Annotated in this window: 55 protein-coding genes (1 of these 55 only partly in view); 24 read left to right on the forward strand and 31 right to left on the reverse strand. The window is 63.8% G+C overall.

Going from position 1 to position 55,788, the window contains the following annotated elements; translation table 11 throughout:
- Positions 1-260 precede the first annotated feature (260 nt).
- Positions 261-767, forward strand: coding sequence for an OsmC family protein (locus tag RFM98_RS16625; protein WP_320309888.1), 507 nt, complete (start codon positions 261-263; stop codon positions 765-767).
- Between the two features lie 308 nt (positions 768-1,075).
- Here RFM98_RS16625 and RFM98_RS16630 read toward each other — a convergent pair whose 3' ends face one another.
- The 12 genes from RFM98_RS16630 to rpsF form a co-directional block, all read right to left on the reverse strand.
- Positions 1,076-1,300, reverse strand: a complete 225-nt coding sequence (locus RFM98_RS16630; protein ID WP_027165524.1) for a hypothetical protein — start codon at positions 1,298-1,300, stop codon at positions 1,076-1,078.
- Between the two features lie 118 nt (positions 1,301-1,418).
- Positions 1,419-2,162: an SDR family NAD(P)-dependent oxidoreductase gene (locus RFM98_RS16635; RefSeq protein ID WP_320309889.1), complete on the reverse strand. Its 744-nt coding sequence runs from the start codon at positions 2,160-2,162 to the stop codon at positions 1,419-1,421.
- 76 nt (positions 2,163-2,238) lie between these two features.
- Positions 2,239-3,720 (reverse strand): amidophosphoribosyltransferase, encoded by a 1,482-nt coding sequence (purF, locus tag RFM98_RS16640; RefSeq protein ID WP_320213782.1) that lies wholly within the window; start codon positions 3,718-3,720, stop codon positions 2,239-2,241.
- A gap of 114 nt (positions 3,721-3,834) precedes the next feature.
- Positions 3,835-4,518 (reverse strand): CvpA family protein, encoded by a 684-nt coding sequence (locus RFM98_RS16645; protein ID WP_320309890.1) that lies wholly within the window; start codon positions 4,516-4,518, stop codon positions 3,835-3,837.
- A 42-nt stretch (positions 4,519-4,560) separates the two neighbouring features.
- Positions 4,561-5,964, reverse strand: coding sequence for a DNA repair protein RadA (radA, locus tag RFM98_RS16650; protein ID WP_320213784.1), 1,404 nt, complete (start codon positions 5,962-5,964; stop codon positions 4,561-4,563).
- A gap of 231 nt (positions 5,965-6,195) precedes the next feature.
- Entirely contained in the window at positions 6,196-7,686 is a 1,491-nt protein-coding gene (locus RFM98_RS16655; protein WP_320213785.1) for a replicative DNA helicase, read from the reverse strand.
- A gap of 581 nt (positions 7,687-8,267) precedes the next feature.
- The gene (locus RFM98_RS16660; protein ID WP_320309891.1) at positions 8,268-9,233 is read right to left on the reverse strand and encodes a small ribosomal subunit Rsm22 family protein; all 966 of its coding nucleotides are present in this window, start codon (positions 9,231-9,233) and stop codon (positions 8,268-8,270) included.
- Positions 9,234-9,304: 71 nt separating this feature from the next.
- Positions 9,305-9,625: a YnfA family protein gene (locus RFM98_RS16665; protein WP_320309892.1), complete on the reverse strand. Its 321-nt coding sequence runs from the start codon at positions 9,623-9,625 to the stop codon at positions 9,305-9,307.
- A 66-nt stretch (positions 9,626-9,691) separates the two neighbouring features.
- Positions 9,692-10,981 carry a cyclopropane fatty acid synthase gene (locus tag RFM98_RS16670; RefSeq protein WP_320309893.1) on the reverse strand — a complete coding sequence of 430 codons (1,290 nt, stop codon included), beginning with the start codon at positions 10,979-10,981 and terminating at the stop codon, positions 9,692-9,694.
- Positions 10,982-11,225: 244 nt separating this feature from the next.
- Positions 11,226-11,810, reverse strand: a complete 585-nt coding sequence (gene rplI, locus RFM98_RS16675; protein ID WP_320309894.1) for a 50S ribosomal protein L9 — start codon at positions 11,808-11,810, stop codon at positions 11,226-11,228.
- A 273-nt stretch (positions 11,811-12,083) separates the two neighbouring features.
- Complete coding sequence (gene rpsR / locus RFM98_RS16680; RefSeq protein ID WP_006203718.1) at positions 12,084-12,332, reverse strand: 30S ribosomal protein S18; 249 nt, start codon at positions 12,330-12,332, stop codon at positions 12,084-12,086.
- Positions 12,332-12,826 carry a 30S ribosomal protein S6 gene (gene rpsF, locus RFM98_RS16685; protein ID WP_320309895.1) on the reverse strand — a complete coding sequence of 165 codons (495 nt, stop codon included), beginning with the start codon at positions 12,824-12,826 and terminating at the stop codon, positions 12,332-12,334. The genes rpsR and rpsF overlap by 1 nt, the downstream gene beginning before the upstream one ends.
- A 744-nt stretch (positions 12,827-13,570) precedes the next feature.
- Here rpsF and RFM98_RS16690 point away from each other — a divergent pair.
- Together RFM98_RS16690 and galE are read left to right on the forward strand one after the other, a co-directional pair.
- Positions 13,571-14,542 (forward strand): UDP-glucuronic acid decarboxylase family protein, encoded by a 972-nt coding sequence (locus RFM98_RS16690; protein ID WP_320309896.1) that lies wholly within the window; start codon positions 13,571-13,573, stop codon positions 14,540-14,542.
- Positions 14,539-15,510 carry a UDP-glucose 4-epimerase GalE gene (gene galE / locus RFM98_RS16695; RefSeq protein ID WP_320309897.1) on the forward strand — a complete coding sequence of 324 codons (972 nt, stop codon included), beginning with the start codon at positions 14,539-14,541 and terminating at the stop codon, positions 15,508-15,510. Before RFM98_RS16690 ends, galE begins: the two co-directional genes overlap by 4 nt.
- Before the next feature lie 22 nt (positions 15,511-15,532).
- On the opposite strand, the gene RFM98_RS16700 is transcribed toward galE, so the two are convergent.
- The 7 genes from RFM98_RS16700 to RFM98_RS16730 all read right to left on the reverse strand — a co-directional run bounded on the left by RFM98_RS16700 (position 15,533) and on the right by RFM98_RS16730 (position 25,157).
- A complete protein-coding gene (locus tag RFM98_RS16700; RefSeq protein ID WP_320309898.1) occupies positions 15,533-16,753 on the reverse strand; it encodes a glycosyltransferase family 4 protein in 1,221 nt (406 codons plus the stop codon).
- Between the two features lie 13 nt (positions 16,754-16,766).
- Positions 16,767-17,507, reverse strand: coding sequence for a class I SAM-dependent methyltransferase (locus RFM98_RS16705; protein WP_320309899.1), 741 nt, complete (start codon positions 17,505-17,507; stop codon positions 16,767-16,769).
- A complete protein-coding gene (locus RFM98_RS16710) occupies positions 17,425-18,804 on the reverse strand; it encodes a glycosyltransferase family 2 protein (protein ID WP_320309900.1) in 1,380 nt (459 codons plus the stop codon). The genes RFM98_RS16705 and RFM98_RS16710 overlap by 83 nt, the downstream gene beginning before the upstream one ends.
- Complete coding sequence (locus tag RFM98_RS16715) at positions 18,801-20,024, reverse strand: glycosyltransferase family 2 protein (protein WP_320309901.1); 1,224 nt, start codon at positions 20,022-20,024, stop codon at positions 18,801-18,803. The genes RFM98_RS16710 and RFM98_RS16715 overlap by 4 nt, the downstream gene beginning before the upstream one ends.
- A gap of 4 nt (positions 20,025-20,028) precedes the next feature.
- Positions 20,029-21,819, reverse strand: coding sequence for an ABC transporter ATP-binding protein (locus tag RFM98_RS16720; protein WP_320309902.1), 1,791 nt, complete (start codon positions 21,817-21,819; stop codon positions 20,029-20,031).
- The gene (locus tag RFM98_RS16725) at positions 21,816-22,811 is read right to left on the reverse strand and encodes a glycosyltransferase family 2 protein (RefSeq protein WP_320309903.1); all 996 of its coding nucleotides are present in this window, start codon (positions 22,809-22,811) and stop codon (positions 21,816-21,818) included. Before RFM98_RS16725 ends, RFM98_RS16720 begins: the two co-directional genes overlap by 4 nt.
- Before the next feature lie 420 nt (positions 22,812-23,231).
- Positions 23,232-25,157, reverse strand: a complete 1,926-nt coding sequence (locus RFM98_RS16730; RefSeq protein WP_320309904.1) for an LTA synthase family protein — start codon at positions 25,155-25,157, stop codon at positions 23,232-23,234.
- A 276-nt stretch (positions 25,158-25,433) separates the two neighbouring features.
- Between RFM98_RS16730 and fabD the strand changes: the two genes are divergently transcribed.
- The 9 genes from fabD to gmk all read left to right on the forward strand — a co-directional run bounded on the left by fabD (position 25,434) and on the right by gmk (position 32,671).
- Positions 25,434-26,387, forward strand: coding sequence for an ACP S-malonyltransferase (fabD, locus tag RFM98_RS16735; protein WP_320309905.1), 954 nt, complete (start codon positions 25,434-25,436; stop codon positions 26,385-26,387).
- Between the two features lie 71 nt (positions 26,388-26,458).
- On the forward strand, positions 26,459-26,680 hold the full coding sequence (relB, locus tag RFM98_RS16740; RefSeq protein ID WP_320309906.1) for a type II toxin-antitoxin system RelB family antitoxin: 222 nt from the start codon (positions 26,459-26,461) through the stop codon (positions 26,678-26,680).
- The gene (locus RFM98_RS16745) at positions 26,664-26,930 is read left to right on the forward strand and encodes a type II toxin-antitoxin system RelE family toxin (RefSeq protein ID WP_320309907.1); all 267 of its coding nucleotides are present in this window, start codon (positions 26,664-26,666) and stop codon (positions 26,928-26,930) included. The genes relB and RFM98_RS16745 overlap by 17 nt, the downstream gene beginning before the upstream one ends.
- Before the next feature lie 38 nt (positions 26,931-26,968).
- Positions 26,969-27,706, forward strand: a complete 738-nt coding sequence (fabG, locus tag RFM98_RS16750) for a 3-oxoacyl-[acyl-carrier-protein] reductase (protein WP_042637932.1) — start codon at positions 26,969-26,971, stop codon at positions 27,704-27,706.
- Between the two features lie 199 nt (positions 27,707-27,905).
- The gene (locus RFM98_RS16755) at positions 27,906-28,142 is read left to right on the forward strand and encodes an acyl carrier protein (protein ID WP_006203723.1); all 237 of its coding nucleotides are present in this window, start codon (positions 27,906-27,908) and stop codon (positions 28,140-28,142) included.
- Positions 28,143-28,176: 34 nt separating this feature from the next.
- Positions 28,177-29,439 (forward strand): beta-ketoacyl-ACP synthase II, encoded by a 1,263-nt coding sequence (gene fabF, locus RFM98_RS16760; RefSeq protein ID WP_320309908.1) that lies wholly within the window; start codon positions 28,177-28,179, stop codon positions 29,437-29,439.
- A 161-nt stretch (positions 29,440-29,600) separates the two neighbouring features.
- On the forward strand, positions 29,601-30,857 hold the full coding sequence (gene mltG / locus RFM98_RS16765; RefSeq protein ID WP_320309909.1) for an endolytic transglycosylase MltG: 1,257 nt from the start codon (positions 29,601-29,603) through the stop codon (positions 30,855-30,857).
- A gap of 244 nt (positions 30,858-31,101) precedes the next feature.
- Entirely contained in the window at positions 31,102-31,992 is an 891-nt protein-coding gene (locus tag RFM98_RS16770; protein ID WP_320309910.1) for a YicC/YloC family endoribonuclease, read from the forward strand.
- A 4-nt stretch (positions 31,993-31,996) separates the two neighbouring features.
- Complete coding sequence (gmk, locus tag RFM98_RS16775) at positions 31,997-32,671, forward strand: guanylate kinase (protein WP_320309911.1); 675 nt, start codon at positions 31,997-31,999, stop codon at positions 32,669-32,671.
- Between the two features lie 29 nt (positions 32,672-32,700).
- Here the strand turns inward: gmk and RFM98_RS16780 are convergent, their stop codons facing one another.
- The 8 genes from RFM98_RS16780 to lptF all read right to left on the reverse strand — a co-directional run bounded on the left by RFM98_RS16780 (position 32,701) and on the right by lptF (position 41,419).
- Complete coding sequence (locus RFM98_RS16780) at positions 32,701-32,994, reverse strand: type II toxin-antitoxin system RelE/ParE family toxin (protein ID WP_320309912.1); 294 nt, start codon at positions 32,992-32,994, stop codon at positions 32,701-32,703.
- Complete coding sequence (locus tag RFM98_RS16785) at positions 32,991-33,299, reverse strand: type II toxin-antitoxin system RelB/DinJ family antitoxin (protein WP_320309913.1); 309 nt, start codon at positions 33,297-33,299, stop codon at positions 32,991-32,993. The genes RFM98_RS16780 and RFM98_RS16785 overlap by 4 nt, the downstream gene beginning before the upstream one ends.
- Positions 33,300-33,477: 178 nt before the next feature.
- Complete coding sequence (gene rsmA, locus RFM98_RS16790) at positions 33,478-34,323, reverse strand: 16S rRNA (adenine(1518)-N(6)/adenine(1519)-N(6))-dimethyltransferase RsmA (protein ID WP_320309914.1); 846 nt, start codon at positions 34,321-34,323, stop codon at positions 33,478-33,480.
- A 7-nt stretch (positions 34,324-34,330) separates the two neighbouring features.
- Positions 34,331-35,365, reverse strand: coding sequence for a 4-hydroxythreonine-4-phosphate dehydrogenase PdxA (pdxA, locus tag RFM98_RS16795; protein WP_320309915.1), 1,035 nt, complete (start codon positions 35,363-35,365; stop codon positions 34,331-34,333).
- Between the two features lie 208 nt (positions 35,366-35,573).
- Positions 35,574-36,497, reverse strand: a complete 924-nt coding sequence (locus RFM98_RS16800; protein WP_320309916.1) for a peptidylprolyl isomerase — start codon at positions 36,495-36,497, stop codon at positions 35,574-35,576.
- Between the two features lie 226 nt (positions 36,498-36,723).
- On the reverse strand, positions 36,724-39,138 hold the full coding sequence (locus tag RFM98_RS16805) for an LPS-assembly protein LptD (RefSeq protein ID WP_320309917.1): 2,415 nt from the start codon (positions 39,136-39,138) through the stop codon (positions 36,724-36,726).
- Complete coding sequence (gene lptG, locus RFM98_RS16810) at positions 39,138-40,220, reverse strand: LPS export ABC transporter permease LptG (protein ID WP_320309918.1); 1,083 nt, start codon at positions 40,218-40,220, stop codon at positions 39,138-39,140. The genes RFM98_RS16805 and lptG overlap by 1 nt, the downstream gene beginning before the upstream one ends.
- Positions 40,221-40,222: 2 nt before the next feature.
- Positions 40,223-41,419: an LPS export ABC transporter permease LptF gene (gene lptF / locus RFM98_RS16815; RefSeq protein ID WP_320213810.1), complete on the reverse strand. Its 1,197-nt coding sequence runs from the start codon at positions 41,417-41,419 to the stop codon at positions 40,223-40,225.
- Positions 41,420-41,796: 377 nt separating this feature from the next.
- On the opposite strand from lptF, the gene RFM98_RS16820 reads away from it, so the two are divergent.
- The 10 genes from RFM98_RS16820 to RFM98_RS16865 all read left to right on the forward strand — a co-directional run bounded on the left by RFM98_RS16820 (position 41,797) and on the right by RFM98_RS16865 (position 50,678).
- Positions 41,797-43,299, forward strand: a complete 1,503-nt coding sequence (locus tag RFM98_RS16820) for a leucyl aminopeptidase (RefSeq protein ID WP_320309919.1) — start codon at positions 41,797-41,799, stop codon at positions 43,297-43,299.
- A 3-nt stretch (positions 43,300-43,302) separates the two neighbouring features.
- The gene (locus tag RFM98_RS16825) at positions 43,303-43,752 is read left to right on the forward strand and encodes a DNA polymerase III subunit chi (protein ID WP_320309920.1); all 450 of its coding nucleotides are present in this window, start codon (positions 43,303-43,305) and stop codon (positions 43,750-43,752) included.
- A gap of 93 nt (positions 43,753-43,845) precedes the next feature.
- Complete coding sequence (locus RFM98_RS16830) at positions 43,846-44,835, forward strand: 3-oxoacyl-ACP synthase III family protein (RefSeq protein ID WP_320309921.1); 990 nt, start codon at positions 43,846-43,848, stop codon at positions 44,833-44,835.
- Between the two features lie 3 nt (positions 44,836-44,838).
- On the forward strand, positions 44,839-45,822 hold the full coding sequence (locus RFM98_RS16835) for an NAD-dependent epimerase/dehydratase family protein (RefSeq protein WP_320309922.1): 984 nt from the start codon (positions 44,839-44,841) through the stop codon (positions 45,820-45,822).
- Positions 45,819-46,643 carry an MBL fold metallo-hydrolase gene (locus RFM98_RS16840; RefSeq protein ID WP_320309923.1) on the forward strand — a complete coding sequence of 275 codons (825 nt, stop codon included), beginning with the start codon at positions 45,819-45,821 and terminating at the stop codon, positions 46,641-46,643. The genes RFM98_RS16835 and RFM98_RS16840 overlap by 4 nt, the downstream gene beginning before the upstream one ends.
- Positions 46,640-47,896, forward strand: coding sequence for a F390 synthetase-related protein (locus tag RFM98_RS16845; protein ID WP_320309924.1), 1,257 nt, complete (start codon positions 46,640-46,642; stop codon positions 47,894-47,896). The genes RFM98_RS16840 and RFM98_RS16845 overlap by 4 nt, the downstream gene beginning before the upstream one ends.
- The gene (locus RFM98_RS16850; protein ID WP_320309925.1) at positions 47,893-49,038 is read left to right on the forward strand and encodes a GNAT family N-acetyltransferase; all 1,146 of its coding nucleotides are present in this window, start codon (positions 47,893-47,895) and stop codon (positions 49,036-49,038) included. Before RFM98_RS16845 ends, RFM98_RS16850 begins: the two co-directional genes overlap by 4 nt.
- Positions 49,035-50,030, forward strand: a complete 996-nt coding sequence (locus tag RFM98_RS16855) for a Rieske 2Fe-2S domain-containing protein (RefSeq protein ID WP_320309926.1) — start codon at positions 49,035-49,037, stop codon at positions 50,028-50,030. The genes RFM98_RS16850 and RFM98_RS16855 overlap by 4 nt, the downstream gene beginning before the upstream one ends.
- A gap of 52 nt (positions 50,031-50,082) precedes the next feature.
- Entirely contained in the window at positions 50,083-50,370 is a 288-nt protein-coding gene (locus RFM98_RS16860; protein ID WP_320309927.1) for a type II toxin-antitoxin system RelE/ParE family toxin, read from the forward strand.
- 2 nt (positions 50,371-50,372) lie between these two features.
- Positions 50,373-50,678 (forward strand): addiction module antidote protein, encoded by a 306-nt coding sequence (locus RFM98_RS16865; protein WP_320309928.1) that lies wholly within the window; start codon positions 50,373-50,375, stop codon positions 50,676-50,678.
- Positions 50,679-50,684: 6 nt separating this feature from the next.
- Here RFM98_RS16865 and RFM98_RS16870 read toward each other — a convergent pair whose 3' ends face one another.
- The 4 genes from RFM98_RS16870 to RFM98_RS16885 form a co-directional block, all read right to left on the reverse strand.
- Complete coding sequence (locus RFM98_RS16870) at positions 50,685-51,848, reverse strand: ATP-grasp domain-containing protein (protein WP_320309929.1); 1,164 nt, start codon at positions 51,846-51,848, stop codon at positions 50,685-50,687.
- A gap of 105 nt (positions 51,849-51,953) precedes the next feature.
- Entirely contained in the window at positions 51,954-53,030 is a 1,077-nt protein-coding gene (locus tag RFM98_RS16875; protein WP_320309930.1) for a glycosyltransferase family 2 protein, read from the reverse strand.
- A 5-nt stretch (positions 53,031-53,035) separates the two neighbouring features.
- On the reverse strand, positions 53,036-53,953 hold the full coding sequence (locus RFM98_RS16880) for a lysylphosphatidylglycerol synthase domain-containing protein (RefSeq protein WP_320309931.1): 918 nt from the start codon (positions 53,951-53,953) through the stop codon (positions 53,036-53,038).
- Positions 53,954-54,191: 238 nt separating this feature from the next.
- On the reverse strand, positions 54,192-54,665 hold the full coding sequence (locus tag RFM98_RS16885) for a carboxymuconolactone decarboxylase family protein (protein ID WP_320309932.1): 474 nt from the start codon (positions 54,663-54,665) through the stop codon (positions 54,192-54,194).
- 135 nt (positions 54,666-54,800) lie between these two features.
- On the opposite strand from RFM98_RS16885, the gene RFM98_RS16890 reads away from it, so the two are divergent.
- Together RFM98_RS16890 and RFM98_RS16895 are read left to right on the forward strand one after the other, a co-directional pair.
- On the forward strand, positions 54,801-55,421 hold the full coding sequence (locus RFM98_RS16890) for a TetR/AcrR family transcriptional regulator (protein WP_320213824.1): 621 nt from the start codon (positions 54,801-54,803) through the stop codon (positions 55,419-55,421).
- A gap of 32 nt (positions 55,422-55,453) precedes the next feature.
- On the forward strand, positions 55,454-55,788 hold the 5' portion of the coding sequence (locus RFM98_RS16895) for a hypothetical protein (RefSeq protein ID WP_320309933.1). It continues 295 nt past the right edge of the window; only the first 335 of its 630 coding nucleotides appear in the window; it begins with the start codon at positions 55,454-55,456; its stop codon lies beyond the right edge, outside the window.

Raw genomic sequence — 55,788 nt, forward strand, 5'->3', positions numbered from 1 at the left:
CGAATCGCCAGAAATATCCTTCAGGCCGCAGATGCCGACAAAGTTCCAATCAGCCACCGCATCAAAAAATGCGCCTGGAATGACGCCTATCTCATCCAGGCGATAACTCATATGCGATAGCCCTGCCCGCAAGGGGGAGATCAGCCGTCACATTTGCTTTCGGCAATCGCCAATGTTGGGCGAAGGGCGCTGCAGATTCTGCCCATGCACCTCAGACAGTGCTATCAACCACCAAAGACTGATCGAAAGGACCAAGACCGATGGACGCGACCGCACTCAAGGCCATGCAGGCGCCGCTGAAGGAAGCCTATCGCGACGACGCCGCGCGGGCGCTGATCACGCTGAGAGCCCGCGGCACGCTCGACGACCAATCGATCGCCTGCAAGGTGGAGACGGGCAGGACGCTTGCCGTCGCCGGGCTTCACCCGGCCACCGGCGGCTCGGGTCTTGAGCTTTGCTCCGGCGACATGCTGCTGGAGGCGCTGGTCGCTTGCGCCGGCGTGACGCTGAAAGCGGTGGCGACGGCGCTGGAGTTCAAGCTCGGCAACGCCACGGTCGAGGCCGAGGGCGACCTCGACTTTCGCGGCACGCTCGGCGTCGCCAGGGATGCGCCGGTCGGCTTCCGCGAGATAAGGCTGAAATTCAACCTCGAAACCGACGAGCCGCAGGAGCGCATCGATTCGCTCATGAAGCTCACCGAGCGCTACTGCGTGGTGTTCCAGACGATCAACAACAAGCCGGCGCTGACGGTGAGCGCACAGCGCTGAAGCTGAGGGAGATGCCCGGTCCACCCTCCGCAGCTGCTGCGAAGGACGGGCAGGGCAGAGGGGGGCGCTGTCGCGCCGGCCTCGCGGCATCTAGTTCTCCGGCGTCTCAACGCTTCGTCATCCTCGGGCTTGACCCGAGAATCCATGCCGTGACCTTCGCCGAACGGTGCAACGGAGCAGAATTCTGCACCGTGGCAACGCTTCCAAGTCACGGCATGGATCCTAGGGTCTGCGCGCGTCGCTCCGCTCCTTGCTCCGCCCTAGGATGACGAAGGAAAGGTCGGCCCTCAAGGGGAGATTAGCTGGAGCTACTGCGCCGAGGGCGTTTCGGCATCTCCCTCATCGGTAAAGGGTGAGGCACTCGGCACGCACTGCACGGCCCAGCCCTGAGGCGTCGGCTGCTTCTGATATTCGGTGACGGCGTTGGTGCACTGTTCGCGGGTGTCGAAGGTGCTGGGCAGCACCACCATGCCGCCTTGCGGGCCGGCGATCACCAGATACCAGACCAACGCTACGCTGGGAGTAGCAGCCATGGGAGTTCCTCGCTTTGCTGGATGTCGGAGTCGGATCGATCCTAGCAACTCCCCGCTGATGGCGAAAGCGGGGCGGCGGCACACGCTTCCGCCGCGCCGTTCACAGACCCGTGAACAATTATTCCGGCTGCCGGTAGGCGACGAAGCGGTTGTGCTTGGCCTGGAAGATCAGGCCCGTCTCCTTCAGCTCCGGGCTTGCCAGGGGCACGATACGCCGGGCAATCTCGGAGGGATGCGGCAGCGTCTGCGGGTCCTCGCCGGGCATCGCCTGCGCGCGCATCGCCGTGCGGGTGGCACCGGGATCTGCGGCATTGACCCTTAGCGGCAGGGTCTCGGTCTCATGCGCCCAGGAACGCATCATCGTTTCGACCGCCGCCTTCGAAGCCGCATAGGGCGCCCAGAAGGCGCGCGCCGAGTGCGCCGCGTTGGACGACAGGATGATGGCGCGGCCGGCGTCGGATAGTCTCAGCAGCGGGTCGACCGAACGGATCAGCCGCCAGGTCGAGGTGACGTTGATGGTCATCACCTTCTCGAACGTCTTGGCCTCGACGTGGCCGATCGGCGAGATCACGCCGAGCACGCCGGCATTGGCAACCAGGATATCGAGCTTGCCCCAGCGCTCATGGATGGCGCCGCCCAGCCGGTCGATGCCGGCCATGTCTGAAAGATCGAGCGGCACCAGCGTCGCCTGGCCGCGGCCGTCGGCCTTGATCTGGTCGTCGAGTTCTTCCAGCCCTCCGACGGTGCGCGCCACCGCGATCACATGCGCGCCGGCCGACGCCAGTTCCCTGGCGATGAAATAGCCGATGCCGCGCGAGGCGCCGGTTACGACCGCCACGCGGTTGGAAAGGTCGAGGGTCATGCGAGAGATTCCATAGGGTCGTAGTGAAGCACCCCGAGGGGGTAACTTGGCGAAGGCAAACGAAGGTCCGGGCGCCCTACGATCCGCTCGATGCCAGCAGCGACAGCGTGCGCACATTGTCGTGGCCTTCGAAGTCGAGCAGGCGGGTGGGATATTGGCCGGTGAAGCAGGCGTCGCAGAATTGCGGCTGGTCGTTGTCGCGGCGCGCTTCGCCGACGGCGCGGTAGAGGCCGTCGATGGTAAGGAAACCGAGCGAGTCGACGCGAATGAACTCGGCCATTTCCTCGACCGACATGCGCGAGGCAAGCAGCTTCGATTTCTCCGGCGTGTCGACGCCGTAGAAGCAGGACGCGCTGGTCGGCGGCGAGGCGATGCGCATATGCACTTCCCTGGCGCCGGCGTCGCGCACCATCTGCACGATCTTCTGGCTGGTGGTGCCGCGCACGATCGAATCGTCGACCAGCACCACGCGCTTGCCCTCGATCATGCGGCGGTTGGCGTTGTGCTTGAGCTTCACGCCCATGTGGCGGATGGAATCGCCCGGCTGGATGAAGGTGCGGCCGACATAGTGGTTGCGGATGATGCCGAGCTCGAAGGGAATGCCGGCGGCCTGGGAAAAGCCGATCGCGGCCGGCGTGCCGGAATCCGGCACGGGTACCACGATGTCGGCTTCGACCGGACTTTCCTGCGCGAGCTCCGCGCCGATGCGCTTGCGCACCTCGTAGACGTTGCGGCCCTCGACCGAGGAATCCGGCCGCGCGAAATAGACATATTCGAAGATGCAGAAGCGGGTCTTCTGCGGCTCGAACGGGAACAGGCTCTCGATGCCCTTGGAGGTGACGACCACCATCTCGCCGGGCTTGATGTCGCGCACGAAACGGGCACCGATGATGTCGAGCGCGCAGGTCTCGGAAGCGAGGATCCAGGCGCCGTCGAGGTCGCCCAGCACCAGCGGGCGGATCCCCAGCGGGTCGCGGCAGCCGATCATCTTCTTGGCCGTCATCGCCACCAGCGAGAAGGCGCCCTCGACCTGGCGTACCGCATCGATGAAGCGCGAATTCAAATCGCGCTCCTTGCTGGTCGCGACCAGGTGCAGCAGGGTTTCGGTATCGGACGTTGAGGAGAAGATCGAGCCCTGCTTCTGCAACGCGCGCTGCACGGTGAGGGCGTTGGTGAGGTTGCCGTTGTGGGCAACCGCAAGACCGCCCTCGGCAAGCTCGGCGAAGAAGGGCTGGATGTTGCGAATGCCAGCGCCGCCTGTCGTGGCGTAGCGCGTGTGGCCGATGGCGCGATTGCCCTGCAGGCTGTCGATGACGCGCTGCTTGGTGAAGGTGTCGCCGATCAGGCCGACATGGCGTTCGACATGGAACTGGGTGCCGTCATAGGAGACGATGCCGGCCGCTTCCTGGCCGCGATGCTGCAGGGCGTGAAGGCCGAGTGTGACGATGGCCCCCGCATCCTGCCGGCCGAAGATGCCGAACACGCCGCATTCGTCGTGGAAATGGTCGTCGGCCTCGGCGGAAAGGACATTGCCTGCATCTGCCGTTGAGTCTGCCATCTGGTGCTCAAGCTCCGCTAAAGCTGCCATATAGGGCGATCGCTCGCCGAACGCAACGCATGCCCTCAGGCATTCACAAATAGCAGGGGCAGGCCGTGCCGGCTTTGCCCGAACTCAGTTTGCCGGCGCCGGAGCGGGTGCCGGGGCAGGCGCCGGCGTGGCAGGTGCCGGCTCGTTGTCGGCCGGGGCCTCGTTCTCGCTGTCGTCGGGCGCCGGCGCATTGTCGTCGCCGGCCGGAGGTTCGGCAGCGGGCTGGTCGGTCGTGGCCGGCGCGCCGGCCTGCGGCGTGCCCTTATGCGTGTATTTGTTGACCAGTTCCTCGGTGTTTTCCGGCAACACGCTTTCAAGCTTGGCGCCGATCGTCTCGAGCAGCGGCCGCGACTTGGCGTTGGCGATCCAGGCAGGCGCTTTGGCGCCGGCCAGCCAGTTGAAGAACAGCAGCGCCACCGCGACCACCAGGATGCCGCGCGCCGCGCCATAGAGGAAGCCGAGCGTGCGGTCGAGCGCGCCGATGCGCGAATCGATGATCCAGTCGGCGAGCTTCATGGTGATGACGGAGACGACGATCAGCGCGATGACGAAGACGACGCCCGCGGAAGCGGCCATCGCGATCTTGTCGTTGTCGACATAGGGCTGAACGTAGGGCAGGACCGGCTTGTAGAAGAAGAACGCCGCTGCGGCCGCGGCTGCCCAGGAAACCACCGACAGCACTTCGCGGGAGAAACCGCGCACCATGGCGAGCATCGCTGAGACCAGGGTGAAGCCGACGAGGATTCCGTCTAGCAGCGTAATCGGCATGGTTCTCGCCCCACTTCCTGTCTTACGGCCCGGCGAGCCGCGTCACTCCCCGTCGTCGGCACGACCGCGCCGTGAGCCGGCTATGCGCGCCACAAGGTCGGCAAGCTCGGTGGGCTGGAACGCGCCGGCCCCGATCCCCCCGGCGACTTCCTCGCTGCCAAGCGGCAGCACCGCGCTTCCAAAACCCAGCTTTTCGGCTTCTTTGAGGCGCTGCTGCGCATGCGCAACCGGCCTCACCGCGCCCGATAGGCTGATTTCGCCGAAATAGACGCAATCGGCGGGAAGGGCAAGACCGGTGAGCGACGAAACCAGCGCGGCGGCGACCGCGAGATCGGCCGCCGGCTCCGAGATCCGGTAGCCGCCGGCGACATTGAGATAGACGTCGTGCTGGCCGAAGCGCACGCCGCAATGCGCTTCCAGCACGGCGAGCACCATCGACAGCCGCGCGCCGTCCCAGCCGACCACGGCGCGGCGCGGCGTGCCGAGCGAGGAGGGCGCGACCAGCGCCTGGATCTCGACCAGCACCGGCCTTGTGCCTTCCATTCCGGCAAAAACCGCGGCGCCCGGCGATTTTGCGTGGCGTTCGCCGAGGAAAAGCTCGGACGGATTGGAGACCTCGCGCAGGCCCTTGTCCGACATCTCGAACACGCCGATCTCGTCGGTCGGCCCGAAACGGTTCTTCACCGTGCGCAGGATGCGGAAGTGATGATTGCCTTCGCCTTCGAAGTAGAGCACGCCGTCGACCATATGCTCGACCACGCGAGGGCCCGCGATCTGGCCTTCCTTGGTAACATGGCCGACGAGCACGATCGCGGCACCTGTGGATTTCGCATAGCGGATCATCGCCTGGGCGGCCGCGCGCACCTGGGTGACGGTGCCCGGCGCCGAATCGGCAAGGTCGGTCCACAGCGTCTGGATCGAATCGAGGATGACGAGGTCCGGCCGCTTGCCGTCGGCGATGGTCGCCAGGATGTCCTCGACATTGGTTTCGGCGGCAAGCTCGACAGGCGTCGAGGCGACGCCCAGGCGCTGCGCCCGCAGCCTGATCTGCGCCACCGCTTCCTCGCCCGAGACATAGACGATGCGATGGCCCTTCGAGGCAAGCGCGGCCGCGGCTTGTGTCAAAAGCGTCGACTTGCCGATGCCGGGATCGCCGCCGACCAGCAGGGCGGAGCCGCGCACGAAGCCACCGCCGGTGGCGCGGTCGAGTTCGCCGATTCCCGAAACGATGCGCGGCGCATCCTCGATGTCGCCCGACAGGCTGGTGAGCACCACGGCCCGCCCCTTGCGGGCGTTGCGCGTGTTGGCAGGCCCCGAGCCGATGCCGCCGGACGTGCCTTCCTCGACCAGCGTGTTCCACTCGCCGCAGGCATCGCATTTGCCGGCCCAGCGCTGATGCACCGAGCCGCAATTCTGGCAGATGAACTGAACGCGCGATTTGGCCATTAGCGTTGCGCCAATCGAGAATTTTCGAAGGCTGACGTTCCCGCCCACCCCCCTCTGTCCTGCCGGACATCTCCCCCGCAAGGGGGGAGATCAGCAGCTTGGCCACCGGCGCTCTTCTTGCGACGTCGGCGATTGGCGAAGGTCGTGGTGACGGTTAATCTCCCCCCTTGCGGGGGAGATGGCCGGCAGGCCAGAGGGGGGTGTGACGGAGCGCTAAGGTCGGCCAAAAAGCTACTCAAACCTTTCCGGCAAATGATGCTCTTCCGCCAAATCCGAGAAGCGCGTGAACTCGCCGTGGAAAGCGAGGCTGACCGAACCGGTCGGTCCGTGGCGCTGCTTGGCCACGATGCACTCGGCCTTGCCGCGTGCCTCGTTCATCTCGTTTTCCCACTTGACGTATTCCTCGGTGCCGAGCTTCGGCTCGCGGTTCTTGAGGTAGTATTCCTCGCGATAGACGAACAGCACCACGTCGGCGTCCTGCTCGATGGAGCCGGATTCGCGCAGGTCCGAGAGCTGCGGGCGTTTGTCGTCGCGGCTTTCGACCTGACGCGACAGCTGCGACAGCGCGATGATCGGCACGCCGAGCTCCTTGGCCAAAGCCTTGAGACCCGTGGTGATCTCGGTGATTTCCTGCACGCGGTTCTGCGAGGCGCGCGCGCTCGATCCCTGCATCAGCTGGATATAGTCGATGACGATGAGGTCGAGGCCACGCTGGCGTTTCAGGCGCCGTGCACGGGCCGAAAGCTGCGCGATCGAGATACCGCCGGTCTGGTCGATGAACAGCGGGATCTTCTGCATCGTCTGCGAGCAGGCGACGAGCTTCTCGAAATCCATCTCGGTGATCTCGCCGCGGCGGATCTTCGAGGACGAGATCTCGGTCTGCTCGGAGATGATACGGGTGGCGAGCTGCTCCGACGACATTTCCAGCGAGAAGAAGCCGACGACGCCGCCATTGGCGGCTTTGAAGCTGCCATCGGCCTGCTGCGCCGGGACGTAAGCTTCGGCAATGTTGAAGGCGATGTTGGTGGCCAGGGAGGTCTTGCCCATGCCGGGACGGCCGGCGAGCACGATCAGGTCGGAGGGCTGCAGGCCGCCCATGCGGCGGTCGAGATCGCGCAGCCCGGTGGCGATGCCGGACAGATGGCCGTCGCGCATATAGGCGGCGTTGGCCATGTCGACGGCGGTCTTGACCGCATCATTGAAGCTTTCGAAGCCGCCGTCATAGCGGCCGGTTTCGGCGAGCTCGAACAGCCGTCGTTCGGCGTCCTCGATCTGGTCGGAGGGCGACATGTCGACTGGCGCGTCGTAAGCGATGTTGACCATGTCCTCGCCGACGGTGATCAGCGCGCGGCGCGTCGCAAGGTCGTAGATCGCCCGGCCATAGTCGGTGGCGTTGACGACGGTGACGGCTTCGACCGCCAGCCGCACGACATATTGCGCCACCGTCATGTCGCCGACCTTCTCGTCGGCCGGCAGGAAGGTCTTCAGCGTGATCGGCGTCGCGATCTTGCCCATGCGGATGAGCTCTGCCGCGACCTCGAAGATCCGGCGGTGCAGCGGCTCGTAGAAATGCGCGGGCTTGAGGAAATCGGAGACGCGGTAGAAGGCGTCGTTGTTGACGAGGATGGCGCCCAGCAGCGCCTGCTCGGCCTCGATGTTGTTCGGTGCCTCGCGATAAAGCGGCGTTTCCGCCGCGCCGAATTTTCGTGCCGCCTCTGCCATGATGTCCCCGATTTCGATCCCGCTTCCTCGATACCAGAACGAGACGGATCGGATGCTGACCTTTCTGCATCACTGTGCGGCCAACCGACCTTGATTCACGTTGTTCACAGGAACGGCAAACCGTCCACAGGACAGTATTCCGGTGGCCCGATTCCGGTTGACTCGGCAAGACGTGATTCTTATGCGCAAGACAGGAACGAAGCAAGAACAATTTTGGCGGCTGATTGCCGTTGGAGCCTCGCTCGCAGCGGATATATTATGTCCGTTTGGGGCAGGCGGGCACGAACGTTCGAGATTAGCCGAAACACTCGTCAAGTCGTCATCCACGGGCGAAGCAAGGAGCGAAGCGACGCGGCGCAGACCCGAGGATCCATGCCGCTACCTATGAGCGTTGCAGCGGTTCGGAACGAACTCTGTTCTGCGCCGCTTTCACCCGTGGCGCCGTCGCGGCATGGATCCTCGGGTCTGCGCGCCGCTTCGCGTCGCTCCGCCCGTGGATGACGAAGCTCGGGTGCTTCGGCTAATCTCCAAGGCCGCGATCCAGCGCATCGACGGCGACGATGCCATCGGCCTACGCGGCCTCAGCCCAGCGTATCGCCCCAATCCGCCCGCCGCGCAGCCTTGAAGACATCGCCGTCGCGCTTGCTGAACAAGCGCTCGCCGGCGCTGCCGTCCGGCTGGCAGAGTTTCAGCACCACCTTGCCGGAACCGCTCTTGGGCGGCGCGATCACCCGTGCCGGGCGGATCGGCGCCGGCTGCCGGGAGGCGGCAAGGTAGATGAACTTCTCGTCCTCCCACGGCACCTCGGCCTCCTTGACCAGACGGTGCAGGCGCGACCGGGCGACGCGGCGCGCGAAATGGCACCAGTCGGGTGGCGTGAGCGGGCAGGGCACCGCGTGCGGGCAGGGCGCCAGAACATGCGCGCCGGCCCCGATCAGTTGTTGCCGCGCGGCAAGGATGCGCTGCCAGCCGGCGGGCGTGCCGGGCTCGACGACGAGAAGCGTGTCGGCCGTGAGTCGCCAGAGGCGGTCGATGAGCTTCGGCAGCGAGGCGGGCACGATCTCGTCCAGCACATAGGCGGCGCTGACCAGGTCGGCGGGCTTGATGCCGTCAAGATCTATCGTCGCGTCGCCTGCGATCCAGTCGGCGCGGGCCGCGATCGCGCCTTCCGCCAGCGACTGCCCGGCCTTGCGCACGGCAGCGCTTGCCTCGACCAGAACCGCCTGTTCGAGCCCGGGCCACGCGTCACTCGTGGCCCAAAGCATGGTGCCAGGTCCGGCGCCGATATCGAGCAGGCTCGCCGGCCGGAAATCGGGCCGGGCCTCAGTCAGCGCCTCGAGGCTGGCGCGAACGGCGGCATAGGTGGCCGGCAGCCGCGTCGCCAGATAGGCCTTGACCGCCATCTCCTCGCCCATATGCAGGCGGCCATCGCGCAGCTCGGCGCGATAGCGCTCCGAGAGCGTCCGCGCCGCCTGTTTCAGCGCCGGGAGCGGCACCTTCTCCAGCAGGCTGTCGACGCCTTGCCGCAATTGGGCGGGGAGTTCCATCGATCAGGCTCCCTTGGAATTAAAGAGATAAAGCATGATGTCGTCCGAAAACCGCTTCACACTTTTCGGCATCATGCTCTGGGCCCGAGCAGGATGACGGAGGCGCCGACGATGCAGAGCGCCGCCCCCGCCAGGTCCCAGCGGTCGGGGCGCACGCCTTCGACCAGCCACAGCCAGCCGAGCGAGGCGGCGATGTAGATGCCGCCATAGGCGGCGTAGGCGCGGCCCGCGGCATCCGTGTCGACCAGCGACAGCAGGAAGGCGAACAGCGCCAGCGAGACGAGACCGGGGAGAAGCCAGAGCGGCGACTTCTCCAGACGCCACCACGCCCAGAACGAAAAGCAGCCGGCGATCTCGGCAAGGGCTGCGGCGATGTAGATCAAGTAGGTCATGAAAAAGGTCTCGCGAACGAGACCTTTTCGTGGCGTCAGGCCGCAATGGCAAGCGGCAATGCGTGTCTATTCCATCACCTTGCGGCGGCGGGTCGGCTTTGCGGCAGCAGGCGCCGCCGGTTCCTGGTGGCCGAGGTCGCGCAGCTCAAGCGCCTTCTCGCATTTGGCCATGTAGTCGCGCGTCACCGGCAGCGTGTCGTTCTGCTTGGCGAGCTGGAACTGGAAGATCACCAGGTCTTGCCAGCGGAAGGCGGCCTCGGAAGCGGCGAGATAGAATTCCCACATGCGGCAGAAGCGCTCGTCATAGATCGCCTTGGCCTTGTCGCGATTGGCGGCGAAGCGCTCGCCCCAATGCTTGAGGGTGTCGGCGTAGTGCAGCCGCAGGATTTCGATGTCGGTGACGACCAGGCCGGATTTCTCGATCGCCGGCATCACTTCGGAAAGGGCCGGGATGTAGCCGCCCGGGAAAATGTATTTGCGAACGAAGGCGCTGGTCGCCCACGGCACGCCGGAACGGCCGATCGTGTGCAGCAACATGACGCCGTCGGGCTTGAGCAGCGTGGCGGCCTTGTCGAAGAAGGTGCGGTAGTGATTGACGCCGACATGCTCGAACATGCCGACCGAGACGATGCGGTCGAAACGTTCGTTGAGCGCGCGATAGTCCTTGAGCTCGAAATGCACGCGGTCCTGGAGACCCAGCGCGTGGGCTCGGTCGGTGGCGACACCGTGCTGTTCAGTGGACAGCGTGACGCCCTGCACATGGACGTCGAAGGCCTTGGCGAGGTAGAGGCCGAGCCCGCCCCAGCCGGAGCCGATATCCAGCACCGTCTGGCCGGGCTTCAGCCTCAGCTTCGCGGCGATATGGCGCTTCTTGGCGGCCTGCGCTTCGTCCAGCGTCATGTCCGGCTGTTCGAAATAGGCGCAGGAGTACTGCATGTCCTCGTCGAGGAAGAGCTTGTAGAGCTCCCCGGACAGGTCGTAATGGCGCTGCACGTTGCGGCGCGAGCGCGCGGCGGTGTTGACCTGCTGCAGCCGGCGGAAGGCGTGACGCAGGCCCTCGATCGCCTTCGACCAGGTCACGTCGATGCCGCTCGAGCCCATGTTTTGGAAGGCAATGCGCATCAGCCCGAGAACGCCGCCCTCGATGACGTCCAGCTCGCCGTCCATATAGGCCTCAGGCACCGCCAGCATCGGATCGAAGCTGATGGCGCGCTCGGCATGCATGGTTTTGATGTGGATATGCACCGGCTCGCCGCTGCCGTCACCGAACTTGTATGTCGTACCCTTGGGGCCGGTCACCTTCAGGCTGCCGGCCCGCACCAGGCGTTCGAGAACGTGTTTCAACAGGATATTCATGACCAAATGTCCCCTCAGACGGACCACCCGGCAGCCGGACTGGAGTGCCAATCGAAAAATGCCACAGCGCATCGCCCGCGTCCAATCGACGCGCCACGCTGTAATGTGCACAAGATATAGGGTGTCGGAAAGTTCCATTTGGCACAAAAAAGCCCGGGTCGGAGACCCGGGCGTTGGTCCAGAAATCCTGGACGTCCGTGAGCCGAAGCGATGCTTCGGAAGGGCGGCCGATCAGGCCCGGAAATCAGGCGTTCTCTTCGCCGCCTTCGAACTCGGCGTTCGGGTCGAAGAAATTCTCCGGCCGGGCGTTGTCGTTGATGTCGTCGCCATAGATGGCTTCGGCGGTGGTCAGCATCTCGCCCTTGGCCTGGCGCTCCGCCTCGTCGGCCGAACGGGCGACGTTGAGCGTCACGGTGACCTCGACTTCCGGATGCAGCGCGATCGCCACATTGGAGAGGCCGATGGTCTTGATCGGCTGGTTGAGCTCGATCTGGTTGCGGTTGACGGTGAAGCCTTCGGCGGTCAGCAGATCGGCGATGTCGCGGGTCGACACCGAGCCGTAGAGCTGGCCGGTTTCGCCGGCCGAGCGCACCACGATGAAGCTCTTGCCGTCGAGCTTCTCGGCGATCTGCGTGGCTTCCGACTTGCGCTCGAGGTTGCGGGCTTCGAGCTGAGAGCGCTGGCCCTCGAACTTCTTCTTGTTGGCTTCGTTGGCGCGCAGCGCCTTGCCGTGGGGCAAAAGGAAATTGCGGGCGAACCCGTCCTTGACCTTGACGGTCTCGCCCATCTGGCCGAGGCGGGAAATGCGCTCGAGGAGAATGACTTCCATGGTTTCGTTCCTTCGGTTTGAGCGCAGGTCGCAAGACTGGCGCTAAATGAGGTGGAACAGGTCAGGAAGCTTGGTGCGGCGTCGCCGCTCTTGTCGCTGTCCTGCCTGTCTTGGCAGTTAGAGGCTATTGGCCCCAACTCGGGATTTGACTTTAACCTTCGCGGCGCCCGTCGCCGCGCAGTGGAAGCGGGCGGCGAGCCGCCCGCTTGCTAGACCATGATCCCGAAAAGTAGATACCGGTTTTCGGACAAGATCATGGTCAATTCAAAAGGCCTAGCGAACCACGTAGGGCAGCAGGCCGAGGAAGCGGGCGCGCTTGATCGCCTTGGCGAGTTCGCGCTGCTTCTTCTGGCTGACGGCGGTGATGCGCGAGGGCACGATCTTGCCGCGCTCGGAAATGTAGCGCTGCAAGAGACGCACGTCCTTGTAGTCGATCTTCGGCGCGTTGGCGCCGGAGAACGGGCAGGTCTTGCGGCGGCGGTGGAACGGGCGCCGGGTCGGGATCTGGTTGATGTCGACCATTATTCTGCACCCCCTTCAAGGCCTTCGCGCGGACGGCGCGGGCCACGGTCGCCGCCTTCGCGGTCGCCGAACGAACGCGGACCACGGTCGCCGCGGTCGCGGTCGCCGAACGAACGCGGGCCACGATCGCCACGGTCGCGGTCGCCGAAGCCGCCGCGCTCGGAGCGCTCTTCGCGCTTCTGCATCATCGCCGAAGTGCCTTCCTCATGCGCCTCGACCTTGATGGTGAGGAAGCGGAGGACGTCTTCCGACAGGCCCATCTGGCGCTCCATTTCGTTGAGCGCGGCCGGCGGGCAGGTGATGTCCATCAGCGTGTAGTAAGCCTTCCGGTTCTTCTTGACCCGGTAGGTGAGGGACTTCAGTCCCCAGTTCTCGATCCGGCCGATCGAGCCGCCATTCGCCGTGATGACGCCCTTGTACTGTTCGACAAGCGCGTCAACCTGCTGCTGCGACAGGTCCTGCCGGGCAAGAAACACATGTTCGTAAAGAGCCATTATGTTTTAGTGCCTTTCTTCGTTTCTCTGGACCGGCCCTCGCGGCTAAGCCTCTGCAACTTGTCTGACCCGACGGAACGGGGAAGAAAGGAGCAATCACGAGACGGTCGAGAGCGGAGACACGGGAGACCGAAGCGCTTCTGGCTTCATGCGTGGCTTCCGAAAAAACCACGGCCCTCCGTTCAGCCCCCAGCAAGGACCGGCAGATTGGGCGCGTCTATATAGCAAATCTGTCGGAAGGCAAGACCGGGACGGTGAAGGGCGAGCTTCCAATGTGTCGCAGTTCCGGAGAAAGACCACACCTACCCATGCTCACCAAGTTCTCCAGGCTGCACGAACCTGATAGGGGGTTGGGCTCGTACGACAGTGGTGGCGGAATGGAATAGGCGCTTGTCGCCTTGAACCGATCGCTTCGGCTTGCGCCTCGTTTCAGCCATTGAGGCCAGCGCTGCCCACCAAAAGTGGACTTTGCACCGGCAGGGCACCGGCGGCTGTCGACGCCGCAACCAGAGACCATACGCGCAAATTGCCAAGTCGCCCCGGCGACGGTGAGATCTCGGACGAACCAGGTGTCTCTATCATTCACCCGGCTGCATGTCGGGCGGCAGGCTGACGTTGCAATAGCCGCCCCGATCGAGAACAATGTCTTGCCGGTAACGCGAATTGAAAGCAGGTTAGTGGCTAATGGCCCTGCCGTTGGGTTATAATATTAGTCTTTCCTAATTTGAATCGGAGACCCCGAAAATGCAGCAGGCGAAACAAATCCTGGTGACTGGGGGGGCAGGGTTTCTGGGATCATTTTTGTGCGAGCGGCTACTCGCTCAAGGCCATGAGGTTGCTTGTGTCGACAATTTCTTCACAGGGAGCCGAAGAAACGTCTCCCATCTGCTCGACGACAAATCGTTCGAGATCATTCGTCATGACGTGACATTTCCGCTCTACGTAGAAGTGGACGAAATTTACAACCTTGCTTGTCCGGCGAGCCCTGTTCACTATCAGTTCGATCCCGTTCAGACGACCAAAACCAGCGTCCATGGTGCGATCAATATGTTGGGGTTGGCCAAGCGGGTTCGCGCAAAGATTCTGCAGGCGTCCACCTCTGAAATTTACGGCGACCCTGAAGTTCACCCGCAGACAGAGGACTATTGGGGCAGAGTGAACCCGATAGGCCCTCGTTCCTGCTATGACGAAGGCAAGCGATGCGCCGAAACCCTGTTTTTCGACTATTGGCGACAGCACAAGCTGAGGATCAAGGTAGCCCGTATTTTCAATACCTACGGTCCGAGGATGCGTCCGGACGACGGCCGTGTCGTTTCCAACTTCATCGTGCAGGCGCTGCAAAATAAGCCGATAACGGTATACGGCACGGGCCAGCAGACACGTTCGTTCTGCTATGTCGAGGATCTTGTCGACGGTTTGGTTCGCCTTATGCAGACGCCCGACGATGTCACCGGTCCCGTCAATCTCGGCAATCCGGTCGAATTCACTGTGCTCGAACTCGCAAATCTTGTGATCGAACTTACCGGAAGTCGATCGAAGATCATTTTTTCGCCTCTGCCCGTCGACGACCCAAAGCAGCGGCAGCCTGATATCGGGTATGCTGCGCGCGAACTCGAATGGAAGCCAAGAATTGCATTGCGTGATGGCCTTGCCAAGACCATTGCGTATTTCGAGGACCTGGTTTCGTCTGGGCATGTCCGGCACGCCGCCCAATGAAGACAGTCCTGGTCACTGGCGGGGCGGGCTATATCGGGTCGCACTGCTGCAAGGCATTCGCTCAATCCGGATGGTCGGTTATCGCCTACGACAATCTCTCGCGGGGCTGGCGCGACGCGGTCAAGTGGGGGCCGTTCATCGAGGCAGATATTTCCGACGCTGCGGCCGTGGCGGCAGCCTTCCACCAGTATCGGCCGGACGTGGTGGCTCATTTCGCTGCTTACGCTTATGTCGGCGAGTCTGTCGAGCGGCCGGAACTTTACTACCGGAACAACAGTTTCGGGACCTTGGTCTTGCTCGAGGAAATGCTGAAGGCCGGCCTGGACAAGCTGATCTTTTCGAGCACCTGCGCATCTTATGGTATTCCGGTTCGTTCTCCGATTGACGAGATGCACCCGCAGTCGCCCATCAATCCCTATGGGTGGTCGAAATTCATCATCGAAAGGATGGTGGAGGACATATCGGCCGCTCGCGGCCTCAACGCGGTCGTGCTTCGGTATTTCAATGCTGCCGGATGCGATCCCGACGGCGAAATCGGCGAAAGGCATGAACCCGAAACACATGTCGTTCCGCTTGCCATAGAAGCCGCGCTGAGGCCGGGCCGCATTTTTACCATCAACGGCACCGATTTCGACACCCGCGACGGAACCGCTGTGAGAGACTATATCCACGTTGTCGATCTGGCGCGCGCTCACGTGCTGGCAGCGGAAAAGCTTCTTGGTGCCAAAGGGGTCCATGTCTACAATCTCGGAACCGGGGCGGGTACGACGGTGAACGAACTCGTCGACGCTGTGAGCCGGACTTCGGGGGTGCGCCTTCCGGTAGCTTACGGGCCGCGCAGGCCGGGCGACCCGCCAGCGCTTGTTGCCGCGGCCGGCAAGGCCAAGCGGGAACTCGGCTGGGTGCCCGAGCAATCCGGGATCGACAGGATCGTCGAGACGGCGCTGGCGTGGTATCGTAGCCGGTAGCAATGATCTTGCACAAGATGCGCTACCGCGCGGTCAACCAACGATCAAGAGCGCCAGAAACTGCGCCGAGCGAGAAATTTTCCTCTATCCGCTTCCGCGCCGCCTGGCCGAGGCGGTTCCGCATGCCCGGATCATCCTTCAGCTTCTTCAGTGCGTGCGCAATTTCTGCCGGCTGATCCCTCCGAACAATGAGACCGCCGGATGCTTCGCCGTTTTCCAAAATGTCGGGCAGACCCTGTGCGTCGGTAGCAATGACCGGAAGGCTGCAGGCCATCGCCTCCAACGGTGCGACAGGCATGCCTTCGATGCGGGAGGCCGTGACATAGGCATCCGCCGCTGAAAGCCAATGCCGGATCGTCGACCGATCCGTGGTGTAGTGCGAAAGCCATCTTGCATTCGGCAATTTGGCCTCGCTCAACAGCCTGGCAAAGACGTCTCGGTCCTGCCCCGAGCCGATGATAACCAGTTCCGATGAGGCATCGCCGGCAAAGAAGGACCAGGCTTTCAGGAGCACATCGAGCCCTTTCCGACGGATATCGATGCGTCCGTGGTTGACGACGACGAAAACCTCGCGCGCCAACCCAAGGGCTTGCCGCGCTTGCTGGCGCCCTATCGCTTTCCATTCGCTGGAATCGATCGGGTTGGGGATATTTGCGATGTTGAGGGCAATGTGCGGGTAGGCTTTGGCGAGACGTTCACGCTCTGCAGCCGGTGCAATGATCAAGCCGCTGCAGGCACGGAGCGAGGCCTGTCTGGCAATCGCCTCAATCCAGGAGAGCGTCCGGTCTCCGCCCTGGAAGGTTGCGTAGAGTGGAATGCGCATACGGCGCGCCAACCAGGCAAGCGCATCAAAGCGGGTGTACTCATATTCTTGCGCGAGAATTACGTCGCATTGCGACTGGGCGAGCACCTTGCGGAATGCCGGGAGCGGCGTCGCGGCCCAGCGTCGCAAACTGTGAGCCGCTGCGGAGTGACCTTGGCGCGCGCGTCTGCCGGGAACAATCCAGATCGGCACACCCGTCCCGGCATGGTAGTGGCACTCTATCTCCGAGGCGTGCTCAGAAGCGCACACAATGAACGGTCTGTGTCCGGCTAGCTGTAGGGCGGAGGCGTAACCGAACAGCCATCCGCCGGTCATCTGTTCGACGAAGTCCTTGAGCCGCAACCCTATCGGATCGAGGAATTCCTCCACGACGTCACCCCACGGAAAGAGGGCGATGACAAGGGAAGCGCGGCCGATCATTTGCCCCGAGAATTCATTTGCGCCAGGAAAAGGCCGTCTCCGTGCCGCGTGTCGAGCGTTGGTGCAGCGCGTAGCCGAGGGCCGTTATGGGCGCTGCGAGAGCGTAAAGAAGTTTGCGGCGACGGCGTCCAAGACGAGAAAATGCGATGTCGTGAAAGAGTGCCGTCACCGGGTTGATGAACGTGGCCCGGCGCTCCGGCGCACTGTCGAAGAGCGCTGCCAGTTCCGGATCCCGGTAGCCGCGCCGGACATGACCCCATTCCTGCATCAGTTCGCTCTCATGCGGGCAATAGGGCTTCATGATGCGGAAATACGGGTAATGCCAATCGGCATGCGGCGTCGAGACAAGAACATACCCGCCTGGTCGCACGACCCTCAGGGCCTCTCGTGCCGCGCTGCGGTCGTCCTCGATATGTTCAAGCACGTCAAAGAGCGTCGCGACGTCGAAGCTGTCATCCGGGAAGGGGAGGTCACAGGCATCGCCGCAGACGAAGGTCGATCTCGCCCAATCCGGCTGGTGCTTGCCCAATTCGGGATCGAGATCGAGGGTAACGATGTCCGCCTTCGGGTAGAGGATACTTGCCAGTCCGCTGCGGCCGCCCCCAATTTCCAATATCCGCCCGGGGCCCTCGATCGTCACGGGCGCAACGCGATGAATCGCCCGCATCTTCTCACGGTAGAAAAGGCCGTCTGTCAGGCCGTTTGGAAAGGGATTTCGAGACAGGAACTGTCCGAGCGGCGCCTTGCGGATCATCGGGTTTCTTCCTCAGCCAATTTGATGTTCGCCGTTTTCGCCAGCCGAAACGCAAGAGATACTGGAGACCCGCCAGCCAGCCTTGGACTTCTGCCGCCAGGATTCCGATCCTTCCGGGGGGACCTTCGAAAAGCGACTTGACGAATGTTCTCACGAAATATGCGGGTAGCTGCTTCCAGATACGGTCGATGTTTCCGCGGTCCCCGAAATTATCATATTGCGCGACGAGAGCTGCGACGTGGCCCTTCATGTAGGCCTTTATCTGCCGCCTAAAGCCCGGCCAGTCGCGGCGATGATGATGGAAGACGACGGCCCGGGGTTCATAAAGGCAAGCGCCTCCTGTTGCCAGAAGCCGGTACCATAGCTCCGAATCCTCCGAACATCCGGCAGCACCGGCGCCGAGGCGCTCGTCGAACGAGCCTACTCGATCGAAGGCAGATCGCCGAAAGGCCATATTGGCCCCGGCGCCGATCTTCCAGACATGCGCTCCGCTTGGCCGAGTCTCCTCGAAGAAGCGTTGGTCGAAGATAAGCGGCACGAAGGTGGTGCCAAAACCGCCCATGTCGAACTGGAAGCGGCGTTGGGCGATCGTATCGAGCCGGGCTGGCAGCACCAGGCCTGTCAGCGCCTCGACGTCCCATTCTGCAAAGGCGCGCGCGATTTCAGCAGTCCAGCCATGATGGACCTCGACGTCGTCATCTGTGAAGGCGATGATGTCGTGACGGCTTGCACGAATGCCGGCGGATCGGGCAACGCTCAGTCCGGGGCGTGGTTCGTGAACGTAACGGATGTCGGGGAAGCCGATACATACCGGCCATGCGTTGGCGTCGCGCGAATTGTCGACGACGATGACTTCGCCAGGGGCGCTGCGCTGCCTGGCAATGCTTTGAAGGCACTGCGCCAGTGCCGGGCCGCGATCGCGCGTACAAATCACCACCGAGATGTGCTGCGCGGGCGCGGACGACGCAGTTGCAAGCTCATCGAGGCAACCGACAAGATCCTCGGCATCGAGCGTCGTGGTTAAAGAGAGCTCGGACTTTGGCCATCCTTCATAAGTCGCCCGCAACGGGGCGCCCAGTTTGATGCTGCGGGCAGCCAATTGTGCTGCCGAAAATTCCGCTGCGAGCTGCCTCAAGCGTGCCTCTGTGTATGGCAATTCGTCAGGCAAGGACGCTCGCATTCCCAGCGGCAAGTCCTTCCACCAAAAGATCGATAGCGAAGGAGTACCGCTCGCATCGACGTCCGCATCGGCAGAGCGGAGATCGATTTGCCTGACACGGAAGGCGCCGCCATTCACTGGTTCTGCTCCCGGATCGCCTGCACGCGGACACGCGAGCGATCATATTCGCCCGCAAGGCCGTAAATGCCGCCCCACAGCTCTGCAATGGCGAAACGGAAATCACGACCTCTAAGCTTGCGCACCGCGCGTGCCAGCGCTTTCAGCCGATCGAAGAACCACCAGCGAACCATGGCGCGGTGCCGTGCCCTGAGCTCTGCGTCAGTCCGACGGCTTTTGACAAGGAAGGCCATCATACCAAGGCCCCATGTCCAATATTGCCGTCTCAATTGGTCGATCGTCTCGCGGTGCTCATGATAAACCGCATACTCTGGTTCGTAGATCATGGGCCGACCTGAACGCAGCACGCGATAGAAAATGTCGAGATCGCCACCACCGGGCAGCGGTGCTCCGGTGTCGAGCGCTTCGTCGAAACCGCCGAGCGAAAGGAGCAGCGTGCGGTCGAAGGCCATGTTGCAGCCAGCGCCGAGAATGCCAGACCCGACCGGGTGCAGCGGGTTGTCGAATCGGGCGTTGTGGAATTCATTGCGGTTGAAGCCGCGGCCGAATCCGCCCCGCTGTTCGAAAAAGATCTGGGCCTCTGTGTCGAGGCGAAGCGGCAGCACCAGGCCGGTAAAGCCGCCGGCACCGGGATGATCCCGGCAAACCTTGGCAAGGCCCTCAAGCCAGTTGCGATCAACGACCACGTCATCGTCCAGATAGGCGATCATGCTACCCGTGGCAGAACGAAGAGCTGCGTTTCGTGCAAAATCAAGCCCGGCCCTCGGCTCGAAAATGTAACGAACGTCTTTGAAGCGCTGGACGGCTTCGCGTGTAGCCGAATCCGCAGACGCATTGTCCACGACCAGGATTTCGACGAACGGAAAAGCGGACTTCCAGCGGATATCGTTGAGCGAAGCCAGCAGCCGGGAAAGACGTTCGGCGCGGTCTTTCGTACAAATCGCGATTGAAAGGCTCGGCAACGCAGGCTCCGCAACCGCTCTTCGTCGCCGCAATTCCCCTTCCATTTTCGCAACGAGAACACGGGAGGCGAAGCGTTGATCGGCAATGGATCTCAGTCTTTCCCCCGAAAGACCCCCGGTGGTGGGGACCGTGATCATCTCGAACCCGACAAGCCGGTTCTGCCAGCGGGCAATGAGACCGACACCATCCTGCTGCGGCCCAAGCTCAATCGGCGCCAGCGGACTTGACAACTCGACCTCGACAATTTTGTAGCCCATCGTCTTAGTTCGCATCCATGGCAACACGTCCGTGTTGAAACCCGTGAAGTCTTGAAAAATGGCCCGGTTGCTTCAGGAGTTGATCCGGTGCCCCGATTTCGATCACCCGTCCTTTGGACATTACGATGATCTGGTCGGCGGCTTGGACCGTCGACAATCGGTGAGCAATGACCACGACAGTGCGATTGTGCGAGTACTGCTCGAGCGCGATCTGGAATGCCTGTTCCGTCTCGCCGTCGAGCGCATTCGTGGCTTCGTCCAACAGGAGAATGTCGGGGTTGCGAAGAATGGTCCGGGCAAGTGCAATCCGCTGCCTTTGGCCGCCCGACAGGCGCATTCCCTGGTCGCCGATCTGCGTTTCGTAGCCCTCCGGAAGCGAGCGGATGAAATCGTCCGCCTTTGCTATGCGGGCCGCTTCGCGCAGGTCGTGCTGATTGGTATCGAAATCGCCATAGGCGATATTGGCCGCGATGGTGTCGTTGAAGAGGTACACTTCCTGAGACATCAACGACAGTCGCTTGCGCCAACTGCGCAACTCGAAACCCGAAAGCGGCACCCCGTCGGCGAGCACTTCCCCTGACGTAGGGTCCACAAAGCGAAAGAGCAGCGCCATGAGGGTCGACTTGCCAGCACCCGACTCTCCAACGATGGCTGTGGTCTTGCCGGCGGGAATGCTGAAGGAGACGTCGTGCAGTGCAAGTGGCTGATCGGGCGCATAACGAAAGGAGACGCTGCGGAATTCCACTGCCGTGCTGAGTGGAGGGGCTGACAGATTGCCTTGGCTGAGAAAGGGCGTTTGCGTTGTGCGCAGGAAATCGTCCACATCGTCTATGGCGCCGGCAAGCCCGTCCAGCGCGATCTTCGATTGCAGCAATTCCCGCGTTGGACCCTGGAGGCGATAAAGGAGCGACAGGAAAGCAGCGAGCGCCGCGATTCCTATGCTTGCGGACTCTGCAATGAGGATGAGTGCGCCGATCAGAACCGTGATCGATACCTCAGAGACCGGCCCGGGGGTCGCCCAAAGCATGTCGAGCCTCAAAAGGCGGCGCCGTACCCTGTCCGATGTCTTGAGGAACCGATCTTGCTCGTAGTCTTCTTGTGCGAAGGCACGGATCAACTGCAGTGAATTTATGCTTTCCCACATCCTGAGGCCGAACTGCTTGTTTTCTTCGACGACGGCCTTGCCGGTCTCGTCTGCACGTCGCGTGGCCAGGCGAATGGCCATTGCACCGAAGAGCAGAAATATCATGGAAAAAAACGTCAATCGAACCGAGATCAAGAGCATCAAAAGAACGAAGACCACGAAGGTACAAAAGCAGATCATCAAGCGATAAGCCAGGCTCAGCCCTTGGCTGACCTTCCAGGTGTTATTGGCAATCGTCGTGATGATGTCCGATCGTCTGTTTTCAACCCGGTAATCGATGCACGAACTTATTGTCTGATCAAAAACCCTGGATCGCAACCGATGAGCAACGAGGCCGTCGACATATCTGGTCACCCAGGTGTTGATGAGGTGGACCGCATTTTTGAGAATGATGCTGACGCACAGCGCTCCGACCAGGAACGCGGTTAGGCTATGCTGGGGAATGGACGACAGGAGCCGGTCAAATACCGGCTGCCATCTGCCGGACTGAGGTGGCGAGGCTCCGAGGCTCTGCAGCAAGGGGATGAAAAGGACGAGACCGGCACCTTCCAGAACCGCCGCAAGCAATCCAAGCCCCACTACTGTCGGTCCAGCCCACGCGGGCGCAGCCGACAAGCGAAAAAGCCGTCGCAATCGCACGAACAGATTCACCAGATGCTCTCTGCGTAGTGAGGTTGGAACTCGGCGTTCTTGTTTCGCGCCCTCTTCAATCGAATTTTGATCCAGCGAGGGACCAGTCTGGCCCGGCAGTAAATGTCCAGCATGTTCGGCAGACGAGAAATAGCCGTGCCCGGCTCCAGGACAACGAGCCTCTTGAACAGGTCGTACGCTGCGGAAAGCCGTCCGCAGATCAACGCTCTCACGGCGAGCCAATGCAGCATGTCGACCAGATGATCGTCGAGCTCGCCCCCGAATTCCGGGTATTTTTCGCGAAATTCGGCAAGCACAATTTCACACGAACGAAGCATCTGCATGACATCGCTCGACATGTTGACGTTCGTCATCCGGTAGCCCACGAGGTGCTGACGAACGACGCGGAACTCGTAATGTTCCGCGATTCTGAGGCACATCAGCAGGTCTTCGCAGCCTTGTGCGTTCCTGGCCCTCAAGGAAGGGTCAAAGCCTCCCACGCGCTCAAATGCGGAGCGTCGGACCAGCATTGAGCTTCCGTTGCCGACAAAATTCGTCCTGCACATGCGTTGGAGAACGCGGCCCTCGGCGTCGGGTCGGTTATGCAATGAGAATACCCGGCCATCGCCGTCTATATCGGCAAACCAGCAATATGCCAGGCCTGCAGAAGAGCCACCCTGCTGCAAGGCACACATCTGAAGCGCGATTTTGGATGGGGCCCAAAGATCATCCGCATCAACGAACGCGAGGAACTCTGCATCGGTAGAAGCAGCGCCACGGTTGCGAGCTTTCGCAACGCCGGCGTTTGACTGCTTTATCAGGCGTATGCGCCGATCTTGTTCGGCATAGGAGGCCACAATCGAAGCAGACAGGTCCGTCGACCCGTCGTCGACCACGATGATGTCAAGGGCCTGATAGTCTTGCCTGCAGATGCTGTTCAGGGTCGCACGAATGGTTCGTTCGGCATTGAACATCGGCACCACGACGCCCACTGTGGAATTGTGTTCGATCATGGGCCCGTATTTCTCCGCGAAACTTGGCTATGCAGGCACTGTGATAGTGGGGGCGGCGGCGCCGCGCGTTGATGGCTCCGGGCATCCGCGCCTCTGGCAGGGTTTCCGCCAGCCGCGCACGTCCTTTCCCGCAAAACCCAAAGTGGTGTCCCCTCCGAGACGGCGATCTCCGCAACTGCTGCACTGCACACAGAATTATACCGCAATGCGTCAAAGCGCTATTTTTAACATCGCTAATATTAGGCCTTATCAATCAGTTTTTTTTACGGCTGGAAATAGGCGCTTGAAAGTCGGGAAAGCATCCGATCCAGAAGGAGAGGAGGGTTTTAGAGGTAGACCGTTGCGTGACGATATCGCAGATGGATGCGCTAGCGACCTCTGATGCTCTTGAAGGCTGTGATCGGCCCGCTAGCTTTCGCCTCAACTCGTATGCGCGACCAGCTTGTCCACCGTCTCGGGGAAGAAGTCGGGCGCCGAGTGCCGCTTGCCGAACATCATGTCATACTGGATGAGCCGGAAATCGTTGAGCTTCGGATCGATCTGCTTTTGCCTCGCCCAGTCCGGCGTCGCCTCGCCCGCGGGCGACAGGAGCAGGTTGCGGTCGACCACCCGGTAGCGTTCGCGCAGCGCGCCGAGGAAGCCGGTGTAATAGGGGTGCGTGATGCCCGCCGTTGTCAGGATATGGTAGGGCAGGAAAGCCGGGCTCACCGCGCCCAGGTTTTCGACCGGACCGGAGCGGTTCGACCAGATGACCAAAGGCGTGTCGTGATGCTCGAGCGCGGCGTCCGCCGGCTCCTTGCGCGGCGCGACATTGTCCTTGAGGAAGCCGGTCTCGACATAGACGGGTCCGAGCGGCGGCAGGTGGTCGCCGAAGAAGGCGATTATGGTCGGCCGCCGGCGGGCCTTCGCCCAGTCGATCAGCCGCTGCAGGCCGTGGTCGGCGTCGGCCGAGCCTTCGGCATAGGAAAGCAGCGATTCCCGCGCCCAGGAACTGATCGGCGCGTCGACCGAATGCGTCGGGTTATAGTAGCGGTAGGGTTCGTAAGGGCCGTGGTTCTGCAGGCTGACGGCGAACAGGAACACCGGATCGTCGCTGGCGTCGGCCTCGCGAATGATCTCGTCGGTCATCGCCGCGTCGGAAGCGAGCGGCCCGCGCTTTTCCATCGGCGGCAGCGTCTCTTCCGAGCGGAAGTCGTTGAAGCCGAAATCGGCATAGACGGCGCCGCGGTTCCAGAACCAGTTGGTGCCGGGATGGATGGCGTGCGCCCTGTAGCCCTCGCTTTTCAAGAAGGTCGCCAGCGACGGGGTAGGGGTGCGCACATATTGCTGGTAGGGAATCGAGCCGGCCGGCAGGAAGGCGTTGGAAAAGCCGGTCAGCGCCTCGAACTCGATATTGGCGGTCATGCCGCCGAACTCGGGAGAAAACATCGAGCCGGAACGCAACGCCCTGACAGTCGGGATCGGGTCCGGCTTGATGCTGACGCCGGGCAGCTTCGTCGGATCCCAGAAGGATTCGCTCATCACCACGATGATATCCGGCTTCTCGTCCGGCACCGAAGCGTCGATGTCCGGCCGTTCGATCGCCGCCATCGATTTTTCGGAGTAGCCGGGCGGTGCCGGGACATGCGCCATCGGCACGTTCATCGCGAAGGCCAGCGCAAAACCGTTCGAGGCGTAATTTTCCTTCTGGTCCCACATGATCGGGATGATCTGCAGCCGGTCGCGCGTCCACGAGAAGGTGGCGTAGTCCATGATCGAGACGAAGAAGGCGAGCAGCGGCACGGCAAGCGCCAGCCGCGCCAGGCGGCCCTTACGGCTGAGGATCGGCACCCGCCGGCGCCACATCCGCCAGCCATAGACGAGCAGCGACAGGCCGCCGACGATGCCGGCAGCCAGCATGACGGCGGTCCATGGGCGCTCGCGCACCAGAAGCGGCATAAGCGCCATGATCTGGCGGGCAAACAGGAAATCCGTCGGATAGAGGGGATCGCCGAGATAACGCGATTTCTGGTGGCCGACAAAGGCAAGCGCCAGCGTCAGCGGCGCCACGATCATCAGGCTCTGGTGGCTGCGGCCGAGCACGGCGTCGAGCCCGACCAGCACCAGCGCGAAGACGATGATGGTGGTCCAGCCCGGCTTGAAGGGCTGCAGGAAGAAATCGACCGTGCCGAAGAAATCGCCGCGCACGATCCATTCGATCGCAAACACAAGCAGGGCGGAGGCAAGAAGCGTCGCCAGGCCGTAGCGTACGGTCGGCCAAGGTCGTCCCGGCAGGTAGCCGGTGGACGGATCGCCTTCCAAAAATTGCGGCGCGGGCTTTGCCGCGCCTTTTCTGATCCTTGCCACTCTGCTTCCCCCGGCCAGGTAACCCGCCTTCCACGCGTGTCACGTTCCTGTCATTGAAATGTCACGCAAAGCTAGCGCCTGTGGCCGAAATAAGAAGAGCCAGCAAACGATTCGTGAGCGGTTTTCATCAGGTGTGATCGCCAAAAAGCCTTTTGGAACAGGGAGTCAGCCCGGTTTTGCGGCTGAAATGCCGGCCGAAGAGACGCCCGCGGGCTTGACTTGGCAGTCCGCCTTGCGCCAGAGGCATGGAAAACCAGCCTCTGGAGAGACATCAAAATGGCCGTCGCATTCACCTTTCCGGGACAGGGCAGCCAGGCCGTCGGCATGGGCAAGGACCTCGCCGACGCCTTTCCCGAAGCGCGCAGCGCCTTCGAGGAAGTCGACGCCGCACTCGGCGAAAAACTGTCGAAACTCATCTGGGAAGGCCCGGAAGAGACGCTGACGCTGACCGCCAACGCCCAGCCGGCGCTGATGGCGGTGTCGCTAGCGGCTATGCGGGCGCTGGAAGCGCGCGGCTTCTCACTCAAGGACAAGGTGGCCTATGTGGCCGGTCATTCGCTGGGCGAATATTCCGCGCTTGCCGCGGCCGGCTTCGTTTCGGTCGGCGACGCGGCACGGCTGCTCAGGACCCGCGGCAACGCCATGCAGGCAGCGGTGCCGGCCGGCGAGGGCGCCATGGCTGCCATCATCGGGCTGGGGCAGGCCGATGTCGAAGGTGCTTGCGCCGAGGCAGCGCAAGGGGCCGGCAAAGGCTCCGTCTGCCAGGTCGCCAACGACAATGGCGGCGGCCAGCTGGTGATTTCCGGCGCCAAGGCCGCGGTCGAGCTGGCGGCGAAGCTTTGCACCGAAAAGGGCGCCAAGCGGGCGCTGATGCTGCAGGTTTCCGCGCCCTTCCACTCGGCGCTGATGGCGCCGGCGGCCGACATCATGCGCGAGGCGCTGGCTGGCGTGGCAAAGCAGGCGCCGGTGGTCCCGGTCGTTTCCAACGTCACTGTCACGCCGACCAGCGACCCGGACGAGATCGCCCGCCGCCTGGTCCAGCAGGTGACCGGCCGCGTGCGCTGGCGCGAGACGGTGGAGTGGTTCGGCGGCAATGGCGTTGCGAGCCTCTACGAAGTCGGCGCCGGCAAGGTGCTGTCGGGCCTGGCGCGCCGCATCAACCGCGAAATCGCCACCGGCGCCATTGGCACGGCGGCGGAAGTTGAGGCGACGCTGGCGGCTCTCGGCTGACGTCGTTCCTCTTCTCTTGAATTTTTAGCGCCGCAGCGGTACATGAATACATGTATTCACCGGAGGTTCTCATGCCGACATCCATCCGTCTGGCGCCTGAAATTGAAGAACGCTTGGACTTTCTCGCCGTCAAGACCGGCCGCAGCAAAGCCTACTATCTGCGCGAACTCATTGAACGTGGGCTCGAAGATGTAGAAGACTACTATCTCGCTGCCGAGGTGCTCGAGCGGATCAGGCGAGGTGAGGAGGATGTCGTAAAGAGCGAGGATTTCTGGCGTGGCCTGGACGCTTGAGTACGCTCGTTCAGCTCGCAAGTTTGTCGAAAAACTAGATCCGCACACACGCCGCCGAATCCGCGATTTCATCGAAAACCGACTTGCCGAACTCGACAATCCGCGTGAGCTAGGCAAACCACTTAAGGGCCCGTTGGCGACATTCTGGAGGTACCGAGTTGGGGACTACCGGATTATCTGCGACCTACAAGACACGCGGCTCGTAATTCTTGTCGTGACGATCGGCCATCGAGGCGACGTCTACAGATAGCCTGACCCCTGACTTGCCCGATTTGAAAGGGAATAAAAATGTTCGAACTGACCGGCCGCAAGGCGCTCGTCACCGGCGCATCGGGAGGCATCGGCGAAGCGATCGCCAGGGTGCTGCACAGCCAGGGCGCCATCGTCGGCCTGCACGGCACCCGTGTGGAGAAGCTGGAAGCCTTGGCTGGCGAATTGGGCGACCGCGTAAAACTGTTTCCGGCGGACCTGACGGACCGCGACGCGGTCAAGGCGCTCGGCCAGAAGGCGGAGGCCGATCTCGAAGGCGTCGATATCCTGGTCAACAATGCCGGCATCACCAAGGACGGCCTGTTCGTGCGCATGTCGGACGCCGACTGGGATTCCGTGATCGAGGTCAACCTCACCGCCGTGTTCCGGCTAACTCGCGAACTGACTCATCCGATGATGCGCCGCCGCCATGGCCGCATCATCAACATCACCTCGGTGGTCGGCGTCACCGGCAATCCCGGCCAGACCAATTATTGCGCCTCCAAGGCCGGTATGATCGGCTTTTCCAAGTCGCTGGCGCAGGAGATCGCCACCCGCAACATCACTGTCAACTGCGTCGCCCCGGGCTTCATCGAATCGGCCATGACCGACAAGCTCAACGACAAGCAGAAAGAGACGATCATGGCCGCGATCCCGACCCGGCGCATGGGAACCAGCGCCGAGGTCGCATCTGCCGTAGCCTACCTTGCTTCCAATGAGGCGGCTTACGTTACCGGCCAGACCATTCACGTGAATGGCGGCATGGCGATGATCTGAGAGGGGTCGGCCGGACGCCTGTGAAAACAGCCATTTCGGCTTGGACGCCCGTCATTTTTCGTGTAATGCGGCCCGCAACCCGGCGGTTCGGGCAAAAACCGGTCCTGTGGCGCGTTTCCCGCAGGACCATCTTTCAGCTTGATTAGCGGCATTCCGCCCGCTAACGAAGATAGACAACCTAAGACGAGGATTGCCCCAAATGAGTGACACCGCAGAGCGCGTCAAGAAGATCGTCATCGAGCATCTCGGCGTCGATGCCGACAAGGTGACGGAGCAGGCGAGCTTCATCGACGACCTGGGCGCGGACAGCCTCGACACGGTCGAACTCGTCATGGCGTTCGAAGAAGAGTTCGGCGTCGAGATTCCGGACGATGCGGCCGAGACCATCCTCACCGTCGGCGATGCCGTGAAGTATATCGACAAGGCCTCGGCCTGAGTTTTTCCGCAGGCATCACCGGGGAGGACCTGCGATGAGGCGTGTCGTCGTCACGGGCCTTGGCCTGCTTTCGCCGTTTGGCATGGGCGTTGAGCACAGCTGGCGGGAATTGCTCTCCGGCCGCAGCGCCTGCCGACGCGTCACCGAATTCGAGGTGGACGATCTTGCCTGCAAGATCGCCCACGTCATCCCGCGTGGCGACGGCTCCAACGGCACGTTCAACCCGGAGGCCGTGCTCGAGCCGAAAGAACTGCGCAAGATCGGCGAGTTCATCCTCTACGGCATCGCGGCCGCCGACGAGGCGCTGGCCGATTCTGGCTGGAAGCCGCAGACGCATGAGGACCAGTGCGCCACCGGCGTGCTGATAGGATCCGGCATCGGCGGCATCGACGGCATCGCCGAGAACGCGATGATCCTCAAGGAGCGCGGCCCGCGCCGTATCAGCCCTTTCTTCATCCCGGGACAGATCATCAACCTGGTCTCGGGTCAGGTCTCCATCCGCCACGGCCTGAAAGGCCCCAACCATGCGGTGGTCACCGCCTGCTCGACCGGCGCGCATGCCATTGGCGACGCGGCCCGGCTGATCATGTGGGGCGATGCCGATGTGATGCTGGCGGGCGGCGCCGAGGCGCCGATCACCCGGCTGTCGATTGCCGGCTTCGCCGCCTGCCGCGCGCTTTCTACCGACCGCAACGACACGCCGGAGACCGCTTCGCGGCCCTATGACCGCGACCGCGACGGCTTCGTCATGGGCGAGGGCGCGGGCGTCGTCGTCCTGGAAGAGCTGGAGCACGCCAAGGCGCGCGGCGCCAAGATCTATGCCGAGGTCACCGGCTATGGCCTGACTGGCGATGCCCACCATATCACCGCGCCGGCCGAAGATGGCGATGGCGCCTTCCGCTGCATGACGGCGGCGCTGAACCGGGCGAAGCTCTCGCCGGCCGACGTCGACTACATCAACGCGCACGGCACCTCGACCATGGCCGACACGATCGAGCTTGGCGCGGTCGAGCGACTGGTCGGCAATGCCGCCTCGAAGATTTCGATGTCGTCGACCAAGTCGTCGATTGGTCATCTGCTGGGCGCCGCGGGTGCCGCGGAAGCGATCTTCTCGATCCTCGCCATCCGTGACAACATTGCTCCCGCCACCATCAATCTCGACAATCCGGAACGCGAGACGGCGATCGATCTCGTGCCGAACAAGCCGCGCCAGCGCCAGATCGATGTCGCGCTGTCGAATTCCTTCGGCTTTGGCGGCACCAACGCATCGCTCGTGTTCCAGCGTTATAGTGGCTGAGCAGACGGCCCGGGCAATTCCAGGAAATCCGCGCAGCGGCTTTCCGTCCGGGAGTGCCGTAAACATAGCCACCGGCAGTCCGCCAACTGCCGTCATTTTTGCCAAATTCGCCCCTAGGCTTCGGCCGGGGGATTCGTTGCAAGATCAGACGGCAGGGCATGATGAACACTAATCCGGGCGGCGGGGATTTCGGACGGCAAGGCACAAAGGGGCCGATCGTGCCGAAGACGGCGGCCGAGGCGTTGCGCCCGGAAGCCGGCACGCCGCCGCCGTCGAAGCGCTCTCGCGCTTCGCGCAGCCAGGTCGTGGTGTTCCTGAATTTCTTCCTCTCCGTGGTGATCCTGGTGGTGCTCGCCTCGGGTGCTGCGCTCTATTTCGGCATGCAGGCTTTTGTCGAAGCCGGACCTTCCGCCAACGGCGATACCTTCATGATCAAGCCGAACACCGGCGTGCAGGAGATCGCCGACCAGCTCGAACGCCGCAATCTGATCAGCGATGCCCGCATCTTCCGGCTCGGCGTGCGCGCCACCGGCAATGAATCGGCGCTGAAGGCCGGTGAATACGCCATCAAGCCGCGCGCCTCGATGCGCGACATCATGGATCTCTTCAAGAGCGGCAAGTCGGTAATGTACTCGCTGACCATTCCCGAAGGGCTGACGGTCGAGCAGGCGCTGCAGCGCGTCGCCGATCAGGAGGCGCTGACGGGCGATATGCCGCCGACGCTGCCGCCGGAAGGCAGCATCGCCACCGACACGCTGCGCTTCACCCGCGGCGCTACAAGACAGCAGATGGTCGACAAGCTGATCGCCGACCAGAAGAAGCTGGTCGACGACGTCTGGTCGCATCGCGCGCCCGACCTGCCGATCGCCGACATCGATGATTTCGTCACACTCGCCTCGATCGTCGAGAAGGAAACGGGCAAGAGCGACGAGCGCTCGCGCGTCGCCGCCGTCTTCCTCAACCGCCTGGCCAAGGGCATGCGGCTGCAGTCGGATCCGACCATCATCTACGGCCTGTTCGGCGGCAAGGGAAAGCCGGCCGACCGGCCGATCTACCAGTCCGACCTCGACAAGCAGACGCCTTACAACACCTACATGATCAAGGGCCTGCCGCCGACGCCGATCGCCAATCCCGGCCGCGCGGCGCTCGAAGCGGTCGCCAATCCGTCGAAGACCGACGATCTTTATTTCGTCGCTGACGGCAATGGCGGCCATGTCTTTGCGGCGACGCTGGAAGAGCACAATCAGAACGTTGCCCGCTACCGGGCGCTGCAGAAGAAACAGGCGGATGACGCCGCCAAGGCTTCCGGCCAGACGACGGCGCCGGCCGCTCCCGATGGCAACGCCGACGGCAATGACGCCGGGGACAATGGTAACAGCGGCGAGAACGGCGACGCCGGTGGCGACGCCGCGCAGTAGGCTCAATGCATGTCGCCCAAAAGTGCGTAGCGGTTTTGGGAAAACGACATGCATCAAACAGAGACTTGAAGCGCGTCGCCTGAATCCGTTTCGGCGCGATGCGCTTTAGGCTTGCCGCACGCGTCCTTTGACGCGAGGCCATATTCATGTTTTGAGGGGGCGCCGGCCGATCGTCCGGCGATTTTTGGGGCGCGCAGCGCTGGGCCTTGCGTGCCTTTGCCTGCGACAGGGGGACGACAGGGCGATGAACCTGCAAAGCATGACCGGTTTCGCGCGGTCCGCCGCCGAAAGCGAGGGCACCTCGATTGCCTGGGAGGTGAAGTCGGTGAACGGCAAGAGCGCCGAGGTGAGGCTGAGGCTGCCGCAGGGTTTCGACCGGCTGGAGACTGCCGTCCGCCAGACCGTTCAGAAGCTCTTCGCGCGCGGCAATTTCCAGGCGACGTTGACCGTCGGCCGCGCCGCCGCCAGGCAAATCCAGCCGGTGGTCAACGAGGCGTTCCTCAAGGACCTGGCGGGGCTGGCGAAGCGCTTGCAGGAGCAGTTCGGCACCGAGCCCGCCACCGCCGACGGCCTGCTCTCCCTGCGCGGGGTGCTCGACATTCCCGAAGCCGTCGAGACCGAGGAGGAGCGGGCCGCCCTCGATGCCGCGATCTTGTCGGCGTTCGAGGCAGCGCTTGCCGGGCTGGAGCAGGCGCGCCGCAGCGAGGGCGAAGCACTTGGCGCGCTGCTTGCCGGCCATATGGACGCCATCGAGGCGCTGACGCTGAAGGCGGAGGCTGATCCCTCGCGGGAGCCTGCGGCAATCCGCGAGCGCATCGCCGAGCAGCTGCGTCTCTTGATGGATGTCTCGGCCAACCTCGATGCCGCCCGGCTGCACCAGGAGGCTGCCTTCCTTGCCACAAAGGCCGATATCCGCGAGGAGATCGACCGGCTGAAGACGCATGTCGCTTCCGGGCGGGCACTGCTCAAAGGCGGCGGCGCCGTCGGCCGCAAGCTCGATTTTCTCGCGCAGGAATTCAACCGCGAATCGAATACGTTGTGCTCAAAGTCGAACGCCGCCGCGGTCACCGCGATCGGGCTTGAGCTCAAGGCGGTGGTCGACCAGTTTCGCGAACAGGTCCAGAATCTGGAGTGACGGGATGGTTGCCAAGGAGCCGACGGCTGCCAGGGATCTGGGATCCCGCATCCGCCGCCGCGGATTGATGCTGGTGCTGTCGTCGCCGTCGGGTGCCGGCAAGTCGACGATCGCGCGCAACCTTCTCGAAAGCGATTCGAGCCTTGAGCTTTCGGTCTCCGTCACCACGAGGCCGCGCCGCGGCTCGGAGATCGAGGGCGTCCACTATCATTTCCGCACCATGCGCGAGTTCGAGCGGCTGCGCGATTCCGATGCGCTGCTCGAATGGGCCGAAGTGCACGGCAATTGCTACGCGACGCCGCGCGAGCCGGCGGAGATGGCGCTGGCCGAAGGCCGCGACATGCTGTTCGACATCGACTGGCAGGGCGCCCAGCAGCTCAAGGAGAAGATGCGCGCCGACATCGTCTCGATCTTCATCCTGCCGCCGTCGATGAAGGAATTGAAGGCGCGTCTGAAGCGTCGCGCCGAGGATCAGGAATCCGTCATCGAGACCAGGTTGAACAACGCTCGCCTCGAGATCGAGCATTGGAAGGAATACGACTTCGTCATCGTCAACGACGATCTCGACCGCGCCTTCGCCGAAGTCCGAGCCATCGTCGCCGCCGAGCGCCTGCGCCGCGACAGACGGCCGGGTCTGTTCGATTTCATTTCCGGGTTGCTGGACGAGAAGACGGGGTGAGGCGGGCCGGACAAGCCGGATAAATGGCGTCAGCTGTCTGCAAGATCGTCCGGCCAACGCTGCGCTCCGTGAAGCACACGCAGGATTCGAATCCTGGTCCCGGCTATCTGATAGGCCGCGACATATGGCGTGCCGACGATGACAAGCTCTCGTGTTCCTACAAGCCTGCCGGTACGACCGCTCTCGGGGAACTCACTGAGACGGCCTATCGCGGCCAAAATCCGCTCATCGATCGCGATGGCGGCGGCAGGGTTGTCAGCTTCGATATGCGCAAATATCCCGTCGCGGTCTGAAAGCGCGAATGCCGACCATACGATCTTCAAGATTTAGGCTCATTGACCTTGCGACGCGCTGCAGCGCGTCTTTCGGCAAAATACGCCTCGACTTGATCGTCAGGAATGTCGGCTCGGGTGTCGTCCAGCGCCTCGCGCACCTTGGCGCGAAACCACACATCGTACGCCTCATTGTTTGCTAGCAGATCGATCGGCAGCGCACCTTCGTTGGCGGTTCGGGTAAGAAGTATCCGCACCGCATCCGAAACCGTAAGTCCCATGCTTTCGAGCACTGCTGAAGCCCGATCCCGAATATCGGCGTCGATACGCGTCTGGACAAGTGCGTTCGCTGGCATGGCGATCTCCTTTGCCATTAATGTAATGCGTTTGAATGACGGTTGCCAGCGCAACTTTTCCTTCCGTCGACGAAGGGAAGATAGCCCCAAGGGCCGGATGAGCAGGAACGCTTTGCAGGCTCGCGCTGCCCCTCATCCGCCTGCCGGCATCTTCGCCCCGTAGACGGGGAGAAGAGAGCTACATCGCGTTCGTCAGCCGCACAAACTCTTCCACGCTCAGCGTCTCGGCCCGCCGCGTCGGGTCGATGCCGGCTCGCGCCAGCAACGCTTCGCCGCCCAGGCTCTTCACGCTTTGCCTGAGCATCTTGCGGCGTTGGCCGAAGGCGGCCTCGGTGACGCGGCCGAGCTTTCTGCCATCCACGGGCAGGGGAGACGGGCGCGGCACCAGATGCACCACCGATGAGGTCACCTTCGGCGGCGGTGTGAACGCCTGCGGCGGCACATCGAAGGCGATCCTTGCCTCGGTGCGCCAGCCGGCCAGAACGCCGAGCCTGCCATAGGCGTCGCTGCCCGGCCCCGCGGTGATGCGCTCCGCCACCTCACGCTGGAACATCAGCGTCATCGACTGGTAGAAGGGCGGCCAGTCGGCCACGGTCAGCCAGCGGATCAGAAGCTCGGTGCCGATATTGTAGGGCAGGTTGGCTGCGATCTTCACCGGTCCGCCCTTCGCCGTGCCGGCAAGTGCTGCAAAATCCGTTTTCAGCGCATCGCCGGGAATGACCTCGAGGCGACCGGGATAATGGCTGGAAACCTCGGCCAGCGCTTCAAGGCAGCGCTCGTCGCGCTCGATGGCGATCACGCGCCGAGCGCCGTTGAAGAGCAGCGCCCGCGTCAGCCCGCCAGGGCCTGGACCGACCTCGATCACCGTCGCCTCGTCGAGATCACCGGCGGCGCGGGCGATCTTGCTTGTCAGGTTGAGGTCGAGCAGAAAATTCTGCCCGAGCGCTTTCTTGGCCTGCAGGCCGTGTCGCTCGATCACCTCGCGCAGCGGCGGCAACCCGTCGATCGTGGTGCGCGCGTTCAATTGATCCTCATGCGGCCGCGGCCTGCCGGCCGCTGTCGGCCAGCCGCCGCGCCAGCCTCAGCGCGGCGATCAGGCTGTCGGCGCGCGCAATGCCTCTGCCGGCGATGTCGAAAGCGGTGCCGTGATCGGGCGAGGTGCGGATGAAGGGCAGGCCCAACGTCACGTTGACCGCCTCGTCGAAGGCGAGCGTCTTGGCCGGGATCAGGGCCTGGTCGTGATACATGCACAGCGCCGCGTCATAGGAGGCGCGTGCGCGCGGATGAAACATCGTGTCGGCCGGCAGCGGCCCGACCGCGTCAATGCCCTCCGCTTTCAGCGTCTCGACGGCCGGGGCGACGATTGCAGCATCCTCCAGGCCCATGGCGCCGCCTTCGCCGGCATGCGGGTTGAGCCCGGCGATCGCAAGCCTCGGCCGCGCGATGCCGAAGCGGCTCTTGAGATCGGCGGCGGTGATGCGCGCCGTGGCGACGATCAGCTCCGTCGTGAGCACCCTCGGCACTTCGGCCAGAGGGATGTGGATGGTCACCGGGACGGTGCGCAGCTCGGGTCCGGCCAGCAGCATCACCGGCGTCACGTCCCTGCCGGTCTGGCGCGAGACCAGATACGCCAGATATTCGGTGTGGCCGGGAAAGCCAAATCCGGCATCGTAGAGCGGCTTCTTGGCGATCGGGCAGGTGACCACCGCGGCGGCGCGGCCGGCGAGACAGTCGGCGACAGCGCGGTCGATGGCTTCGATGGTGCCGGCGGCATTGGCCGGGTTCGGCTCTCCCGGGCTGTCGACATGGCGCGCATGGAGCGGCACGACGGGAAGCACGCGGGCAAAATGATGCGCCGCCTGTCCGGGCAACGTCTCGGCAATCGTGACATTTGCGCCGACGAGTCGGGCGCGGCCTTCAATCAGGGCAGGGTCGGCGAGCAGATAGAAGGGCGGTACGCCGGCGCTGTCGCCCGCCTGCCAGGCGGCGATGGCGATCTCGGGCCCGATGCCCGAGGGATCGCCGACACTCAGCGCCAGCGGCGCATCGGTCTTCTGCGTGCTCATGCGATGGGTTGGCTGCGGTATCGCACGCTTGTCGCTCAGAGCATGATGCCGAAAAGTGTGCAGCGGTTTTCGGGCGAAATCATGCTTGGCCTCTAAGGAGCATGATGCCGAAAAGTGTGCAGCGGCTTTCGGGCGACATCATGCTCCATTTCTTTGATTTAGAGACGGATTCAGATTTCAGGTCGATTGAACCTGAAATCATCCGGCTCTAGCGCTCGACGATCTTGGCCTTCTGGCGCAACTCGGCGACATACTTCTTGCTGAGTTCGTCGGCGTCCTTGTCGCCGCTGCCCTCGGCCTGGAACACCATCTGCGCGGCCTTGTCGTCGGAAACCTCGCGCGAGGAGCAGATGCCGATGAATTCGACGCCGCGCTCGGTCTCGCGCGTCGGCGTCGCGGCGCCGACCTTGGTCGCCTTGATCTGATCGGCCCAGTCGGACGGCAATTGCGGCGCCAGCACGCGGCCGAGGTCGCGCACGGTGACGTCGAGCAGGCCCTTGGCGAAGTCGCGCGTGGTGGCGCAGCCGCTGAACCGGGCGCGCATGGCGTCGGCTTCGCGCTTGCGTTTGGCGAGCGTGGCGGCGCGCTCCGAGGCCGGCACCACGAAGATCACCTGCTGCAGCATATATTCCATGGCGGTCGGCTTGGATCCGCCCTTGTCGAGCATGCGACGGACCGCATCCTGCTCGGTCACCGAGCCGCCTTCGCCGGAGCGGTAGCGCGCGCTGAGCGCCTGGTTCCAGGCCATCTGGGCGCGGATGAATTCCTTGAAGTGTTCCTTGGTGACGCCCGACTGGTTCATGATCGCGTCGAGTTTCGCCAGCGGCATTTTGTTGCTCGAGGCGAAGCGCTGGTAGGCAGCGTCGACCTGCTGATCGGTTATGCGGATGCCGAGCCGCTTGGCCTCGGCCAGCCGCAGCGTCTGGTCGATCATCTCTTGCCCGGCATCGCCCTTCTTATGCTGCAGCTTGAAGAAGGCGGCGCGGTGCGCGATGTCGCCGGTGGTGATCGGTATGTTGTTGACGACATACTTGATCTGCGCGGCGAAAGCAGGCTGCACAACAGCCGTGACCGAAAACGATGTCGCCGCCACCAGAAGCGCAAATCCTGCCGAAAACAGGTATTTCCTCATCTTACCTTCCCAATTTTTCCCCGCCACGACGGCGCCGCGCGTCCCCAGAACGCCTGCGCGATGCAGTCGACCCCATGCCCGTCCTATGCGGCGAAACGATGTCGCCAGCGCATGACCCTGAGAATCAAGGTCCATTTTCGAAGGATCGCGTTGCAAATCAAGATCAAAGCATCATCGGCGCGCCCGAAACAACGCACGGGCCCGAAGCCCGTGCGCCCGTCCTTGGTCACTGGATGGTATCGACCGCGCTTGTTGACGAGCCGAAATCGCCGAGCGTGCGGAACGACAGGTTGAAGCCGATGTTCTGCGACACTTCCTTGGTAATGGAATCGCGCGTCTGCGAATACGTCATGATGTAGGTGAAGCAGGAATCGTTGTAGGCGAAGCCGACACCATCCCTGACCAGCACATTCGTCTCGAGGTCGTAGGTTCCGGTGCCGAACAGCCGCCAGTTCTGCGCCAGATGCGTCGAGGCGCCGAGCGTGACCTCGTGGCGGTCCGTGGCGAAGCCATAGAGCGGCTGCGCCTCGATGAAGGCATATTTGGCGCTGAGCGATATCGGCAGACCGGAATAGGCGGCCTTAACTTCGGCGCGCCTGACCTCGAAAGTCTGCTCGTCGAAACGCCCGCTCACCGACCCGGAGAAGCCGCTCGGGCTGTTGAAGCCGACAAGGCCGACATAATCCGAGCTCTGCTTGTCCAGGCCGGATTCGGCCCCGACATTGACGAGATCGGGTGCGGCGAAGGAGTTCTCGCCCGCGAGTTGATAGGATTGGCCGAAGATGGCATTCGTGGCCCAGCCATTGTCATAAGCTCCCGAATACCGGAAGCCGACATTGGCGCGCGTGCCGCCTTCGATACGGTCATAGCCCGAGAACTTGTCGCGCTCGAACAACGTGGTGGCGTCGAAGACGAAGCTCTGCGCGTCCTCGTTGGGGACGGCCAATCCGCCGACATATTGCTCGTTCGGACGCACGAAGACCTGCGCGGTCGGCTCCAGGACATGGCTGGAGTTCGGCATCGAGAACAACAGCGGCCAACGCGCCTCGAGCCCGAGGGTGGCCATGTAGCGGGCAAGCGAGGAGCGCATGTCGACGTCTTCGCCGAGATTCGTCCCCATCTGGTTGACCGCCGCGATCGAAGCGGAATTGGCGTTGACATAGCCGGCATCGCCGCGGAAGGCGAGCAACGGCGTCAACTGCAGGCCGCCATCGGTGGTGAAGGTGCGCTTCCATTCGGCTTCGGCGGTAAGCCGGCTCGACTCGCCTTCGATGCCGCGCACGTTGTTGATAGAATTCGGGTCGCTGGTATTGGCGAGAACCGCATCCAGCCGGTTGCGGCTGATCACGCGCGCGTTGACGTTGAGCGACAACTGGCCGCCGGCCACCGACGTATCCGGGATATAGGCGTAGTCGAGGGACGGCAGCACCCAGGGCTGCTTTGCGGAGCGCGCCGTCGGATCGCTGGAGAGCGTTTCCTCCTGCACCTCGAAGCGCATGGCGCGGACGTCGAAGTAATTGCGGTCGCTCAAGCCCGTCAGGTAGATCGACGACTGGTGGACGAGATCGTTGTAGCCTTCGATGTTGTAGGTGCGCGAGAAGTCCTTGTCGGTCTGCAGCAGCACGTCCCAGCCGAAGTCCCAGCGCTCGTTGATGGCGAACTGACCCTTGGTGCCCATCATGCCGCGGAACTTGTTCGGATCGCCGAAATCTCCCGAATCGACGGTAGGACGATTGCCCGAGGCGATGAACGCCTCGGGATCCTGCTGCTGGATGCCGGCGATCTTCAGCGTGTACTGGCCGTTGTTGAAGCGCTGGCGCCACTCGGCCTCGCCGAGGAAACCCTGCTTGGTGTAGCCGCTGCCGGTGACCGTCAGGTCATAGGTCGGGGACAGCGCAAAATAATAGGGGACTTTGACGCCGACGCCGAGATGGTTGTTGTAGACGATGCCGGGGATGAGGAAGCCGCTCTTGCGCTTCACCGTCGGGTCGGCGATCTCGAAGGCGGGCAGATAGGCAAGCGGGAAGCCGAAAAATTCGAAGTTCGAGTTTTCGAAGCGGACCGTCTTCTTCTCGCCGTTCCAGATGATTTTCCTGGCCTTGATGCGCCAGGTCGGCGCTTTGTCCGGCTTGTCCTCGCAAGGTTCGCAGGCGGTGTAGACGCCGTTGTGGAAGGTGGTCAGCACGCCGCCCATGCGCTCGGCGCTCTCGGCGGCGAAATAGGCCTTGTCGACCGTCTCGACGCGCAACGCGTTGAGGAAGCCGTCGGCGAAGTCGTCGGTGATGTCGATATGCTCGGAATTGACCTTGGTGCCGTCACTGTTGATCAGCTCGACGGCGCCGCTGGCGACGAGGCGCTTGGTGTCGCGGTTATACACCACGCGCTGGGCAACGAGCTTGTTGCCGCCATAGTCGATCTGCACGCCGCCGACGGCCGTCACTGTGTGCTTGTCGTTGTCATAGACAAGCGTATCGGCGGCCAGCAGCATCTGCGTGCCGGAAGGGACGGGCTTGGCGGCGATAGTCTGCGCCAGCGCGGGTGCCGTCGGCACCGCACAGGCGAACAGACATGCCAAGGCGGTCGCCCCATAGAGGCGTGCCAAACCGGCCTGCCTATGGCTGCGCAAAACCGCCTCCCTCACTAGCCGTCTTCCTTGTATAGCAGAAAGGTCACCCCAAAGAACATAGCCACGACAACCGGAACCCATGCAGCCACCACAGTAGGCACGAATCCGGCGACACCGAATGCCTTGACCAGTACCGAAACGACATAAAGCAGAAAGCCGGCCACGACGCCACCCAGAATCATCGTTGCCGACTGCCCCATTCGCGCAAATCGCATTGAAACCGTTGCAGCAATCAGCGTCATGGCGACGAGAAGGAACGGCAACGCCACCAGCGAATCAAACTGCATGGCGAAGGCATTTGCCTTGAGCCCGAAGGAGCGGGCAACCTCGATCTTGCGCGGCAGTTCGTAGAAGGGGATGGTTTCCGGGCGCGCCAGCCGTTCCTGCACGAACTCCGGCTTGAGATTGGTCGGCACCTTGTCGGACGCCAGCGCCTGGATATTGCCGTTCTTCAAGACCTTGACGTCCTGCAATTCCCAGTAACCGTCGCGCAGGAAGGCCTTTGCCGCATCCTTGCGCTCGGCGATGTTGCCCTGCGGGTCGAGGATGAAAAACACCGCGTCCGCCATCTCCAGGCCCTGATTGAGGATGGCGCGGGCGCCGATGATGGTGTCGCCGGATTCGGTCTTCTGCCTGAGCCAGGGCGTGACGTTGGTGGTGACGGCGTTCGATTTGCCGGCCCTGAGGTCGTTCTCCATCTGCTCGGACCAGGAGAAGCCGTGTGCGGCGATCGGGTTGATGACGGCGACCGACAGCACGCCGAACATCAGCGCGCCGACGCAGCACGGGAACAGGAACTGCCAGGCCGAGACGCCTGCGGAACGCGCGATGACCAGCTCATAGCGGCGGTTGAGCGACACCAGCGTCGCCATCGCCGAGAACAGCCCGACGAACGGCACCGTCTGCAGCATGATCATCGGCATCCTGAGCGCCGAGATGGCGAAGGCCGTGCCGTAGGTGAAACCCGGCAGCCCGGTCGTGCGGCCGGACAATTCCGTGAAATCGATCAGGAACACCAGCGCCAGCAGGCCCAGGAAGAACCAGAAGGTGATCGAGACGTAACGGAAGAAGAAATAGCGGCCCAGCGTCCAGCCCATGCTCAGGCTCCCTGGCCGGAAGCGCGCCGGGCGAGCCAGAGCTTGAATGCCGTCCAGTTGTCGCCGGTGCGCCTGGCAAGGCCCGTCAGCCAGTCGGCCCAGGCGACCGGCAATTCCATGCTGCGCGACGAGACGATGAACCAGATCGAAACCGCGGAGGCGACGAGCGGTATGCCGTAGAGCAGGTAGACATAGTACCAGACCCTGTCGGCTTTGCCGGCGGCGAAGAAGCCGAGCCATCGCACGAAAAGCGCTATGGCGATCGCCGTGATCAGCGGATTGACGCGCGCCTCTCGGTGCGAGCGCGCATCGCCCGCAACGGCAAGCGCGATCAGCGCGAACACCAGCGAATAGGACCATTCGGCGAAGCGCTGGTTGAGCTCCGCCCGGTAGCTGCCCGGTTCGCGCTGGAACATCTTGTCGTTGGGATCCGGGTTGAGCAGATATTGCGTCGTGCGGTCCTTGGGCAAGAGAGTGATGTCGTTCGCCGCCGACATGAAGGCCGACATGTCGAAGGCATAAGAGGTGAAGCGGATGACGGAGAGGTCGCCGGTCACCGATTTGCGGTTGATGACGCCGTCATTCATCATCAGCACCTTCTCGTCGCCCTTTTCGACGATGCTGCCGGTCTTGGCGTAATAGGTGAGGCTGGCCCCTTCCTCGCGCGAATCGGCCACGAAGATGCCGCCCAGCCGATTGCCCGGCAGCCGTTCGCCGACCTGCAGGAACAGGCCCTCGTCGATCTTGCGGAACGTGCCTTCCTGGATGATCAGCGACAGAAGATCGGCGCGCGAAGCCGCCACCAGCTGGCGGTTCTTCTGCCTGGCATAGGGGTCGATGGCGTTGTCGACGATGAAGGAAAAGGCGCAAGCCGCGATGGCGAGCAGCAGGATCGGCCGCGCGATCGTCCAGCGCGAAGCGCCGGCGGCGCTGAGCACGGCCAGCTCCGAATCGGTGTTCATGGCGCTCAGCGTCTGCGCCACCGCCACCACCAGCGCGAACGGCACCACGATCGGGATGATCGAAGGGATGATGAGCGCCGCGACTTCGAAAAAGGTCAGCGCCGACTGGCCGTTGTCGGTGACGAGGTCGATCTTGGCCAGCACCTGCGTCGTCCACACGATCGCCAGCGTCCAGACCAGCGCCGCGAGGAACATCGTCAGCGCGCGGCGCATGATGTAGCGTTCAACGACCTTCATGAAGGCTTTTCTCGATTTTGCCGAACGGCATCATGCCCGCCGACAAGGTAGTGATCCGGCGACGCCCGCACAACTGCGTCATAGGCGGCTCGCTCCGGTTTGTCGCCCCACGCCACATGCCCCGGCGCGGCGGAGTCTCCGCGCCAATGGATAAGAAATGCAAAACATTGATGGTTAACAGCAGGTTGCGGCAGCGAGCTAAGGTCGTGCCGAGGCGAATCCTTTGTCTATGGTGGCGCCGATATAGACTGCGATTTCGGCCAAAGTCTTGCCAAATGGGTGAAAACGACCAAATGTCGCGCACGCTTGCCAAACCTTTTGCTCGCTGAAAATTACCTTTGCCGGCAGTTTACGGCCATCCCCGAAAGCAGGACCTGATGACGTCGAGACCATCCATTTCTTTTGCCAAATTCGCCGCGCCGAAAAAGGGCAGCGTCTTCGTATTCGCAGCCGACGGCGGCGGGCTCGGCGAGGCGGCGAAGGCCTGCGATCCGGCCGGGGCGCTTACGCGTGCCTTTCCGGTCGCCGATTTCTCCGGCAAGTTAGCAAGCTCGGCCGAGGTGCTGGCGCCGGAAGGAACGTCGGTCGACCGGTTGGTGGCGATCGGCGCCGGCAAGGTCTCGAGCCTCGACGACAATGCCTGGCTGAAGCTCGGCGGCGCCGTTGCCGCTTCGCTGCGCAAGGCGACCGAGGTGGCCGTCATTCTCGATCTGCCGGAACTGCAGCCTGATGGCCGGCAAGCGGCGAGCCTTGCCGCCGGCATCCTGCTGCGCAGCTACTCCTTCGACAAATACAAGACCAGGAAAGACAAGGAAGACGGCCAATCTGACCGAAAGGCGGGCAAGCCCGCCAGGGTGACCATCCACTGCGCCGATCACGCGGCCGCGAAGAAGGCGTTTGCCGGTGAGGAAGCGGTGGTCGACGGCGTGCTGCTTGCGCGCGACCTCGTCAACGAGCCGGCCAATGCGCTGGGCCCCGTCGAATTCGCCGAACGCGTCAAGGCGCTGGAAACGCTCGGCGTCGAGGTCGAGATCCTCACCGAAAAGGAAATGAAGAAGCTCGGCATGGGCTCGCTGCTCGGCGTGGCGCAAGGCTCGCCGCGCGGCGCGCGCCTGGCGGTGATGCGCTGGAACGGCGGCAAGGCGAAAGATGCGCCCGTCGCATTCATCGGCAAGGGCGTCACCTTCGACACCGGCGGCAATTCGATGAAGCCGGCCTCCGGCATGGAAGACATGAAGGGCGACATGGGCGGCGCGGCCGCGGTCACCGGCCTGATCCATGCGCTGGCCGCACGCAAGGCGAAGGCCAACGCGATCGGCGTCATCGGCCTGGTCGAGAACGCCGTCGACGGCCACGCCCAGCGCCCCGGCGACATCGTCACCTCGATGTCGGGCCAGACCATCGAAGTCTTGAACACCGACGCCGAAGGCCGTCTCGTTCTGGCCGACGTGCTCTGGTACGCCAACGACCGATTCAAGCCCAGGTTCATGGTCAACCTGGCGACCCTGACCGGCGCCATCATGGTGGCGCTCGGCCAGCACTATGCCGGTCTTTTCTCCAACAATGACGAGCTCGCCGGCCGGCTTTTCGGCGCCGGTCAGGCCAGCCAAGAGCGGCTGTGGCGCATGCCGCTCGGGCCCGAATACGACAAGCTGATCGATTCCAAGAACGCCGACATGAAGAACATCGGCGGCCGCTATGGCGGTGCCATCATCGCGGCGCAGTTCCTGCAGCGTTTCGTCAAGGACACGCCCTGGGCGCATCTCGACATCGCCGGCACCGCGATGGGCGCGCCGTCGAGCGAGGTCAACCAGTCCTGGGGCTCGGGCTTCGGCGTCAGGCTGCTCGATCGACTCGTGCGCGACCACTACGAGGGATAGGGCTTGTCCGACATCCTGTTCTACCACCTGACCGAATCGACGCTCGAGGAGGCGCTGCCCGGCCTGCTCGAGCGCAGCGTCGAGCGCGGCTGGCGCGCGGTGGTGCAGACGGGCACCGAAGAGCGCCGCGACGCGCTCGACCAGCATCTGTGGACGTTCCGCGACGATTCCTTCCTCGCGCACGCCATCGACCGTGAGGCCTATCCGGCCGAGCAGCCGATCCTGCTCACCACCGGTGGGGGCAACCAGAACGCCGCGCAGATCCGCTTCCTGGTCGACGGTGCGGCGCCGCCCGAGCTTTCCGGCTACGAGCGCGCCGTCTTCCTGTTCGACGGCCATGACGCAGCACAGCTCGAAGCCGCCCGCGGCCATTGGAAGGTGATGAAGGAAGCCGGCCACGCCGTGACCTACTGGCAGCAGGCACCGGATCGGCGCTGGGAGCGCAAGGCCTGAAGAGCGATCTCTCACGCTCGAAAGACATCATTACCATCACGCCCGATCCGGTCTATGAGTTAATCAGACGCGGGTTCACGCATTGGGGGAAGGATGCGGATCAGGATCGTCGGAACCGGCAGGGCGGTGCCGGCCCAATGCGTCGCCACGAATGCGCTGGAGGAAAGGCTGGGCCTCGGCAAGGGCGCGCTCGAAACCGCGACCGGCGTCGTCGAACGCTATGTCTGCAATGCCGAATCGCAGATCGACCTCGCCTGCGCCGCGGCGACACTTGCGCTTGCCGATGCCGGCCTCGAGCCGGGCGCCGTCGATCTCATCGTCGGCGGTTGCGGCGTGCCTTATCAGCCGTTGCCGGCAACGGCGCCACTGGTCATGCAGCGCCTTGGTATTGCCGACGGCACGGCCGCCGCCTTCGACGTCAACAGCACCTGTCTCGGCTTCCTCACCGCCTTCGAGACCGCCGGCCGCATGATCGAGGCGGGGCAATGCGAGACGGCGCTGGTGTTTTCGTCCGAAGTCGCCTCGCGCGCTCTGCCGTGGCAGGACGCGCCGGAGATCGCAGCACTTTTCGGCGACGGCGCTGCGGCGGCGGTGCTGCGCCGGGCCGAGCCCGGCGAGGGCAGGGTGGCGGCGAGCCTGATGCGCACTTATCCTTCCGGCTGGGAAGCCTGCGGCATCGGTTCGGGCGGCACGCGCTTCGATTTCCGCAAGGAGCAGGAGGCGTTCGCCGCGCACAGCCTTTTCCACATGGACGGCAAGGAATTGTTCCGGCTCACCTCGCGCCACTTCAACGGCTTCGTCGACGCTCTGCTCGAGCGCGCCGGCTGGCGGCGAGAGGAGGTCGATCTCGTCATACCGCATCAGGCAAGCCCCTTAGCGCTGGCCCATATGGCGCGCCAGACCGGCTTTCCGCCGGAAAAGCTGGTCGACATCTCTGCCCGCTTCGGCAACCAGATCGCGGCCTCCATGCCTTTCGCGCTGGATGTCGCGCGCCGCGAGGGCCGCGTGGCGCCGGGCATGAGGCTGCTCTTCCTCGGCACGTCGGCCGGCGTCTCCTTCGGCGGCATGGCGCTGGAGGTCTGAGGGATGGCCGTCCTCGTCACCGGCGCCAGCGGCTTCCTCGGCTCCCATGTGCTCGAGCGGCTGGCCGCATCCGGCACGCTGGCGCTTGGGCTCGGCCGCGATGAAGCCCGCTGCGCCGCGCTCGAAGCCATGGGCCATCGCATCATCCGCCATGATCTTGCGCAGCCGCTCGACCGCACGTTCGCCCCCAGGCTCGGCAGGGTCGAACGGATCATCCATTGCGCCGCGCTTTCTTCGCCCTTTGGCCGGCTCGCGGATTTCGAGGCGGCCAATGTCACGGCGACGCGGAACCTAGTCGATTTCGCCAAGCGCCAGGGCGTCAGCCGCGTCGTCCATATCTCCAGCCCGTCCGTCTGCTTCGCCTTTCGCGATCAACTCGGTCTCACCGAGGGCGCGGCTTTGCCGGAGCCGGTAAATCACTATGCCCGCACCAAGCGCGAAGCGGAGAAGATCGTGCTCGGCCAGCCCTTCATCCATCCGGTGGTGCTGCGGCCGCGCGGCATTTATGGCGCCGGTGATCGGGCGCTGCTGCCACGCCTCATCAAGGCGGCAAAAACCCGGCCGCTGCCGCTGTTTCGCGATGGCCGCGCGGCCATCGACCTCACCCATGTCGACGATGTGGTCGACGCGGTGTTGGCGGCGCTTGCGGCACCCAGGGAGGCCGAGTGCCAGGTCTTCAACATTTCCGGCGGCGAGGTGCTGCCGGTCCGTCGCGTCGCCGACGAGGCCTGCATCCGCGCGGGCCTGCATGCGCGCTGGCGGCCGATGCCGCTCATGCCGGCGATGCTGGCGGCGGGCCTGATGGAAAAGGTGGCGCTCCGGCTGCCCGGTCGTCCGGAGCCGCCGGTGACGCGCTATGGGCTTGGCCTCTTTGCCTATGCGCAAAGCCTCGATCTTTCCAAGGCGAAGCGGATGCTCGGCTGGGCGCCGAAAATCTCGTTCGAACAAGGGCTTGATCGCACTTTTGTCGGCGGAGTGCCGGCATGAGGCTCGTCTTCGCCAACAGCGCCTGGGTGAGCGCCGCGGAGCGGCTGATCCTGCGCGGCGGCGGCTGGCAAAGTGTCAAGCTGCGAGTCCGCTTCGGGCTGATCTTTCACCCGGCTGCAGGGCCGGTGCTCATCGACACCGGCTATACGCAGGAAGCTCTGAGCGGCGATCGGCGCGGCCGGATGCTGCGGCTCTACGGCGCATGGCTCAAACCTCAGCTCAACGCTGCCGAACAGGTTCTGCCGGTGCTGCAGCGTTTCGGCCTGTCGCCCGATGACATCCGCACCGTCATCGTGACCCATTTCCACGCCGACCACATTTCGGGCCTGTCGCTGTTCCGCAACGCTCGCTTCATCGCCAGCGACGGCGCCTGGGCGCGGGTCAAGGCGCGTACGGCCGGACAGAATCTGCGCCATGGTATCTTTACCGAGCTGTTTCCGACCGACTTCGAAGCTCGGCTCGATGGCCTCTCCGACAAGCGGCATGTTCAGGCGAGCGAAGGCGTGCCGGGCGGCGTCGATCTCTTCGGCGACGGCAGCGTGATCGCGGTCGATCTTCCTGGACATGCCGATGGCCAGTTCGGCCTGCTGTTTACCGGCCTTGACCGGCCGCTGCTCTACGCTGTCGATGTGCAATGGCTGCTCACCGCTTTGACCCAGAACCGCACGCCAGGCTTCCCGGCTACACTGATCGCCGAGGATTCAGCGGCGATCGAGCCGGCCAGCGCCATGCTGCGCCGCTTCCTCGCCTCCGGCGGCGAGGTGATGCTCTGCCATGATCCCGCGCCGACGCCTCACGACCTTACGCCGGAGGCGGCATGAACGGGCTGGCGGAAGCGGCAGGCTCCTTCGCCCTGACGCGCTGGGTGTCGCGCAAGACCCGGCCCGATTTCGAGCGCTGGCAGGCGGCCGCCCTGCGGCGCTTCCTCGACCGCGACCTGCCGTGCGCGCCTTTCTACCGCAAGGCTCCGGCCCGGCTTGCCGACCTGCCGATGACCGACAAGGCGCTGTTGATGGGGCGCTTCGAGGATTTCAACATACACGGCCTCACCGCCACGGAAGCCTGGGCGGCCCTGGCGCGCGGCAGCCGGGCCGGCGCGCTGACGGTCGGCGCCAGCACCGGCACCTCGGGCAATCGCGGCCTGTTCGTGATTTCGGAAGCCGAGAAATACCGCTGGCTGGGCGCAATCCTTGCCAAGGCGGCGCCCGATCTTCTGTGGCGCGGCATGCGCGTCGCCGTCATCCTGCCGCAGAATACCGGGCTTTACGACAGCGCCCGCAGATCGCGCCTGATCAAGCTAGCCTTCTTCGATCTGACCATGGGGCCGGAAAGCTGGCGCGGCACGCTCGAAGCCTTCGACCCGACGGTCATCATCGCGCCGCCAAAGATGCTCCGGCATTTCGCGGCCGAAAACTTTCGGGTCCGGCCGAAGCGCGTCTTTTCCGCCGCCGAGACGCTCGACCCGGTCGATCGTCCGGTCGTCGAGGATTTCTTCCGGCTGCCGCTCGGCCAGATCTACATGGCGACCGAAGGCCTGTTCGCGGTGACCTGCCGGCAGGGTGGGCTGCATCTTGCGGAAGACTCCGTCTTCTTCGAATTCGAGCCGGCGGGCGAGGGGCTGGTGACCCCGCTGGTGACGGCTTTTCGCCGTCGGACGCAGATCATGGCGCGCTACCGGATGAACGACCTGTTGCGCTTGTCCGGACAGCCTTGCGCCTGCGGCTCGCCGCTGCGCTGCGTCGACGAAATCGTCGGCCGCGTGGACGATGTCTTCCGGCTCACCTCCAAGAACGGCCCGATCCTCGTCACGCCGGATGTGCTGCGCAACGCCGTGCTCAAGGCCGACCGCCGCATCGATGATTTTCGCCTCATCCAGATCGGACCGCACAGGATCGAGCTCGGGCTTCCGCCGGCGCTCGCGGACGATGCGGCGTCTGCCGCTCATCAGGCAGTGCAAGCGTTGCTGGAAGCGCGAAAGGCGGTCGCCACGGTCACGCTCGTCCGCGCGCCGCTGCCGCTGGAAACAGGCCGCAAACTGCGCCGCGTCGAATGCCGCCTGGAGCAGGCGCGATGAGCGGCGCGGCGATGTTGGAAAGGCCTGAGCAGCAGGCAGACCGGGTCGAGAACAAGCCGGCAAAGATCGAGGCTTTTGTGAGCCTTTTCAACGAGATGCCGGTGCACGATCTCATTGCCAACCTGAACACGAAAGTCGAGACGTTCGAGGTCGCCGGCCGCATTTTTCCGCTGACGCTGAACGACGCGGATGAAGCGCCCAACTGCTATATCTGCTGCGCGACCAGCGCCTATATCGACTATGCGATGGACGAGACGCGCAACTTCGCCGCCCGCCCGCTGCTGCGGCGCGCGCTCAACGCCCTGATAAGCGCCTGCGCGCCGCTGGTCAGGGCAAGCGGCCTCGATCACCAGGCGCAGCTCAACAACTGGCTGTATTCGACCAATCCGGTGCCGCTGCTCGACCGGCCGACGGCCGCGTCGCTGCGCGCGGCCTTGACCGCGCGCTTCCCCGATCGCGCCATCGTCATCCGCTCGTTGAACGATATCGCCGATCCGGCGACCATTGCGGCCTTGAAGGCCGAGGGGTTCCGCATGCTGGCGGCACGCCAGATCTACATCTTCGCCGACCGCAGCGTCGCACCTGCGATGACGCGTGGGATGAAGCGCGATCGCGCCCGCTTGCGCACGACGCCTTTCGAGCGGGTCGGCAATGGCGATTTCACCGAGGCCGATTATGCCCGCGCCGAGATGCTCTACAACATGCTCTATCTCGACAAATACACGCCGCTCAATCCGCACTACACTGCCCGCTACATCGCCGAGATGCATCGGCGCGGCATCATCAGCCTGGCAGGACTGCGCCGGCCGGGCGGCGAGCTGGTCGCCGTCACCGGCCTGTTCGAAAACGGCGGCACGCTGACCCAGCCGATCGTCGGCTACGACACCGGCCTGCCGGTCGCCGACGGGCTTTATCGCATGGCGATGGCGATGGCGCAGGACTATGCCACGGCGCGCGGCCTGTTCTTCAACATGAGCGCGGGCGCCGCCGATTTCAAACGCCGGCGCGGCGCGGTCGCCGCGATCGAATACAACGCCGTCTATGCCGGGCATCTGGCGCGCCGTCGGCGGATAGTGATCCGCATCATGGAGACCGTGCTGGCGCGGGTCGGCATTCCTCTGCTCAGGAGGTTCGAACTGTGAGCGAGCGGCGCGGGGAAGACCACTGGCAGGCGGTGGCGCTGTCCGCCGATATCGGCAAGCGGCCGAAGCGCATCCTGTTTGACGGCGAGCCCGTGGTGCTGTTCCGTTCGGCGCAAGGCATTGCAGCACTTTTTGACCGCTGCCCGCACCGGCTGGTCGAGCTGTCGACCGGCAAGATCGTCGGCGGCGAGATCGAATGCCCCTACCATGGCTGGCGCTATGACGGCGAAGGCCGCTGCACCGCGATCCCCGGTCTTGTCGGCGCCATGCCGCATTACCGGGTTCGCCGCTTCGCCGCGATCGAGCGCGACGGCGTCGTCTTTATTTCTTCCGGCGTGCCGCGGGGCGAACCTTACCTGCACTGCATGCAGGGCAAGGACGTCATCGTGCGGCGGGTGCGCTCATCGACGCAGTCGACGGTCATCGATGCCGCCGAGAACATCCTCGACGCCACCCATACCCATTTCACCCATAAGGGCCTGCTGCGCGGCCTGACGGCGAAGCGCCATCTGGTGCGGGTCGAGGTGACCGGCGGCGAGGGGTGGGTCGAGGCGAGCTACACCGGCGAGGACCGCCAGCAGGGCCTGATCAGCCGGCTGCTGGAAGGCGAGCGCGCGAGGACCATCGGCCGCTTCCGCCATCCCGGCATCGCCGAGCTCGAATATTGGGGCAAGGACGGGCTGGTGCTTGCCACCACCTTTCATCTGCGCCAGGCCGACGAGCGCACCGTCGAGGGCGTCGGCTGGCTGATCGGCCGGCGCCAGGGCCTGCTCGGGGAGCTGAAGGCGCTGGCCTTCAAGCCGCTCTTCACCATCGCGCTGCACCAGGACCGCCGGGTGCTGAAATCGGCAAGCGACAACGCTCGGCTGCTGCCGCAGGCCCTGCCGGTCATCGGCCCGCTGGATTTCCTGCGCCGCGACATCGCCGCGATCATGGACGGGAAGGTGCCGGCGGCGGCCGGTGAGGCGAGGGTGCATGAGATTGAGCTGTGAATTATAGTTCACATACCTTGATTTGAACGCGTCAGTGAATTATAGTTCACACATGATCGAGGTCCGGCAGACGGCCGATTTCACCAACTGGCTGGACGGACTTCGCGACGCTGCGGCTCGCCTGCGCATCATTGCCCGCATCCGTCGGGTCGAGATAGGCAACCTCGGTGATGTCAAATACTTCGATGGCATCGGCGAACTTCGGATCGACCACGGCCCAGGCTACCGGCTCTACTTTGTGAGGATCGGAAACGCCGTGATCATCCTGCTCTGTGGCGGCGACAAGTCCAGCCAAAGGCGCGACATCGCCAAAGCGAAACAGATGGCAAAGGAGATATGACGATGCCTCTCGAAACCACCCGCTTCGACATCCTCGATTACCTGAAAACCCCGGAGGATCGCTTGGCCTACATCGAGGCTGCCTTCGAGGATGGTGATCCTGCGCTCATCACGCATGCGTTGGGCGATGTAGCCCGCTCCATAGGCATGACGGCCGTGGCGAAAGAAGCCGGTGTTACCCGGGAGGCGCTTTACAAGGCATTGAGCGAGAAGGGCGATCCGCGCCTTAGCACCCTGCTGGGTGTCACCAGGGCACTTGGCCTGCAGCTCGACGTGAAGCCTATCGGCCCCGGTTCTCTGGGGGCATGAGGCATCTCAACTCGGCCCGTTCCACTCGATATCGCGCGTCGAAGCCGCCTGCAGGCTGATCCGCTCGTGCAACGCCACTCGCGCGATCTCCGCCAGCGCCGGCCATTGCGCCCTCACGGGCGCGGGATCGCCCGGCCAGTCGAGCAATTCCTGGCCCTCGCGCATCGCCTGGCGAAAGCGGGCGAGCCCGCCCGAACGCAACGCCGCTGGCAATCCATAAAGCCACATCGCAAGCCGCACCGTTTGCGGCGCTGTGACGTCGGACGCGACTTCCGGACCGTCGCCGAGCACGGCATCGGTAAACCGCGCCGGATCGCGGAAGAAATGCAGGCCGCTCACGGCACGCGGATTGCATTCGAGCGGCAGCACGCGGCCATCCGCCTCGCGCATCAGGTCGAAGGAGATCTGCCCGGTCCATGAGGTGCCGGCGACGATGTGCTCGACCAGCTCGCGCGCCGCATTGTCCTCGACCCGCTCGAAGAAAATGCCGGCGCCCTTGCCGGCGCGGTAAAGCGAGCGATAGAGCGCCAGCGCCTTGAGCCGGCCTTCGCGCGCCACCGCATAGGCGCTGATCTCCTCGCCCTGGACAAAACGCTGCGCCACCCAGGGCATGGCGGGCGAGGGCGCGATGGCATCGAGCGCTCGCGGCAGCGGGCGCAGCAGCACATGGCTGGCAAAGCGCGACCAGACCGGCTTGAACACGAGCGCGCGCGAGCGGTCGCGCACGGCTTCGATATCGTCGCGCGAACTGAGCAGCGTCGTTTCCGGCACCTTCAGCCCGAGCCGTTCGGCGAGCCGGATGAAACTGTGCTTGTTGTGAACCTGCGCCAACAACTCAATATCGGGTGCAAACAAAAGCGCCGGCATGGTCCTGCCGCGCCAGGCGAGCGCAAGGTGAAAGACTTCCTCGCAGGTCGGGATGACGAGGCCGACGCCTTCAGCCCGGATCAGCGCCGCCACGGCGTCGGCATAGGCATAGGCCTGCGGTTCGAGGCGCGGCGGCGGCAGTCGATAATAGTGCGCCGAGGCCTTGCTCGCTGCCGCGATCGGCCGCGCCGGCGTGTCGGCCAGGATCACCCTGTGCCCAGCGCCATGGAGAAGGCGCGCCAGTTGCAGCGCCACAGGGGCGCGTGCCCCGGTAATCAGGATGGATCCGTCAGCCCCCGGCATCGCTCATTCGCGGTCGTTCCCGTCGCGAAAAACCGTTGCGCGAAATCGGCGCCGTTGGCAACGCGGGCTGCTATCGATCCCTGCGCTATTTTTGGGCCGGCCGGATCATTTCCGGCGCGGCTTTGCCTTCTCGGTCGCCGGCTTGCTCGGCCAGTTCCAGCCGTCGCCCTCGCCATGCGCGGGCTGCGGCCGCGCCACATAGGCGAGCGCGCCGTTGGCCTCGAGATAGACGCGCGACAGCATTTCGGCGAGCACGCCCGACGTTATCGCCTGCAGCCCGGCAATCACCAGGAAGAAGCCGGTGATGAGCATCGGCCTGGTGCCGATGTCCTGTCCCAGGAACACTTTCACCGCAAACAGATAGGCCAGGATCAGCGAGCCGAGCACGCCGAGCACGATGCCGATGCCGCCGAAGAAATGGCCGGGCCGTGTGCGGTAGCGCAAGAAGAAGAACATGAAGACGAGGTCCAGCACCACGCGGAAGGTGCGCGAGATGCCGTATTTCGACTGGCCGTGGATGCGGGCGTGGTGCGTCACCACTTCCTGGGCGATGCGGCGCGGCGTCGTCACTGTCGCCAGCCACGCCGGGATGAAGCGGTGCATCTCGCCATAGAGCCGGACGGAGCGGATGACGCTGCCGCGGAACACCTTCAGGCTGCAGCCATAGTCCTTGAGCTGCACGCCGGTGACGCGCGCGATCAGCCTGTTGGCGATGCGCGAGGGCAGGCGGCGCATCCAGAACCCTTCCTTGCGGTTCTTGCGCCAGCCGGCGACGAGGTCGAGATCCTCGGTCAGCAGGCGATAGACCATGCGCGGAATGTCGAACGGATCGTTCTGCAGGTCGCCGTCGAGGGTCGCGATGACGTCGCCGCGCGCGGCGTCGAGGCCGGCCTGCATGGCGGCCGTCTGCTTGTAGTTGCGCACCAGCTCCACGCCATGCACATGCGGCCCGTATTGAGCCGCCAACCGGCGGATCTCGGCGGGCGTGGCGTCGGTGCTGCCGTCGTCCACCATCACCGCTTCCCAGGGCTGGCTATAGTTTTCCATCGCCTGATGGATGCGGACAAGCAGCGGCTCGACATTGTCGGCCTCGTTGTACATTGGAATCACGATGGAGAGCTTGTGCTCGGGCATGACGGCGCCCTCGGGCAATCCGGAAGCCGGAATGGGAAGCACGTTCATGGCGGTCATTTCCTTGCCGGTCCCGCCGTCGGGGTTTCCGGCAGCGTCGATTTCGAGGGGAACAGCCAGGCGATCGCACCGGTTGCGACCGCCGAGCAGAGAATGAAGAGATGCAGCGCCAGCGCCGCCTGCAGGCCGTCCTTCAAGGCGATGCCGGAATAGAGCAGTGCTGCGGCGGCACCCGCCTCATAGGTGCCGAAGCCGGCGACGCCCTGCACCGGCAGGATGGCGGCGGCTTCCGCGCCGACAGCGCCGGGAAAGGCGGTCTGGAACGAGGTGCCGAGCAGCATGGCGAGCAGCCAGCCCTGCACGCCGAGCTTCAGCGCCCAATTGGCGATCGTCCACCACCAGCCATAGCGCGAGCGTCCCGTCGCTTCGGTGAAGATGTCGCGCAATTTGCCGAATTTCGAGACGATCCTGCCGCGCCCTGTCCAGTCATGCGGCGCGCGCGCCCAGCGCGGCAGGTACCACGCGGCGGCGATCAGCGCCGCGATGCCGGCGCCCCTGAGCGCCGGATGCAGGCCCGGCCAGACGAGGCAGGCCAGCACGCCGACGACGAAAGCGTCCTGCAGCCTGAACCACAGGAGCGAAGCGCTGGCGCGCACGATCGATACGCCGAACACCTGGCGCAAAAGGATCGGGAAGGCCGTCTCGCCGCCACGGAACGGCACGATGTTGATCATGGCATTGTGGATCAGGATGACGCGAAGCGTGGCGCCGAAGCGGCCATTCACATCGTCGCGGAATTCGTCGCACACACGCAGCGCCCGCAGCACATAGGTGACGAACAGCGCCGCCGCCACCGCCGCGAACGCGCCGGGCGTGATGCTGGCAAAGGCATCGCCGACCATCTTCCAGCGCGAGTCGCTGGCAAGCCATGCCAGCAGCGCCAAAGTGACGATTATCGATATCGCTCGCTTCAATCAGGTCTCCAATGGGCCGCCCAGTCGGGACGGAAGCGCAATCCGAGGCCCACGCGGGAGCAACTCTCGGATGTCGGCCCGGCCGGCGCCGGTCCGATATCGGATACGCGCCGGCTTTTTCAACGCGCTGTTCCTATAGAGCAGCGGCCGCGGCGAATCCATAAGCTTGGTTGGAGCCTCCATCGGGACGGTCAAAAGCGGGCGGACGTCGCGCCCGCCCGCTTTGCCGGGATTGGCCTTACTGTCCTCCCATTTCCTTCTTGAACGTCTCGAAATCGACCTGCATGCCGTTGAAGATAGTGCTCCAGTGGCGCGTCAGCGCCGCCATGGCGACGGCCTCCTGGATCTCCTCGTCGGTGGCGCCGGCGCGCTTGGCGTCCCGGGTGTCGGACCAGATGCAGTAGTTGCAAGGGATCTGCGCCGCGACCGCCAGCGAGATCAGCGACTTGACCTTCGGCGGCAGCGCCGTCTTGTCGCTGAGCTCTATGGCCTTGACCTCGGCCCAGGCGCCGGGCAGACCGGCTTTCGGGAACTGTTTCACGAAGCTTGGCACGCCGCCCATCGTCGACTGTATGTCCTTGAGGGTGGCGTCATAGTCATCGGCCCGGGTCGGCGCGGAAGCCAGCACGGCGGCGAACGCGCCAGCCGCGGCGATGAGCGAGGCGGAACGCAGGCAGGAATGCACGGTTGAGACGATGCGAATGACTGACATGATGTTCTCCTCTGGTTTTTGTTAGCCTTACGATGTAAGGTGTGTGGAAAATGAACCTTACAGTGTAAGTTGTCAAGCACGGCCATGGATGCATCGAGCAAAAAAAAGCGGATCCGCGGAAAGCTCTCCCGCGAGATGATCGAGGACGCCGCCTTCGAGGTGATCGAGCGCGAAGGGCTTTCCGGCTTTTCGATGCGCAAGCTCGCCGCCAGGCTCGGCTGCGAGGCGATGAGCATCTACCACCACTTCCCCTCGCAGGCGCATCTCTACGAGACGCTGGTCGACCGGCAGATGAGTGGGCTGGTTATTCCTGACGACAGCTTGCCCTGGCGCGACAGGGTCCGCGCGGGCATGCAGGAGTTCCGCCGCGTCGCCACCGAGCACCCGGCCTTCGCGCCGTTCATCGTCGTCTACCGCATGAACTCGCCGCCCTGCCTTGCCAAGCTGAACGCCATCATCGGCCTGTTCGAGGATGGCGGCTTCGGGCCTGAGCTCAGCGCCCGGCTGTTCCGCGCCGCGGGCTACTATCTGATGGGCGCGATCCTCGACGAGACGGCCGGCTATGCCAAGGGGCCTTCGGCGGTCACCACCATCAGCAATGAGGAACTGGCGCGCGACTATCCGAGCGTCATGAAGGCTGGCGCCTATTTCGGCGCCGGTGGCTTCGACAAGACTTTCGAGCTTGGCCTGGAAATGTTTCTGGACGAGATGGAGCGGGTCCGCGAAGCTGCCCGAAACGAAACCGCCAAAAAATAGCGGCATCTCGCCCCGAAAACCTAAGGCCCTGAATGCGCTTCCTCTGTATCCTAGTTCTTATCGCTGGTGCCGCCATCGGCATCTTCTATCCCTGGGCGATGAGCAATTTTTCCGGCCATGCCATCGGCACGTATCGCGTCTATGAGGGCGGCCGCTTCCGGCCGGTCACCGCGCAGCTCGCCGCGGGCGACGCGCCGGTGAGAGTGCTGGTCGACCTTACCGCGCGGGCCGAACGCGTCGCCGGGCAGCAGCGCACGGTGTTGACGCTGACCGCCGCCGCGGGCGGCCGCACGGCGCTTGCTTCGACGCTTTCCTTCAACCACACCGACAATCCGCGCCAGGTCAGCCCGCAACTGCCCGACAAGAT

Source organism: Mesorhizobium australafricanum (assembly GCF_033977265.1).
Lineage (GTDB): Bacteria > Pseudomonadota > Alphaproteobacteria > Rhizobiales > Rhizobiaceae > Mesorhizobium > Mesorhizobium australafricanum.

What these genes read in the sequence shown, in the direction of transcription:
- RFM98_RS16845 (WP_320309924.1), top strand. Translation starts at nt 46,640, where the DNA reads ATGAACGGGCTGGCGGAAGCGGCAGGCTCCTTCGCCCTGACGCGCTGG.
- rpsR (WP_006203718.1), bottom strand. Translation starts at nt 12,332, where the DNA reads ATGGTCGACATCAACCAGATCCCGACCCGGCGCCCGTTCCACCGCCGC.
- fabF (WP_320309908.1), top strand. Translation starts at nt 28,177, where the DNA reads ATGAGGCGTGTCGTCGTCACGGGCCTTGGCCTGCTTTCGCCGTTTGGC.
- RFM98_RS16670 (WP_320309893.1), bottom strand. Translation starts at nt 10,981, where the DNA reads ATGAATATCCTGTTGAAACACGTTCTCGAACGCCTGGTGCGGGCCGGC.
- fabD (WP_320309905.1), top strand. Translation starts at nt 25,434, where the DNA reads ATGGCCGTCGCATTCACCTTTCCGGGACAGGGCAGCCAGGCCGTCGGC.
- RFM98_RS16875 (WP_320309930.1), bottom strand. Translation starts at nt 53,030, where the DNA reads ATGAACGTGCTTCCCATTCCGGCTTCCGGATTGCCCGAGGGCGCCGTC.
- RFM98_RS16860 (WP_320309927.1), top strand. Translation starts at nt 50,083, where the DNA reads ATGATCGAGGTCCGGCAGACGGCCGATTTCACCAACTGGCTGGACGGA.
- RFM98_RS16715 (WP_320309901.1), bottom strand. Translation starts at nt 20,024, where the DNA reads ATGGGCTACAAAATTGTCGAGGTCGAGTTGTCAAGTCCGCTGGCGCCG.
- RFM98_RS16705 (WP_320309899.1), bottom strand. Translation starts at nt 17,507, where the DNA reads ATGATCCGCAAGGCGCCGCTCGGACAGTTCCTGTCTCGAAATCCCTTT.
- RFM98_RS16665 (WP_320309892.1), bottom strand. Translation starts at nt 9,625, where the DNA reads ATGACCTACTTGATCTACATCGCCGCAGCCCTTGCCGAGATCGCCGGC.
- RFM98_RS16865 (WP_320309928.1), top strand. Translation starts at nt 50,373, where the DNA reads ATGCCTCTCGAAACCACCCGCTTCGACATCCTCGATTACCTGAAAACC.
- RFM98_RS16645 (WP_320309890.1), bottom strand. Translation starts at nt 4,518, where the DNA reads ATGCCGATTACGCTGCTAGACGGAATCCTCGTCGGCTTCACCCTGGTC.
- mltG (WP_320309909.1), top strand. Translation starts at nt 29,601, where the DNA reads ATGAACACTAATCCGGGCGGCGGGGATTTCGGACGGCAAGGCACAAAG.
- rpsF (WP_320309895.1), bottom strand. Translation starts at nt 12,826, where the DNA reads ATGGCTCTTTACGAACATGTGTTTCTTGCCCGGCAGGACCTGTCGCAG.
- RFM98_RS16755 (WP_006203723.1), top strand. Translation starts at nt 27,906, where the DNA reads ATGAGTGACACCGCAGAGCGCGTCAAGAAGATCGTCATCGAGCATCTC.
- RFM98_RS16635 (WP_320309889.1), bottom strand. Translation starts at nt 2,162, where the DNA reads ATGACCCTCGACCTTTCCAACCGCGTGGCGGTCGTAACCGGCGCCTCG.
- lptG (WP_320309918.1), bottom strand. Translation starts at nt 40,220, where the DNA reads ATGGGCTGGACGCTGGGCCGCTATTTCTTCTTCCGTTACGTCTCGATC.
- gmk (WP_320309911.1), top strand. Translation starts at nt 31,997, where the DNA reads ATGGTTGCCAAGGAGCCGACGGCTGCCAGGGATCTGGGATCCCGCATC.
- RFM98_RS16890 (WP_320213824.1), top strand. Translation starts at nt 54,801, where the DNA reads ATGATCGAGGACGCCGCCTTCGAGGTGATCGAGCGCGAAGGGCTTTCC.
- RFM98_RS16630 (WP_027165524.1), bottom strand. Translation starts at nt 1,300, where the DNA reads ATGGCTGCTACTCCCAGCGTAGCGTTGGTCTGGTATCTGGTGATCGCC.
- RFM98_RS16725 (WP_320309903.1), bottom strand. Translation starts at nt 22,811, where the DNA reads ATGATCGAACACAATTCCACAGTGGGCGTCGTGGTGCCGATGTTCAAT.
- pdxA (WP_320309915.1), bottom strand. Translation starts at nt 35,365, where the DNA reads ATGAGCACGCAGAAGACCGATGCGCCGCTGGCGCTGAGTGTCGGCGAT.
- RFM98_RS16840 (WP_320309923.1), top strand. Translation starts at nt 45,819, where the DNA reads ATGAGGCTCGTCTTCGCCAACAGCGCCTGGGTGAGCGCCGCGGAGCGG.
- rplI (WP_320309894.1), bottom strand. Translation starts at nt 11,810, where the DNA reads ATGGAAGTCATTCTCCTCGAGCGCATTTCCCGCCTCGGCCAGATGGGC.
- RFM98_RS16835 (WP_320309922.1), top strand. Translation starts at nt 44,839, where the DNA reads ATGGCCGTCCTCGTCACCGGCGCCAGCGGCTTCCTCGGCTCCCATGTG.
- RFM98_RS16830 (WP_320309921.1), top strand. Translation starts at nt 43,846, where the DNA reads ATGCGGATCAGGATCGTCGGAACCGGCAGGGCGGTGCCGGCCCAATGC.
- RFM98_RS16625 (WP_320309888.1), top strand. Translation starts at nt 261, where the DNA reads ATGGACGCGACCGCACTCAAGGCCATGCAGGCGCCGCTGAAGGAAGCC.
- galE (WP_320309897.1), top strand. Translation starts at nt 14,539, where the DNA reads ATGAAGACAGTCCTGGTCACTGGCGGGGCGGGCTATATCGGGTCGCAC.
- radA (WP_320213784.1), bottom strand. Translation starts at nt 5,964, where the DNA reads ATGGCCAAATCGCGCGTTCAGTTCATCTGCCAGAATTGCGGCTCGGTG.
- RFM98_RS16820 (WP_320309919.1), top strand. Translation starts at nt 41,797, where the DNA reads ATGACGTCGAGACCATCCATTTCTTTTGCCAAATTCGCCGCGCCGAAA.
- RFM98_RS16700 (WP_320309898.1), bottom strand. Translation starts at nt 16,753, where the DNA reads ATGATCGGCCGCGCTTCCCTTGTCATCGCCCTCTTTCCGTGGGGTGAC.
- RFM98_RS16800 (WP_320309916.1), bottom strand. Translation starts at nt 36,497, where the DNA reads ATGAGGAAATACCTGTTTTCGGCAGGATTTGCGCTTCTGGTGGCGGCG.
- RFM98_RS16770 (WP_320309910.1), top strand. Translation starts at nt 31,102, where the DNA reads ATGAACCTGCAAAGCATGACCGGTTTCGCGCGGTCCGCCGCCGAAAGC.
- fabG (WP_042637932.1), top strand. Translation starts at nt 26,969, where the DNA reads ATGTTCGAACTGACCGGCCGCAAGGCGCTCGTCACCGGCGCATCGGGA.
- RFM98_RS16850 (WP_320309925.1), top strand. Translation starts at nt 47,893, where the DNA reads ATGAGCGGCGCGGCGATGTTGGAAAGGCCTGAGCAGCAGGCAGACCGG.
- RFM98_RS16870 (WP_320309929.1), bottom strand. Translation starts at nt 51,848, where the DNA reads ATGCCGGGGGCTGACGGATCCATCCTGATTACCGGGGCACGCGCCCCT.
- RFM98_RS16885 (WP_320309932.1), bottom strand. Translation starts at nt 54,665, where the DNA reads ATGTCAGTCATTCGCATCGTCTCAACCGTGCATTCCTGCCTGCGTTCC.
- RFM98_RS16785 (WP_320309913.1), bottom strand. Translation starts at nt 33,299, where the DNA reads ATGCCAGCGAACGCACTTGTCCAGACGCGTATCGACGCCGATATTCGG.
- RFM98_RS16655 (WP_320213785.1), bottom strand. Translation starts at nt 7,686, where the DNA reads ATGGCAGAGGCGGCACGAAAATTCGGCGCGGCGGAAACGCCGCTTTAT.
- RFM98_RS16660 (WP_320309891.1), bottom strand. Translation starts at nt 9,233, where the DNA reads ATGGAACTCCCCGCCCAATTGCGGCAAGGCGTCGACAGCCTGCTGGAG.
- lptF (WP_320213810.1), bottom strand. Translation starts at nt 41,419, where the DNA reads ATGAAGGTCGTTGAACGCTACATCATGCGCCGCGCGCTGACGATGTTC.
- purF (WP_320213782.1), bottom strand. Translation starts at nt 3,720, where the DNA reads ATGGCAGACTCAACGGCAGATGCAGGCAATGTCCTTTCCGCCGAGGCC.
- RFM98_RS16690 (WP_320309896.1), top strand. Translation starts at nt 13,571, where the DNA reads ATGCAGCAGGCGAAACAAATCCTGGTGACTGGGGGGGCAGGGTTTCTG.
- relB (WP_320309906.1), top strand. Translation starts at nt 26,459, where the DNA reads ATGCCGACATCCATCCGTCTGGCGCCTGAAATTGAAGAACGCTTGGAC.